Here is a 56,669-nt window from a genome sequence, read left to right as displayed (position 1 = left end):
GACGTCGACGCGGGTGAACGGGTCGGTGAGGTGGCCGAAGACCTGCTCGTCCTCGTCGAACCAGGCGTCGGCGGCCTCCCAGTAGAGCGAGGAGTACCCGCCGAGCCAGGGCGCGGCGGGCACCGGCTCGGGGTAGGTCCACAGCGCGTCGGGCACCTCGCGGTCGCCCACGCGCAGCGTCCGGTAGGTCGCGTCGCCCTTGAACGGGCAGTGCGTGGTGAGCTCCGAGGGCACGAACGCCGAGGTGTCGAGGTCGGCCTCGGGCACGTAGAGCCGGGGGAGCAGGGCGGTCTCGTGCAGCAGGACCCCGGCGACGGTGTCGAGCACGGTCCGCCCGGCGAACTCGGCGCGGACCCGGCGCGGGAACGGGTGCATCAGCAGCTTGTGCGCGGGCCCGTCGATCGCGTAGTTGACGCTCTGCGGGGCGCGCGGGGACAGCGGTCCGGAGGTGCGGGTGAGACCCATGCCACCGACAACGCCGCCCGGGCGCGTCCGCATTCCGGCGCCCGTCGGGCCTGGACAGCCACCGTAGGTTGCCCACATGACGGTCCCGTTCTCCGCCTACGCCGCCGAGATCTACCTGCGCGGCCTCGGCGACGAGGTGCCACGGTTCCCCACCGACCCCGCGCAGCTGGAGGCCGCGGCGCGCGCGGTCCTGACCGACGGGCCCTACGGCTACGTCGCGGGCGGGGCCGGGCAGGGCACGACGATGCGCGCCAACCGCGCCGCGTTCGACCGGCACGCGTTCGTCCCGCGGATGCTGCGCGACACCACGTCCCGCGACTGGTCCACCACCGTCCTGGGCACCGCGATGCCGGCGCCCCTGCTCACCGCGCCGGTCGGCGTCATGTCGATCCTGCACCCCGACGGCGAGCTCGCGGTGGCCCGCGCCGCCGCCTCGGTGGGGGTGCCGATGGTGCTGTCGACGGCCTCGTCCTACGCCACGGAGGAGGTCGCGGAGGCCTCCGGCGACGGGCCCCGCTGGTTCCAGCTGTACTGGCCGACCGAGGACGCCGTCACGGTCAGCCTGCTGCACCGCGCCCGCGCCGCCGGCTACTCCACGCTCGTCGTCACCCTCGACACGTGGACGCTGGGCTGGCGCCCGATGGACCTCGACGGCGCCTACCTGCCGTTCCTGCGCGGCGTCGGCACGGCCATCCCGTTCTCCGACCCGGCCTTCCGCGCCGGGCTGGCGACGGCGCCGGAGGACGACCTGATGGCCGCCGTCGGGCGCTGGGTGCCGATGTTCACCGGCACCGCGCTGCGCTGGGACCGCCTCGACCTGCTGCGCGAGCACTGGGACGGGCCGATCGTGCTCAAGGGCGTCCAGCACGTCGACGACGCGCTGCAGGCGCTCGAGTCCGGCATGGACGGGATCATCGTGTCCAACCACGGCGGCCGGCAGGTCGACCGCGCGATCGGGGCGCTCGACGCGCTGCCCGGGATCGTCGGCGCCGTCGACGGGCGGGCGCCGGTGCTGTTCGACTCGGGCGTCCGCACCGGCTCCGACGCCGCCGTCGCGCTCGCGCTGGGCGCCGACGCCGTGCTGCTGGGCCGCCCGATGGCCTACGGCCTGGCCCTGGGCGGCGAGGACGGCGTGCGCCACGTCCTGCGCAGCGTCCTGGCCGAGCTGGACCTCACCCTCGCCCTCGCCGGGTTCGCCGACCTCGCCTCGCTGCGGGCGGCCCCGGACGCGCTGACGCGCGTGATGCCATAGTGGGGGCGGTCGGGGCGGCGAGCATCTGTGGGAGGACGGCGTGGACGGGGTCACCGCGCTGGTCGCCGGCCTCCTCTCGGGGTTGCGCGCACTGCTGAACACCGACGTCGTGTTCGGCGGGTGGGCGTGGGCGATCACCGTGCTCGGCGTCCTGGTCGGGCTGCTGCCCGCCGCGGGCGCGTTCGTGCTCGCGGTCTGGCGCAAGGGGATCGGCTCCTCCTACGGGGGCGCGCGCGCCGTCGGGATCGCCGCGCTCGGCGTCGTGTCGGCGGGGCTGCTGCCCTGGATGGTGTTCACCGCCACCGGCGACGTCGTCCGGTCCGCGGCGGCGGGCACGCAGGTCTCCGGGCTGCGCGAGTCCGACGTGGCCGCGATCGCCGAGCCGCTGCCCGTGCCGTTCGCCGACGTCGTCTTCGACTCCCAGGGCGACTACCTGGCCGGGCTGTCGGTGCGCCAGGCCTTCGACCCGTCCGACCCCGCCGCGTTCGGCCTCGCGATCGGCGTGCTCGCCGTCCTGCCGCTGATCGCCGTCGTGCTGGTGCTGGTGCACGCCCGGATCGCGCTGCGGCGCGGCCCGGCGTGGCCCGCGAAGCTGTTCTGGCTGCCCATGCTCGCGGTGCCGTTCCTCACCGCCGCCACGCCCGCGGGGTCGTCGGGCCACCTGTGGATCGGGGTCGTCGCGGGCGCGTTCGTCGGGATCTTCCTGGTGCTGCTGGCCGGGCGGCCCTCGCGCGAGCGGGTGCGCCGCTCCCTGGAGGCCGCGGCGGCGCGGCGGTCCGAGGGGCCGCCGCGCGGCGCCGACCCGTACCCGCCGCGGCCCGAGCCCGTCCGGACCCCGGTCCGCAGCACTCCGGTCCGCACGAAGCCGCCGGCCGCGACGCGGCCGGAGGACGTGGGCGCCGAGCGCAACAAGCTCGCCGAGCGGTTCGCCGCGCGGCCGCCGGAGCCGCTCGTGTCGCCGCCGCGGCCCGGGGTCGGCCCGACGCCGACGCTGGTGGCGCCGGGTCCGCTGCTCGGCGGGGCCGCGCTGGGCGGAGCGGTGCTCGGCGCGGCCGCCGCCGGTGCGCGGCGCGGCGAGCCCCGGTTCCGGATGATCCGGCGGCTGGGGCAGGGCGGCTTCGGCAAGGTGTGGCTGGCCCACGACGCGCAGCTCGGGCACCCGGTCGCGCTCAAGGCCGCGCACGCCCCCGACGGCGAGACCGAGGAGCGCATCCGCCGCGAGGCCACGGCGCTGCGCTCGGTGCGCCACCCGCACTGCGTCCGGATCTTCGACCTGGTCGACGCCCGCAGCGACCCCGGCCTCGCCGAGCTCGACGGCCTCGTCATCGTGATGGAGCACGTCGAGGGCACGCCGCTGGGCGAGCTGGTCCGCTCGCGCGGGCTGCTCGACGACATCGCCGCCGCCCGGGCGTGGGCGTCGGTCGCGGGGGCGCTCGACGCCGCCCACCAGCGCGGGGTGATGCACCGCGACGTCAAGCCCGGCAACGTGATCGTCGACGCCGCGGGGTACGCGCACCTGATCGACTTCGGCATCGCCCGGCGCACCGGCGACGCCACGCTGACGGTCGCGGGGTTCGTGCTCGGCACGCCCGACTTCCTGGCCCCCGAGGTCGCGGGCGGGCAGCGCGCCACGCCGCAGTCCGACTCGTGGCAGCTCGCCGCCACCATCTCCTACGCCCTGTCGGGCCAACCGCCGCGCGGCACGCACGCCGACGCGGTGTCCGGGCTGCGGGCGGCCGCGTCCGGCGCGCCGCTGTCGCAGCTGCCCCCGCGCAGCGCGCACACCGCGCTGCTCTACGCCGCGATGCACAACGACCCGGCGCAGCGCCCGCCCCTGCGCACGGCGCGCGAGGCGCTGGAGAACTGGCTGCGCAGCGTCGACGCCGCCCCCGACGGGCCCGTCACGCAGGTGACGAACCGGCGGTGAGCGACGGCGGGCGCCTGCTCGGCGTCGACGCCGCCCGGGCGGTGGCCCTGACCGGGATGGTCGCCACCCACACCCTGCCGCTGACCGGCCCGGACGGCGCGCCGACCCTCACCGGGCTGCTCGCCGACGGGCGGTCGTCCGCGCTGTTCGCGGTGGTCGCCGGGGTGGGGGTCGCGCTGTCGACCCGCGGCGTCGTCGACGCCCGGTCGCACGCCGTCGCCGGCGCCGGGCTGCTGGTCCGCGGCCTGCTCGTGGGGCTGCTGGGGCTGGCGCTGGTGGCGCTGCGGCCCCCGGTCGCGGTGATCCTGGCCTACTACGGGCTGCTGTTCGTCGTCGCGGGGCCGCTGCTGCGGCTGCGCGCCGGGGCGCTGGCCGCCGGGGCCGCGGTGGTGGTCGTCGCGGGGCCGGTGCTGAGCCACCTGCTCCGCGCGGGCCTGCGGGACGGGCCGGGCCCGCAGGCCGGGCTGCCCGCGCTCGCCGACCCGGGGCAGCTGCTGGTGACGCTGTCGCTGACGGGCTACTACCCGGTGCTGCCGTGGACGGCGTACCTGCTGGCGGGGATGGCGGTCGGGCGGCTGGACCTGCGCCGGCCCCGCACCGCCGCGTTCCTGCTGGCCGGCGGGGCCGCGCTGGCCGTCGTCGCCCGGGTGGTGGCGGCGGTGCTGCGGGGCGGCGGGCAGGTGCCGGAGGCCTCGGCCCGCCACTACGGCTCGACCCCGCCCACGACGTGGTGGTGGCTCGCGGTCGACGACCCGCACTCGGGCACGCCGCTCGACCTCGCCCACACCACCGGCACCGCCCTGGCCGTGATCGGCCTGTGCCTGCTCCTCCCGCGGGTGCTGCTGTGGCTGCCCGCGGCGGTCGGGGCGGTCCCGCTGACCCTCTACACCGCCCACGTGGTGTGGCTGGCGCAGGAGCCGACCGACGGCGTGCCGACCCTGCTGCGGCACCTGGTGGCCGCGGCGGCGGTGGGGGCGGCGCTGACGCTGCTGGGCAGGAAGGGGCCGCTGGAAACGATCACCGGCCTCCCGGCCCGCCTCCTCCGTCACCACCTCTCTCCCGCCACCCCCCGCACGTCGGAGCCGGGACGCGGTTGAGCGCGGCTCCATGACCGCGTTCCGGCTCCGACGTGCGGGGAGGGGTCAGGGGAGGAGGAGGTGTGCGGCCCGGGCTGCTGCCGCTGCTGCCAGGGGGCGGAGGTCGTCCTCCGTCGGGGGTGGGGGGAAGGCCGCCGGTTCGCCCGGGGTCGTCGGGGGTGGTGCCGGTTCCGGAAGGGCGGCGGGGTCGCGGCTGTAGGCCTCCGCCGGGTCGATCGGAACGTCCAGCTCCTCCGCGGGGGAGGGGGTGGTCGGCCCGGCGGTCACCAGCTCGTCGGCCGTGCGGCCGCGGAGCAGGAGCAGGACGAACGGGTCGGCGTCGAGCAGCCACGACGCCTGGTAGCACAGCGCCGCCGAGTGCGGACAGGGATCGCCGATGTCGGGGCAGTCGCAGTCGGACTCCAGGTCGCCGACGCCGGGCAGCAGCGCCACCCCCGCGGCACCGGCCGCCGCCACGAGCGCGCGGGGCAGCTCCCCGTCGAGCAGGGCGGCGAGGTGACCGGCCTCGGCGCCGGTCTGGCGGCGCAGGCGCTCCCAGTCGGCGTCGTCGAGCACCGGGACGTGGACGACGGTGCCGACCGGGCCGTCGTCCGGGTCGTCGGCGACCGCCGAGAGCCGCCCCGGCGCGACCGTGATCGGGCCCAGGCGGCCGCTACCGGCGAACCGGCGCCCGCGCCGCAGCACCCCGGCGTCCAGGGCGGCGTCCTCCAGCGCGGCCACGAACTCCCGCGCCCACCACGACCGGCCCCGCCGTCCCGGGCGGGCGGCGAAGGCCGGGAACCCGCGGGCGGCCGTCACGCGAGCCCCACGAGGTCGGCCAGCTCGGCGTCGGACAGCTCCGACAGCCCGGCCTCGCCCCCGGTCAGCACGGCGTCGGCCAGGGCGCGCTTGCCCTGCAGCAGGTCGGCGATGCGGTCCTCCAGCGTTCCCTCGGTGACGAGCCGGTGCACCTGCACCGGGCGCGTCTGCCCGATGCGGTGGGCGCGGTCGGTGGCCTGGTCCTCGACGGCCGGGTTCCACCAGCGGTCGTAGTGCACGACGTGGTCGGCGCGGGTGAGGGTGAGCCCGGTGCCGGCGGCACGCAGCGAGAGCAGGAAGACCGGGACCTCCCCGCGCTGGAACGCGTCGACCAGCTCCTCCCTGCGTGCCACCGGGGTGCCGCCGTGCAGCAGGGCGTGGTCGATCCCGCGGTCGGTGAGATGGCGCTCCAGCAGCCGCGCCATGGCGACGTACTGCGTGAACACCAGCACCGACCCGCCCTCGGCGAGGATCGTGTCCAGCAGCTCGTCGAGCAGCTCCAGCTTCCCGGACCGCCCGGCGAGCACCGGGTCGGCCTCGCGCGCGTACTGCGCGGGGTGGTTGCACACCTGCTTGAGCGCGGTGAGCAGGCCCAGCACGAGCCCGCGGCGGGCCATCCCGTCGGCGGCGGCGATCCGGGCCATCGTCTCGTCGACGACGGCCGCGTAGAGCCCCGCCTGCTCTGGGGTGAGCGCGACGGGCCGGTCGGTCTCGGTCTTGCGCGGCAGCTCCGGGGCGATGCCGGGGTCGGACTTGCGGCGCCGCAGCAGGAACACCGACGTCAGGCGGGCGAAGCGGGCCGCGGCGTCGGTGTCGCCCTCGGCGATCGGACCCGACCAGCGGCGGCGGAACCCGGCCCGGGTGCCGAGCAGGCCCGGTGTGGCCCAGTCGAGGATCGCCCACAGCTCGTCGAGGTCGTTCTCGACCGGGGTGCCGGTGAGGGCGACGCGGGCGGCGCGCACGTTCCCCGCCCGCCCGATCGTCCGCAGCGCCCGCGCCGTGCCCGACCCGGCGTTCTTGACGTGCTGGGCCTCGTCGGCGACGACGAGCCCCCACGGGTGCGCGGCGAGAGCCGGGGCGTCGAGCCGCATCGTGGCGTAGGTCGTGACGACGACCTCGGCGTCGCCCAGCTCGCGGCCCGGCCCGTGGTGGCGCGCCACCGCGACGCCCGGCGCGAACCGGGCGAACTCCCGCTCCCAGGTGCCCAGCAGCGACGCCGGGCAGACGACGAGCGTCGGCCCGGCGCCCAGCGGAGCCCGGTGCAGGTGCAGCGCGATGAGCGTGACCGTCTTGCCCAGCCCCATGTCGTCGGCGAGGCACGCGCCCAGCCCGAGCGAGGTCATCCGGTGCAGCCAGCCGACGCCGCGGAGCTGGTAGTCGCGCAGGGTCGCGGTGAGCCCCTCGGGCGCGGCGTCGGGCTCGGGCGGCGCGGCGAGGCGGTCGCGCAGGTCGGCGAGCCACCCGGTGGCGCGGACGGGCACCCGGGACCCGTCGACGTCGATCTCCCCGGTCAGGGCGGCACCCAGCGCGGCGACGGCCGGCACCGCCGGCGCGGCCGGGTGCGCGGCGCGGCGGCGGGTGGCGGAGTCGACGAGGACCCACTCGCCGCGCAGCCGCACCACGGGCCGGTGGCTGCGGGCCAGCACGTCGCGCTCCTCGACGGTGAGCGGGAGGCCGCCCAGCGCGACCTCCCAGTCGAGGCGGAACGGGTCCTCGCCCAGCCGCGCCGGCCCGGACCCGGCGTCCCCCGCGACGACCCGGGTCTCCGGCGCGGCGAGGCGCGGCCGGTGCACCGCGACGCCGGCGGCGGCCAGCGCGTCACTACCGGTGTCGAGGAGGTCGGCGAGGTCGGTGTCGTCGAGCTCGACCGCGTCGGGCACGGCCCGGGTCAGCAGCTGCTCCAGCGGCGCCCAGAACCGCGCCGCCCGGCGGACGGCCCGCAGCGCGTCGACCCGGGCGTCCGGCCCGAACCCGACGGCGGCGCCGCTCCACAGGTCGGCGAGGTCGGCCAGGCGCGTCGGGTCGTCGAGGGCGTGGACCTGGACGACGAGCCGCACCCCACCCGTGAGTGGATATCGGTGCTCCGGCACCGATATCCACTCACGGGTGTCGAGGCGCAGGGAGATCCGCACGCCGGCGTCGACCCCGGCCGCGACCTCCTCCGCCCACTCCCGCAGGTGCCCCACCGCCACGGGCACCGCGCCGGCGTAGGGACCCGCGAGCGAGACGGTGCGCGGGAGGTGGTCGGCCACCGCGTCGACGAACGCCCGGACCAGCGGTGCGGCCGCCGGGAGCAGCCCGTCCGCACCGGGGACGGCGCGGGCCTGCGCCGGCATCGCCGCCGCCAGGGCCCGCAGCGCCGCGGCGTCGGCGGCGTCGAGCGGTCCGGCCCGCCAGGCGTCCCACCCGGCGGGGGAGACGCCGGGCAGCAGCCGGCCCCGCGCGACGAGCCCGAGCGCGGCCCGGGCGGTCGCCGCCCAGAACCGCACGGAGTCCGAGGCGCCGGCGTCGGAGGCGGCGAGCAGCAGCGCCAGCGCCTCACCGACGCCCAGGCGCCGCACCGCGGTGGTGCGCACGGCCCCGTCCGGCGGCGCGGCGAGGTCGGCGGTGGCGCCCCCGCTCCCGTCCCGGTCGCCTCCCCACAGGAGCAGCGTCCCGGCCCGCGGCGGGTCGGCCGGGACGAAGACCGCGTCGGGAGCTGTCACCCGCTGTGCCGGGCGACGTGCCGCGCGAGGTGCTCCCCGGTGAAGGAGCCCGGCGCGCTCAGCAGGGCCGAGGGCGGACCCTCGAAGACGATCGTGCCGCCGTCGTCCCCGCCGTCGGGGCCGAGGTCGATGACCCAGTCGGCGTGCGCGATGACGTCCAGGTTGTGCTCGACGACGATCACCGAGCTGCCGCCGTCGACGAGCCGGTCGAGCAGCCCGAGCAGGTGCCCGCAGTCGGACATGTGCAGGCCGGTGGTCGGCTCGTCGAGGACGAAGACGGTGCCCTTCTCGTGCAGCCGGTTGGCCAGCTTGAGCCGCTGGCACTCCCCGCCCGACAGCGTCGAGAGCGGCTGCCCGAGCGTGAGGTAGCCCAGCCCGACGTCGACGACCGACGCCAGCCGCTTGGTGATCTCCTTGGCGTCGAAGAACTCCAGCGCCTGCGCGGCGGTCATGTCCAGCGCGTCGGAGATCGACCTCCCGTCGACGGTCAGGGCGAGCACGGCGTCGGTGTAGCGGCGGCCCTCGCAGTCGGTGCAGGTGGAGCGCACGCCGTCGAGGTAGGCGAGGTCCGAGGAGATCGCGCCGATGCCGTTGCAGGTGGGGCACGCGCCCTCGGAGTTGAAGCTGAACAGCGCGGGCTTCACGCCGTTGGCCTTGGCGTAGAGCTTGCGGATCGGGTCCATCACCCCGGTCCAGGTGGCCGGCGTCGAGCGGCTGGAGGTGGCCACCGCCGACTGGTCGACGACGATCGTGTCCGGGTGCTGCGGCACGAGCACCTCGCGCACCAGCGTCGACTTGCCCGACCCCGCCACCCCCGTGACGGCCACGAGCACGCCGAGCGGCACGTCGACGTCGAAACCGCTCAGGTTGTGCACCTTCGCCCCGGTGACGGCGAGGTGCCCGGTCGGCGTGCGGGGCGCCTCCCGCACGGTGACGGGCCGGTGCAGGAACTCGCCGGTGAGCGTCCCGGAGGTCTCCAGGCCGGCGACGTCGCCCTCGTAGACGATCCGCCCGCCCTCGGTGCCGGCCCGCGGGCCCAGCTCGACGACGTGGTCGGCACGGGTGATCACGTCGGTGTCGTGCTCGACGACGAGCACCGTGTTGCCCTTGTCGCGCAACCGGTGCAGCAGGTCGTTCATGCGGCCGACGTCGCGCGGGTGCAGCCCGATCGTCGGCTCGTCGAACACGTACATGACGTCGACCAGCGACGACCCGAGGTGGCGCACCATCTTGATCCGCTGCGACTCCCCGCCGGAGAGCGTGGAGGTCTCGCGGTCGAGGGTGAGGTAGCCCAGCCCCATGTCGATCAGCGCGGCGATGCGGGCCACCGCCTCGTCGACGACGGGGCCGGTGGCGTCGTCGCGCAGCGTCGGCAGCAGCGCGTGCAGGGACACCAGGTCGAGCGAGCACAGGGAGGGAAGCGTGTGCCCGGCGACGGTCGCCGTCCGCGGCCCCTCCGCCAGCCGGGTGCCGTCGCAGTCGGGGCAGCGGATCGAGGTCGTGTACCGGGCGATGACCTCCTTCTTGCGGCTGGAGGTCTCCTCGACGTCGATGTAGGCGCGGTTGAACCGGGCCTCGACGCCCACGTACTCGAGGTTGAGCGCTTTCCCCGGCCCCGCGACGGCGACCTTCCCGCCCGACCCGAACAGCAGCTCCTGCCACTCGGCGTCGGTGTAGTCGCGCAGCGGCTTGTCCATGTCGAACCGGCCGGACTGGGCGTGGACGTGCCAGTACCAGCTGTCGACCGCCCAGTCGCGGTGCAGGATCGCGCCCTCGTTGAGCGACTTCGACCGGTCGAACATCACCGCGTGGTCCAGCGCGACCTTCCGCCCGACGCCACCGCAGGTCGGGCACATGCCGGCCGGGTCGTTGAAGCCGAAGGCGTTGCGCGGCCCCACGTGCGGGACGCTGCGCCGGGAGAACAGCAGCCGCAGCGCCGGGTTGATGTCGGTGACGGTGCCCAGCGTCGAGCGCGACCCGCCGCCCAGCCGCTTCTGGTCGACGACGATCGCCGTGGACAGGTTCTCGATCAGGTCGGCGTCGGGCTGGCCGAGCTTGGGCAGGAACCCGCGGACGAACGCCGAGAACGTCTCGTTGAGCTGGCGCTGGGCCTCCGCGGCGATGGTGTCGAAGACCAGCGACGACTTGCCGGACCCGGACACCCCGACGAACGCGGTGATCGCGCGCTTGGGGATCCGGACGGACACGTCGCGCAGGTTGTTCTCCCGCGCGCCGGTGACGGTGATGAACTCTCGGGTCATGCGTCCCTCTCTACGCGGAACACCGGACAGATCCCGGCCGCTGCGGCCAGCGCGTCCGGGGTCGTGTCGGTGACGACCCCGGCGTCGCGCATCATCTCCACCCCCTGCGGCGTCACCGACGGCCACTCCCGCAGCAGCGGCGCGGCGGCCTCGGCGTCGAGCTCGACCAGCTGCACCGGCTCGTCGACCCCGCCGGTGCGCAGCACGGCCCGCCCGCCCGCGGCCCGGACGTTGCGGATCCAGTCGGCCGCGGGGAAGCCGCCGACGACGAACCGCTGCCCGCCGCGCTCGCCCACGGTCAGCGGGGTGCGGCGCGGGGTCCCGCTGCGCCGGCCCGGCACGGTGAGGACGGGCAGCTCGAACTCCAGCTCACCGGCCTCCTGCTGGGCGAGCAGCCCGTCGTTCATTCCCTTGATCCACTCGGGCGCCCCGATCCTCGCGATGTCGGTCAACGGTCCTCCTCGGTCGTCCGTCCCAGCTCTGCCAGTTCGTCGGCGTACCGCGCCCTCGTCGCGGCGTCGACGTCGAGCGCCGCGACCGCGGCGAGCGCGGCCGCGGCTCCGGCGTCGTCGCCCGTGCGCACCAGGAGCTCGGCGCGGTAGGCCAGCAGCGGCAGGCGCTCGGCGTCGGTCGCGCCGGGGTGGCGGGCCAGCCCCGCATCCAGTACGGCGAGCGCGGCGGCGTCGTCACCGCGGGCGTCGCCCTGGCGGGCGGCGTTCTGCAGCACCCGCTCGAGCCGGCCGGCGCCGGGCCCGGGGTCGGGGTCGGGCTCGGCGCCGTCGGCGCGGCTGACCCGCAGCCAGTTGCCGCCGGGGTCGACCACCGTGAAGCCCGCGGCCGTGCCCTGCCGCCGGCGGGGCCGGGTGATCCGCGGGATGCCGGCCACCGGCAGGCGGCCGAACGCCGTGCGGAGCCCGTCGGCGAAAGCGTCGAACAGCGCCCCGGTGTCGTCGACGAGGAGCAGGGCGCTGCCCATGGAGCCGGCCGGGTCGAACCCGTCGACGGCGAAGAAGTGCAGGTCAATCCCCCCGCGGACCACGCACAGGTACGGGTTGGGCCGGGACTGCCGGTAGGTCTGCGTGAAGCCGAGCGCGGCGTAGAACGGGGCGACGTCGTCGATGTCGCGGCAGGGGAGCAGGGGCACGGTCCGTTCGGTCACCGGCTCATCTCCCGGAAGCGCCGGACCGACAGCGGCACGAACACCGCCAGGATCAGCAGCGGCCACAGCACGGCCGCGAGGAGCGGGTGCAGCGCCACCCACGAGTCGCCGCCCCACCCCGGGTTGCCGAAGAGCTCACGCGTCGCCGCCGCGGTGGCCGACAGGGGGTTCCACTCCGCGACCGCCGACACCACGACCGGCATGCTGGCCGGGGCGACGAACAGCCCGGACAGGAACGCGACCGGGAACTCCAGGGTCTGCACCGCGGTGACCGCGTCCGGGCCGCGGACCAGCAGCCCCAGCCAGATGCCCACCCACAGCAGCGCGAACCGCAGCAGCAGGAGCAGCCCGACGGCCGCGAGCGCGGGCCCGATCCCGTTCTCCGCCCGCCAGCCGACGGCGAGCCCGGCGAGCAGCAGCACCGCGAGTGCGACGGCCGAGACCACCATGTCGGCCGCGGCCCGGCCCAGCAGCACCGCCGACGCCGACATCGGCATCGAGCGGAACCGGTCGGTGATGCCGCGCTGGGCGTCGGTGACGACCGCGACCATCGTCGAGCTGAGCCCGAACAGCATCGTGAGGGTGAACAGACCCGGCAGCAGCGCCGACCGGTAGTCCCCGCCGCCGGGGACGGCCATCATGCCGCCGAACAGGAACACGAAGATCAGCAGCATGAGGATCGGGAAGCCGATCGCGTTCACGAGCTGCTCGGGCCGGCGCCGCAGGTGCGTGAGGTAGCGCCCGGTCAGCGCGCCGGTGTCGGCCACCACCCACGCCGTCACCGGGTCACCGCCGTGAGCTGCAGGAAGACCTCGTCGAGCGTCGGGCGCCGGACCGCGAGGTCCTCGGCCTCGACGCCCTCCGCCGCCAGCGCGGTGACGGTCGCGGTGAGCGCGGCCATCCGGTCGCGCACCGGGGCGCCCACGCGTCGGGCGTCGACGTCGACCTCGGCCTCCCCGCCGGTGGCCCGGGCCACCAGCGCGGCGGCGCGGGGCAGGTCGGCGGCGTCGCGGACGACGAGCTCCAGGTGGTCGCCCCCGATCCGGGCGCGCAGCGCGTCCGGGGTGCCCTCGGCCACCACGCGGCCCTCGCCGCGCCCGCCGAGCACGGAGATCCGGTCGGCGAGCTGGTCGGCCTCGTCGAGGTACTGCGTGGTGAGCAGGACGGTCGTCCCGTCCGCCACCAGCGCGCGCACCGCGGTCCACACCTCGGCCCGCCCGCGCGGGTCGAGGCCGGTGGTCGGCTCGTCGAGGAACAGGACCGCGGGCGCCAGGACCATGCCGACGGCCAGGTCGAGCCGGCGCCGCATGCCGCCCGACCAGGTCCGGACCGGCGCCCCGCCGGTGTCGGCGAGGTCGAAGCGCTCCAGCAGCTCGTCGGCGCGGCGGGCGGCGTCGGCGCGGGAGAGGTGGAACAGCCGGCCGAACAGGACGAGGTTCCCGCGCCCGTCGAGGACCTCGTCGAGCGCGGGCTGCTGCCCGACCAGCCCGATGCGGCGCCGGACGCCGTGCGGGTCGGCGACGACGTCGACGCCGTCGATCTCGGCCCGTCCGCCGTCGGGGCGCAGCAGCGTGGTGAGGATGCGGACGGCGGTGGTCTTCCCGGCGCCGTTGGGGCCCAGCAGGCCGTGCACGGAGCCTGCGGGCACGGCGAGGTCGAAGCCGTCCAGCGCCGGGGCGGCGGCGCCGGGGTAGTGCTTGCGGAGTGCGTCGGCCAGCACGGCGGTGGGCATGACCCTCCCGGTGTTCAAACTTGAGTACGAGCCCGCCAGTGTGCCCGAGGTGGTGCGGAACGGCAAACAGCGATCACTCGCCGGCGAGCGAGTACCAGCTCCCGGGGCGGCCGGGGGAGCCCGGCTCGCCGGCCATCGCGTAGGCGCCGGACTCCAGGCGTGCGATCAGGCCCGACGTCCACTCCACACCACCGGCCGCCGTGTGCTCCCACAGGCCGTAGAGCTCCGACCAGTGCGGGGCGTCGACCCAGCCGTCGAGCTGGGCGCGCGCCTTGTCGCGGATCTCCTCCAGCGCGGCGAGCCGTTCGCGCAGCAGGCGCACCGCCTCGGCCCGGGGGAGCGAGGGGAGCATGGCGAGCGCGGCGCCGAGCTGGTCGGGCCTCGCCTGCGGGCGGCGCACGGCCTCGCGCAGCAGGCGCAGGTACTCGGCCTCGCCCTTCTCGGTGAGCTCGTACTCGGTGCGCCCCGGCACGTCGTCGTGGTCGCGCAGCATCCCGGCGTCGGTGAGCGCGCGGAGCGCGTGGTAGATCGACCCCCACTTGGCGTTGGCCCACTCGGCCGCGTCCCAGGACTGCAGGTCGGTGCCGATGCGGTAGCCGTGGGCGCGCCCGTAGCCGCGCACGATGCCCAGCACGAGCAGGCGGGTGGCCGACATGCCGACAGGGTATCGCCGGTCACCCGAACGGATCGTTGCACGCTGCAACCAGAAGCGGGGCGGGACGTCTCTCGTTGCAGGAGCGACGACGAGGGATCGGGGGATCTCATGACCAGGACCGCACGGCTGACGATGACGGTCGCGGCCGCGTGCGCCGCGGCGGCACTGCTGGCCGGCTGCTCGCCGGCGCCGGCGCCGGACGGGCCGGTGACCGGCTCGTCGACCACGCCGTCGACCACGCCGTCGACCGCGCCGTCGACCGCACCCGTGGCGGCTCCCGCGACCACGGACCCGGCGCCGGGCGGCACCCCCGGCGGGCCGGACCGCTGCACCACCGCCGAGCTCACCGGCTCGCTCGCCGACGGCGGCGCGGCGGCCGGCTCGCGCTTCGCCACCCTGGTGCTCACCAACTCCGGCGACCGCACGTGCGAGCTCACCGGCTTCCCCGGCGTCTCCTACGTGACCGGCGACGACGGCCACCAGGTCGGCCCGGCCGCCGCGATGGAGGGCCCGCGCGGCCCCGAGGTGCGCCTGGCCGTCGGCGCCTCGGCGGGAGCGCCGTTGCGGCTGGTGAACGTCCAGAACTACGACGCAGCGGCCTGCTCGCCGACGCCGGTGCGGGGCCTGCGCGTCTACCCGCCGGGCGACACCGCGTCGCTGTTCGTGCCGATGGAGGGCACCGGCTGCGCGAGCACCCCGCCCGGCGACCAGCTCGTCGTGCAGACCCTCGCCGCCCACTAGGCGCCCCCACCTCCGTCCCCGTGGCGGTAGAGGCTCTCGATCACCCCGGAGTACGTGGCATCGATCACCCGGCGGCGCAGCTTCATCGTCGGTGTGAGTTCGTGGCCGGGCAGCCACTCGGCGTCCAGTACGGCGAACTTCTTGATCTGCTCGACGCGTGCGAGACCCGCGTTCGCGGCGTCGACCTGTGCCTGGACAGCAGCTGACACCGCCGCCTCGTCGGAGCCGAACGCCGCACGGTTCGGCACGACCAGACACACGTTGTAGGCGCGCCGGTCTCCGATGACGCACACCTGGCTGATCGCACGGCCGGCGGTGAGCAGTGCCATCTCGATGTTGGCCGGAGACATGTTCTTGCCGGCCGCGTTGATGATGAGCTCCTTCTTGCGGTCGACGATCCACACGAATCCGTCTCCGTCGATCCGCGCGACGTCACCCGTGTGGAACCAGCCGTTCGCATCGATCGCTTCCGCCGTCTTCTCGGGCAGGCCGCGGTAGCGGCGCATGACCTGAGCGCTTCGAACGAGGAGCTCTCCGTCGTCGGCGAGCGCGAGTTCGACGCCGCTCAACGGCGTGCCCACGCTCCCCGGCCGCCGGCTGGTCGGCGTGCTGATCGTGACCAGGCAGGACACCTCCGACATCCCCAGCACCTCGCAGAGCGGAAGGCCGACGGCGTCGAAGAACTCCACGACACTCGGCGGTGTGGGCGCGGCGCCGGTGTTGACCCACGTGGCGGCGTCCAGTCCGAGGCGTTCGCGGACGCGGGCCGCGAGGGCCGGGTTCCCGGGTGCGTCGGAGACGAGGTCGCCGTCGTGGTCGGCCTCGGCCCGGGCCTTGAGCTTCTCCCAGATCCGGGGGACCGCGCCGAAGACCGTCGGGCGCGTCTCCGTGATCGCGTCGAACAGCTGGGACGCATCGGCCACCGATGTCACCGTGTTGCCGTAGGTCATGAAGGCCGAGTAGTGCGACGCCCACCGGTCGGCCACGTGGGCCGCGGGCAGGAAGCTGACCTGGCGGCCGCCGCCGCCCAGCGGCAGGGACGCGTGCACTCCGCGGAGCTGCTCGAGCATGTTCCGGTGGGTCAGCTCCACGCCCTTGGGTGGCCCCGTGGTCCCCGACGTGTAGATCAGCGTCAGGAGGTCGTCCGGTCCCACGCCCGCGGACGAGAGGTCCACACCGGTGGTGTCCGCGGCGAGCTCCGACGCGAGCCCGTCGTCGGCAGCGGCCGGCTGATCGATCACCAGCACCCGCTCCAGCGGAGTGTCCAGTCGCCGGGTCGCCTCGACCACGCCCGCGAAGGCTCGTTCCGTCACGAGCAGGCGTGCTCCGGAGTCGACGAGGACGTGTCTCAGCTGCTCGGGCGGCGCCGTGCTGTACAGGCTGAACGGCACGGCGCCCAGGAACAGGACAGCGGCGTCGACGACGTGGAACTCCGGCCGGTTGCGCAGCAGGAGGGCCACCACGTCACCGCGACCGACACCGCACTGCCGGAGGCGGCTCGCCACCTCACCGATGCGGGCCAGCACCTGGCGGTACGTCCACACGTCCTTCGACCCGTGTGACCGGAGAGCCGGCTGATCGAGGCGCGACGAAGCGGTCGCGAGGAGGACCTCGCACAACGAGGTGGACTGCTCCAGCCGGGCGAGGGTGGGGATCGCGGTCATGCCCACCTCTCAGTGGTGTCGGTCACACCCGTCACCGTAGGGCGCCCCGTTACATCTGGCAATGAGTAACAGGCATCTGCCGAGAGCCATTCTGTTACGTTGGCAAGTACGTAACAGTCCAGACGATTGCGCGCCGCTCTCGGTCGAGGAGTCCACCATGCTCCGTCCGGTCCGCCGCCCGCCGTACCTCGCGCGCGTCCTAGCTCAGCAGGAGTCGGACCGCGACGCCGACCTTGCTCGCGTCGGGCTCCCCGCCGCAGATCAGGTCGACGTAGCAGAACGACTCGGCGATGCGGACCAGCAGGTAGGCGAGGTCGTCTATCGGCATGCGTTCGGCGCTCTCCGGGAGCTCGTCACGCAGCAGCTCGGCCACGTACGCGATGAAGTTGCGCTGCAGGTGACTGCTGCGGGTGGTCAGGATGCGAAGGGCGATCTCCCCCTCCTGACGCAGGAACGCCCGCTGGAACGGCGCGTCGAGCACCGTCGCGATGAATCCCTCGAGGGTGCCCGCCACGACCTCGACTCCCGATCCGGTCGCCCTCTCCCGGGCGCGGTCGAGCGCGTTCTCGGCCAGCCCCCAGGTGATCGTCCCGATCAGCTGGTCCCGGCTGCCGACCCAGCGGTTGATCGTCATGCGGCTGACGCCGAGCTCGTCCGCGAGCGCCCGCATCTCGATGCGCCGGCTGTCGATGAACCACGTGCGCGCCAGGCGGACCGCCGCGTCCCGTCCCTGCGGCTCCGGCGTGCGCGTGCCGGCGGCGTCGTCGGGGAGGGCGGCTTCCGGCACGGGCCGAGACTATCCGCGGCCTCGTCCTCGTCGGGCCCCCGAGGGGGAGCGCGGACCGGCGGGCCGGCCCCGACGCGAACGGCGACCCGGTGAACGGTCCACAGGAGAGGCGCACCACGTGAAGAACAGCAGGATCGTCCTGGCAGCCCGGCCCGACGGCGAACCGGCCGACGGCGACTTCCGGATGGAGTCGTCGTCGACACCGCCGCTCGAGCGTGGGGAGCTGCTCCTGCGCACCATCTACCTCTCGTTGGACCCGTACATGCGAGGGCGGATGAACGCGGCTCGTTCGTACGTGGATCCGGTGGAGCTGGGCGCGGTCATGGTCGGCGCGACGGTGAGCGAGGTGGTGGAGTCGGCCGACGACGCCTTCGCTCCCGGGGACGTCGTCCTCGCCGCTTCGGGGTGGCAGGAGTTCGCCGTGGCCGCGGCGAGCCGGGTGCGCAGGCTGGACCCGGCCGCGGCCCCGATCACGACGGCGCTCGGCGTCCTGGGCATGCCGGGCTTCACCGCCTACGCGGGTGTGACCGCGATCGGGAAGCCGGAGCGGGGTGAGACCCTCGTCGTGGCGGCCGCGACGGGGCCGGTGGGCGCGACGGTCGGCCAGATCGCCTCGGCCCTCGGCGCGCGGACGGTGGGGATCGTCGGCGGGGCGGCGAAGGAGGCCGTCGCCCGCCGGTTCGGCTTCGACGCGGTCATCGACCGCACGGCGGGGGAGCTCGGCGACGCGTTGGACGCCGCGGCACCCGACGGGATCGACGTCTACTTCGAGAACGTCGGAGGTGCCGTGTGGGACGCCGTCCTGCCTCGGCTCAACACCTACGCGCGGGTGCCGGTGTGCGGCCTGGTCGCCACGTACAACGGCCCGGCGGCCACCTCCGGTCCGGCTCCCGCGCCGGCGCTGATGAGGACCGTGCTGACCAGGAGCCTGACCATCCGGGGGTTCATCCAGGACGAGTTCCGCGAGTCCCTGACGACGTCCTTCACCGCCGACATGACCGCGTGGGTCCGGGACGGGCGGGTCACCTACCTCGAGGACATCACGCCGGGCCTGGCCACTGCACCGAGGGTGTTCCGGGGGATGCTCCGTGGCGAGAACCTGGGCAAGACGATCATCCAGGTGGGCGAGGATCCCACGGTCCGCGATCGGGGCGCCCGAGGCTAGCCGTGCAGCACGGCCCCGCGCAGGACCTTGTCGACGGCGTTGCGCGGGCCGTGCACGGCGATCCCGACGAGGTCGAGCTTCTCGCGGGCGACGGCCGCGACCGCCGCGCGGTTCGCCTCGTCGTGGCCGGTGGCGAACAGGTCGGCCGTGAACACCGCCATCGGCATCCCGCGGCCCACCGCGCGGCCGTGCGCGGCCGTCAGCACCTCGCGGGTGCCGGCGAACACGAGCACCGGCTGGCGGAACATCGGCAGGTACGGGGTGTCGTCGGCGTCGGCGTAGGGCTCGCCGAGCAGGTCGGGGTTCGCGGCGATGCCGCTGGCGAGGAACGCGGTCACGTTGAGCCGCTGCCAGCCGGCCAGGTCGTCGCGGAGCAGGACGGCGATCTTGGTGTCGAAGTGCACGGGACCAGCGTCGCGGCCGGCGCCCCCGCCGTTCTTGTACGTTCGTGACGTGCTGCGCGCCTGGGCGCCCGGCGTCCCGGGCATCACCGAGGTCTTCCACGCGCGCTTCACCGACCACGCCTACCCGGTGCACGCCCACGACACGTGGACCCTGCTCGTCGTCGACGAGGGCGCGATCCGCTACGACCTCGACCGCCACGAGCACGGCGCGCTGCGACCCGCGGTCACGCTGCTGCCGCCGTTCGTGGCCCACACCGGGCGTGCGGCGACCGACGGCGGCTTCCGCAAGCGCGTGCTCTACGTCGACACCGGCGTCCTCGACGCCGGGCTGACCGGTGCCGCCGTCGCCACCCCGAGCCTGCCCGACGCCCTGCTGCGCGACCGCGTCGACCAGCTGCACCGCGTGCTGCGGGAGCCGGGCACCGGGCTGGAGGCCGAGAGCCGCCTGGCGCTCATCGGCGACCGGATCCGCGCGCACCTGCGGGCCGCGCCGGAGCCCGACGGAGCAAACGACCCGGGAGGGCCCGGCCTGGCCCGCGACCTGCGCGACCTCCTCGACGCCCACCTCGCCGACGGCCTCGCGCTGCGCGACGCCGGCCGGATCCTGCACGCCCACCCCGCCCACCTGGTGCGCCGCTTCACCGCCGCGTACGGGCTGCCGCCGCACCGCTACCTCACCGGCCGCCGCGTCGAGCGGGCCCGCCGCCTGCTGCTCGAGGGCGCCCCGATCGCCGACGTCGCCGGCGCCGTCGGCTTCCACGACCAGGCCCACCTGCACCGGCACTTCACCCGGCAGGTCGGCACGACGCCGGGCCGGTTCGCCCGCGGGGGGCGCTGACGGTCGCGGGCCCGCCGACACCGGTGGACCTGCCGGGACCGGTGCAGGATGGGGCGGTGACCTACCTCGCCGACCCCACCCGATACGACGCCGCCGCGTTCCGACGCACCGGGCGCAGCGGTCTCCTGCTGCCCGCGATCTCGCTCGGGCTTTGGCACAACTTCGGTGACGACAAGCCGCTCGAGACGCAGCGCGCGATCCTGCGCCGCGCCGTCGACCGCGGCGTCACCCACATCGACCTCGCCAACAACTACGGCCCGCCCTACGGCAGCGCCGAGTCGAACTTCGGCACGATCTACGCCCAGGACCTGCGCCCCTACCGCGACGAGCTGGTCCTGTCGACGAAGGCCGGCTACGACATGTGGCCCGGCCCGTACGGCCAGGGCGGCGGGTCGCGCAAGTACCTGCTGGCGAGCCTGGACCAGTCGCTCGCGCGGATGGGTGTCGAGTACGTCGACATCTTCTACAGCCACCGCTACGACCCGGACACCCCTCTCGAGGAGACGATGGGCGCCCTCGACACGGCCGTCCGCTCCGGGAAGGCGCTGTACGCGGGCATCTCGTCGTACTCGGGGGAGCGCACGCGCGAGGCCGTCGCGATCCTGCGCGACCTGGGCACGCCGCTGCTCATCCACCAGCCCTCGTACTCGATGCTCAACCGCTGGATCGAGGAGGACCTGCTCGACGTCCTCGGCGAGGAGGGCGTCGGCTGCATCGCGTTCTCCCCGCTCGCGCAGGGGATGCTGACGAACAAGTACCTCGACGGCATCCCCGAGGGCTCGCGCGCGGCGCAGGACAAGTCGCTCTCGCCCGACCTGCTCACCGAGCAGGCGCTGCGCCACGTCCGCGCGCTGAACGACATGGCCGCCGCCCGCGGCCAGTCGCTCGCGCAGATGGCGCTGGCCTGGGCGCTGCGGGACGAGCGCGTGACGTCGGTGCTGATCGGCGCCAGCAGCGTCGAGCAGCTCGACGACAGCCTCGGCGCGCTCGACCGGCTCTCCTTCGACGACGAGGAGCTCAAGCGGATCGACGAGCACGCCGTCGACGGCGGGATCAACCTGTGGGCGGCGTCGGCGGAGCGCTGAGAGCGAGGGTGAACGGCGTCGTGACGGCCAGCTCGACGAACCCGAGCCGGCGCAGGATCGGGGCGCTGGCCGCGGTGGCGTCGACCTGCAGGAAGCGGTGACCGCGGGCGGCGGCCCGCTGCGCCCGGTGCGCGACGAGCGCCCGGAACAGGCCCCGCCCGCGCCACTCCGGCAGCGTCCCGCCGCCCCACAGCCCGGCGAAGTCCGGGCCGGGGCCCAGCTCGACCCGCCCCGCGGCCACCGGGACGCCGCCGGCCCGCGCCACCACCCCCACCGTCGTCACCGAGGCGAGCAGCTCGCGGCCGATCGCGGAGTGGTCGCCGCCGAAGACGGCGTCGTGCACGGCCACGAGGTCCGCGGCGTCGGCGGCGCCGTCGACCTCGCGGAGCTCGATGCCGGGAGGCGCAGGCGCGTCGAGGCGCACCGCGCGCAGGTCCGCGACCAGCACCGTCTCCGGCTCGCCCGCCACCAGGCCGGCGGCGGCGAGCCGGGCCGGGAGGTCGGCCGGGGCGTCGTAGGAGTAGTGCTTCCACTCCCACGCGCGCCCGGCGAAGTGCCGGACCTGCTCGGCGACGGCGGCGTCGACGGTGTCCTCGTCGAGGTCGGACCAGGCGACGCCGGCCCACGTGGGGGAGTCCTCCCGCACCACCGCACCGGACCGCCCGCCCCGGCGCACCTGCTCGTCGTAGGCCCGCCGCAGCGCGTCGCGGTCCATCACCGGCTCCGGTGGCGGCGCACGGCGTCGCGGTTGGCGCAGGCGGGGGAGCAGTAGCGCTGCCGCCCGGTGCGCGAGACGTCGGCGAACACCCGCCCGCAGCCGTCGGCCCCGCAGCGGCCCAGCCGGTGCATGCCGCGGCCGGTCAGGTGCAGCGCCGTCCCCACGCTGACCAGCGAGCAGACGACCCCGGCGAGGGTCATGTCGTCGTCGCGGTAGTGGATGTGCCAGCCGGTGTCGGCGTGGTCGGTCAGGCGCGGGTGCGCGGCCGAGGCGGCGAGCAGTGCGTTGAGCGCGCGGGCGCGGTCGGCCGGCTCGGGGGCGTCGACGATGCCGGTCCAGGCGTCGAGGTAGTCCCGGACCTCGGTGAGGTCGGCCTCCCGCACGGGGGCGTCGACCACCAGCCCGGCGTCGAGGCACCGAGCCCGCAGCGCGTCGGCCGTCGCGGGGGGCCGGTTGACCAGGTCCACGGCGAGGAGAACCGGGTCACGCCCGTAAGGGTTGATGTGCACAAGCTCATTACAGCAGTGTCGAGGCCATGACGCACCAGTGGTCCACCGTCTCCCGGCACCTCACCTCCGAGGGGCTCGTCTCCTACCAGCGCTGCCCGTGCGGGCGGTGGCGGATGCTGCAGGACGCCGTCCCGGTCGGCTCGCCCGTCCGCTCTTCCCGGACCGAGCCGATGAAGATACGGTAGCGTATCTCAGGAGGCCGACATGAGCGATCTGCACGTGGTGGTGGGCGCGACCGGGGGCACCGGCTCCGCGCTCGTCCGGGAGCTGGTCCGACGGGGGCACCGGGTCCGCGCGGTGAGCAGGCGCGGCGGTCCGGCGCCCGACGGCGTCGAGGTCGTCACGGGGGACGCCGTCGACGCCGCCCGGATGCGGGAGGTCTGCGCGGGCGCCTCCGCCGTCTACAACGCCGTGAACCCGCCGCTCGACCGGTGGACCACGGTCTTCCCGGCCGCCGTCCGCGGCACCGTGGTCGGCGCGGCCGCGGCCGGGGCCCGCCTGGTCTTCGCCGACGACACCTGGATGTACGGGCGGGTCGACGCGCCGATGACGGAGTCGACGCCGGTCCGTCCGGTCTGCCCGAAGGGCGTCCTGCGGGCCTGGCTCGCCGACACGGTCCTGGGCGCGCACGCCCGCGGCCGGTGCGCCACGGTGATCGGGCGCGCCGGGGAGCTCTACGGGCCCGGCGTCGAGTCGCTGCTGGCCGCGAGCCTGTTCGGCGCGGCCGTCGCGGGCCGTCCGCTGTGCTGGGTCGGCGGGCTCGACCACGCGCTGACCCCGACCCTCGTCGACGACTTCGCCGCGGTCCTCGCCACCCTCGGTGAGGCGCCCGACGACGCGCTCGGCCGCGTGTGGCACGTCCCGCACCCCGCGCCGACGACCGGGCGCGCGCTGGTGACGCAGATCCGGGCCCGCACCGGCGACCGGGCGCCGCTCGTGCGGATCGGGTCGCGCGCCGGGCGGGCGCTGGGCCTGGTCTGGCCGCTCGCCCGGGAGGGCGCCGAGCTCGTCTACCAGTTCGAGATGCCGTTCGTGGTCGACGGTTCGGCGTTCGCCGGGCGGTTCGGGTCCACCCCGACGCCCTACGCCGAGGGGATCGACCGCACCCTCGCCTCGTACCGCCGCCGCACGACCGGAGGGCGGGCGGCGTGAGGGCCGTCGTGATCGGCGCCGGCATCGGCGGGCTGGCGGCGGCCGCGGGCCTGCGCCGGGCCGGGGCCGACGTCGTCGTGCTGGAGCGGGCGGCCGAGCTGCGGGCCGTCGGAGCCGGGCTGTCGTTGTGGCGCAACGGGTTCACCGCGCTCGACGCCCTCGGCCTCGGCGACGCCGTCCGCGCCCGCACCTCGGCCTCGGCCGCGGCGCTGCAGGCCGGCCAGCGCACGCCCGACGGCCGCTGGCTGGCCCGGCTGCCGGGCACCGCCGTCGCCGACCTGCGGGTCGTGCACCGCGCCGACCTGCAGGAGGTCCTCGGCGACGCGGCGGGGGAGGTCCGGTGCGGCGTCGACGTCACCGGCGTCTCGGCGGACGGGCGGACGGTGACCCACTCCGGTGGAGTGGAGCCCGCCGACCTGGTCGTCGCCGCCGACGGCATCCGCAGCGCGGTCCGGGCGTCCTGGCCGGGCGACCCGGGCCTGCGGTACTCGGGCTACTCGGCCTGGCGCGGCGTCACCCGCACCCCGGTCGACCTGCTCGGTGGCGCGGGGGAGACCTGGGGCCGCGGGCTGCGGTTCGGCCTGGTCCCGCTGCACGACGGCCGCGTGTACTGGTTCGGGGTGCGCTCGATGCCCGCCGGCGTCCCGCCGCACGACGAGCACGTCGCAGCCCGCGCCGCCTTCGCCGGCTGGCACGCGCCGATCCCGGCCGTCCTCGACGCGACCGACCCGGACGCCGTGCACCGCCTCGACATCCACGACCTCGCCGCGCCGCTGCGCACGTTCCGGCGCGGGCGGTGCGTGCTGCTCGGCGACGCCGCCCACGCCATGACGCCCGACCTCGGCCAGGGCGGCGGGCAGGCGCTCGAGGACGCGGCGACGCTGGTGCGGCTGCTCACGGGCGACACCGGGGGAGTCGACCGCGCCCTGGACCGCTACGACGCCCTGCGCCGCCCCCGGACCGCCCGGCTCCTGCGCACCTCCCGCCGGGTGGGGGCCGTCGCGCAGGCCTCGTCCCCGGTGGCCGCCGCGATCCGCGACGGCGTCGTGCGCCTGCTGCCCGACGCGTGGACCGCGTCGCAGGTGGCCGCCGTGCAGCGGTGGGAGCCCCCACCCGTCGGGGTCGCCGGGCACCCGGGCCGGGCGTCCTGAGCCCGGTGCAGGATGGTGCGGTGAGCGCCGCCCCGGCCCGCCGGCGCCGGGGCGCGGAGCTGGAGGCGGCCATCCGGCGCGCCGTGCTCGTCCTGGTCACCGCGCACGGGCCGGGGGGAGTGACGATGGAGGCGGTCGCCGCGGCGGCCGGCACGTCCAAGCCGGTGCTCTACCGGCGGTGGCCGGACCGGGCGTCGCTGCTGCGGGACGTGCTGCTGCACGTGGCCACCGGGTCGATCCCAGCGCCCGACACCGGCAGCTACCGCGACGACCTGCTCGCCGTGCTGCGCGGCTGGGCCGCCACGCTCACCGACCCGGCCACCGCGCCGGTCGTCGCCGCGACGGTCGCCGCCATGCAGCAGGACCCGGAGCTGCGCACCGCGTTCCGCGAGGGCGTCATCGGGTGGCGCAAGGCCGAGATGGCGCGGCTGATCCGGCGGGGGATCGGCCGGGGGGAGCTGCGCCCCGACGTGCCGGTCGAGTTCGCCCGCGAGCTCGGGCAGAGCGTGCTGTGGCACCGGTTCCTCATCACGGGCGACCCGATCGACGACGAGGTCGTCCTGCGGATCACCGACGAGATCGTCATGCCGTTCGTGGCGGCCAGGCCCTGACGTCTGGAACGATCACCCGCATGTTCGGCATCCCCCTCACCCCGCAGCCCGACGGCTCGTTCCGGGCCACCGCCATGGTCGAGGCCGGCCGGTCCTCGGCCGTCGTGAAGCGCTCCTGGGTCACGTTCGGCTCGACCTGGGGCGGCAGCCACGTGCTCATCACAGCGCTCGACGACCACGGCCACGTCATGCCGCGCGGCGTCCTGCAGGCGGACGTGCCCAACAACCGCCGCGTCGTGCTGGAGATGCCGTCGGGCGCGGTGATGGTGACCGTCGAGGGCCGCACCGACCCCGGCGCCGTACCGGCCGCCGGGGTGTCGGAGATCTGGCGCGACTACGACTGAGCTGCCCGGGAGGCCCTGTGAGCGGGCCTCCGCGGGTTGAACTGTCATAACCTCGATTATCGGATGTTCGAGGAGGCCCAGGTAGGAGCTCCGGGCAGGGCCTACTGGCCCCGGCCGGTCTGCGACTGCAGCTCGTCGATCTTCTTCGACGCGTCGGCCTTCGACAGGTCGCCGGGAACCTCCTCGCCGGCCTCCGTGGCCAGCGTCTGGAGGTAGGACTTCTGGGCGCCCGTCATGGGCTCGTCGCCGGTGGTCCAGTCGTCGGGATCCTTCTCCGCGGTGGCCGGGACATCGTTCTTGTCGGTCATGGCTCGAACGTATCTTCGAACGCCCCTCCCCGCACCTCGGACGCCCCTCGGTCGCCGTTATGACAGGTTCCGGTCGGCCTGCTCGTACGAGCGGCGGGCAGGGAGGCCGGCGCCGTGGCGCCGGCCTCCGGGGATGACCGGTCAGCCCGGGTTCGGGGGCTGGTCGACGAGCTGGGCCAGGTACAGCGGCTCGCCGAGCTTCTCGATGAGCTCGAGGTTGGTCTCGATGTAGTCGATGTGGTGCTCCTCGTCGGCGAGGATCTCCTCGAGCAGCGTCGCGGTGGTGGCGTCGCCCTTGGACCGGCACATCATGACGCCCGGGCGCAGCCGCTCGACGACGGCGAGCTCGATGGAGAGGTCGGCCTCCAGCTGCTCCTTGACGGTCTGCCCGATGCGCAGCGTGCCCAGGCGCTGGTAGTTCGGCAGGCCCTCGAGGAACAGGATGCGGTCGGTGATCTTCTCCGCGTGCTTCATCTCGTCGATGGACTCGTCACGCGTGTAGGCCGCGAGCTTGGTCAGGCCCCAGTTCTGCTGCATCTTCGCGTGCAGGAAGTACTGGTTGATCGCCGTGAGCTCACTGGTGAGCTGGGCGTTCAGGAGCTCGATGATCTCGGGGTCGCCACGCATGGGGGTCGGTGTCCTCGCGTCGGGGAAAGCGGTCGAGGAAGACGGTAACGCGTCGTCGTGACCACTCCGGACGCAGGATGACCTGCGGAGAAGCGAGGATGACCTGGGCAGCGGTGAGGGCGACCTCAGGCGGTGGCGGGCAGCTCGGACAGCTCGGAGGGCGCCAGCGAGGCCGTGAGGAGGGTGTCGATGTGGTCCTGGCAGCCGCCGCAGCCGGTGCCGGCCTCGGTGGCCTCGCCGACCTCCTCGACGGTGCGCGCGCCGCGCCCGATGCACGAGCGGATCTGGCGGTCGCACACCGCGAAGCACATGCAGACGTACACAGCCACCCCTTTGTTCAGGTAAGGCTATGCTCCCATTTGATCATCCGAGAGCGCAATAGGCTGTGCGCGTGCCGCTCGACGAGTACCGCCGCAAGCGCGACTCCGCCCGCACGCCCGAGCCCGTCCCGGAGCACGACCCGCAGGCCGAGGGCCCGGGTACGCGCTTCGTCATCCAGGAGCACCACGCCCGGCGGCTGCACTGGGACGTGCGCCTGGAGCGCGACGGCGTGCTCGTGTCCTGGGCGGTGCCCAAGGGCCTGCCGCCCGACGACGAGACGGTCCGCCTCGCCGTCCGCACCGAGGACCACCCCATGGAGTACCTGGACTTCCACGGCGAGATCCCGGCGGGCGAGTACGGCGGCGGGACGATGACGATCTGGGACACCGGCACGTACGAGACCGAGAAGTGGCACGGCCGCGAGGTCGCCGTCGTCTTCCACGGGCAGCGGGCGCAGGGCCGGCACGTCTTCATCCGGACCGGGCGGGGGGAGAACGACTGGCTGCTGCGCCGCTCCGACCCCACCCCGCCCGGCCAGGAGCCGCTCCCCCACGACGCCCGCCCCATGCTCGCGACGCCCGGCCCGCTTCCCGAGGGCGACGACTGGTGGCTGCAGCCCGGGTTCGGCGGCCGCCGGGTGATCGTCCGGGTCGAGGGCGGCCGCGCCCAGATCAGCGACGCCGACGGCGAGGACCTCACGTCCTCGCTCCCCCGCCTGCGCGGGCTGGGCCCGTCGCTCTCGGCCACCCGCGTCCTGCTCGACGGCGAGCTCGCACCGGGCACCGACGACCTCTGGATCGGCGACCTCCTGCACCTCGACGGCCGCGACGTCGCCCCGCTGCCGTTCCACGAGCGCCGCGCGCTGCTCGACGCGCTGCCCCTGGCGGGCGCGCACTGGCGGCCGGCGCCGGTGTTCCCCGGGGCGGGCGCGGAGGTCGTGGCGGCGGTGGCGCAGCAGGGGCTGCCCTCGGTCGTCGCGAAGCGGGGCGACTCGCCCTACGCCCCGGGCCCGAGCGAGGACTGGGTCGAGGTGGCCACGGGATCGGGGAAGCCCGCGCCCGCGGCGCCCGCGCCCCCGCGGCGCACGGCCGTCGGCAAGGCGCGGCTGACCAACCCCGACAAGGTGCTCTACCCGCTCACCGGGACCACCAAGGCGCAGGTGCTGGAGCACTACCTCGCCGTGGCCGAGGTGATGCTGCCGCACCTGCGCGACCGGCCGGTCACGATGGTCCGCTGGCCCGACGGCGTGGAGCGCGGCTCGTTCTTCGAGAAGGACGTGAGCCGGCACGCGCCCCCGTGGATCCGTACGGCCCGCGTCGGCACGCCGGGCGGGCGCTCGGAGACCGCCGACTTCCCGGTCATCGAGGACGTCCAGGGCCTCGCCTGGGCGGCCAACCTCGCCGCGCTGGAGCTGCACGTGCCGCAGTGGCGCGTCGGCCCGCGCGACGGCCGGCACCTGCCCGACCTCGTGGTGTTCGACCTCGACCCGGGCGAGGGCACCACGGTCGTCGACTGCGCGCGGGTCGCGCTGCGGATCGCCGAGCGCATCGCCGACGACGACCTGGTCGCCTACCCCCGCACCAGCGGCGGCAAGGGCATGCAGCTCTACCTGCCGGTCCGGGTCTCGCGGGCCGAGCAGACCTCGGAGTTCGCGAAGGCGCTCGCCGAGGAGCTCGCCTCCGAGGACCCCAAGCGCGTCACCGCGGTGATGGCGAAGGCGCGCCGCCGCGGCCGGATCTTCGTCGACTGGAGCCAGAACAACCCGCACAAGACGACGATCGGCAGTTACTCGCTGCGCGGGCGCGCCCGCCCGACGGTGGCGACCCCCGTCACCTGGGACGAGGTGCGCGCCTGCCGGCGCCCCGAGCACCTCACGTTCACCCTCACCGACCTGCCCGGGCGGATCGCCGAGCACGGCGACCTGATGGCCCCCCTGCTCGGTGAGCCCCAGCGGCTGCCCCGCCTAGGCTCCTGATCATGGGTCACCCCTACCTCGACGGTCCGTACCCCCGCGCCTACGCCCACCGCGGCTGGCACACCGGCAGCGGGGCCGAGAACACGATGGCGGGCTTCGTCCGGGCGGTCGAGGAGGGCTTCGGCTACCTCGAGTTCGACGTGCACGCCACGGCCGACAGCGTGGCGGTCGTGCACCACGACGCCGTGCTGGGCCGCACCACCGACGGCGCCGGCCGCATCGCGGCGCTGCGGGCCGCGGAGCTGGCCGACGTGCGGGTGGGCGGCACCGAGCCGGTGCCGCTGCTCGCCGACGTGCTGGCCGCCCTGCCCGGCACACGCTGCACGATCGAGATGAAGTCCGCGGCCGCCGTCGACGTCACCCTGCCGGTGCTGGAGCGGCTCGACGCCTGGGACCGCGTCTGCCTGGGCGCCTACGACGAGCGGTGGCTGCAGCGGGCGCGCCGCGCGGCGGGGCCGAGGCTGTGCACCTCGATGGGGATGACCTCCGCGCTCGGGCTGCGCTCGCGCGCCTGGCTCGACGCGCTGCCCGCGCCGGCCTCGCGGCTCCCGGCCCTGCCCTTCGCGGGGCAGCTCGCGCAGCTGCCCCGCCGGTTCGGCCCGCTCACCGTCGTCGACGCCCGGCTGGTCGCCACCGCGCACGCCGCCGGGCGCGAGGTGCACGTCTGGACCGTCGACGACCCGGCGGAGATGGTGGCGCTGCTCGACATGGGCGTCGACGGGCTGCTGTCGGACCGCCCCGACCTGCTGCGCGACGTGCTGCGCGAGCGCGGGGCCTGGCCGTCGGAGAGCCGCTAGTCTCCGCCGGTGAGTACCGACGCGCCCGTGGGGACCCCGCCCGTCGCCCGGGGGCAGGTGCTGGCCTGGGGCCTGTGGGACTGGGGCTCGGCGGCGTACAACGCGGTGATCCTGACCTTCGTCTTCTCGGTCTACCTCACCGACTCGGTCGGGGCCGACCTGCCGGGCCCGGTGAGCGCCAACAGCTGGCTGGGCTACTCGATCGGCGCGTCCGGGCTGCTCATCGCGCTGATGGCGCCGGTGATCGCGCGCCGGGCCGACGCGGCGGGGCGGCGCAAGCGCGCCGTCGCGGTGTGGACGGCCCTGACGATCGCGACGATGGCCGGGCTGTTCCTCGTCGAGGACGACTACACCTTCCTCGCGCTGGGCCTGGTCCTGCTGGGCCTCGGGTCGATCTTCTTCGAGCTCGCGTCGGTGTCCTACAACGCGGTCCTCACGCAGGTGTCGACGCCCGCGACGGTGGGCCGGGTGTCCGGCTTCGGCTGGGCGATGGGCTACCTCGGCGGGATCGTGCTGCTGCTCGTCGTCTACGTCGGGTTCATCGCCGGCGGCGGCGGGGTGCTCGGGATCCCGACGGAGAACGGGTTCCACATCCGGCTCGTGGCGCTGGTGGCCGCGGCCTGGTTCCTGGTGTTCGCGATCCCGATGCTGCTGGTCGTGCCCGAGGTGCCGGCGACGCGCGGCGCCGAGGCGCGGCTGGGGATCCTCGCGTCCTACCGGGCGCTGTTCGCCGACCTGCGCGCGCTGTACCGGGAGAGCCCGCACACGCTGTACTTCCTGGGCGCCAGCGCGCTGTACCGCGACGGTCTGGCCGCGGTGTTCACCTTCGGCGCGGTGCTCGCGGTGACCGTCTACGGCATCGCCGACGACGACGTGCTGGTCTTCGGGGTCGCGGCGAACGTCGTGGCCGCCGCGGGCGCGCTGGCCGCGGGCTGGGTGGACGACCGGGTCGGCCCGAAGGCCGTGATCGTCGGGTCGCTGGCCGGGATGCTCGGGGTCGGCGTCGTGCTGCTCGTCGTGTCGGGGCCCGCGATGTTCTGGGTGTTCGGGCTCGCGCTGTGCCTGTTCGTGGGGCCCGCGCAGTCGTCGTCGCGGACGTTCCTGGCGCGGCTGGCCCCGCCGGGCCGCGAGGGCGAGCTGTTCGGCCTCTACGCCACGACCGGGCGCGCCGCGTCGTTCCTGGCCCCCACGCTCGTCGGCCTGTTCACCTACCTGTTCGCCTCCGACCGCGCCGGGATCCTGGGGATCCTGCTGGTGCTCGCCATCGGCCTGGTGGCGCTGCTGCCGGTGCGGCGACCGGCGTGAGCGCTCCCGTGAGCGCCGAGGAGGAGCGGGAGCGCCGCGGCTGGGTCTTCTACGACTGGGCCAACCAGGTGTTCCAGACCTCGGTCATCACGGTGTTCCTCTCGCTGTACCTGACGGGCGTCGCCGAGGCCGACGCCCGCGCCCGCGGGCGGTCGTGCACCGGCGACAGCGCGCTCGTCGACTGCGACGTGTCCCTGCTCGGGTTCGACGTCGCCGCGGGCTCGGTGTTCGGCTACCTCATCTCGCTGGCGACGGTGCTGCAGGTGCTCGTCCTGCCGATCACCGGCGCCATCGCCGACCGCACCCAGGACAAGCGGCGGATGCTCGGCGCCTCCGCGTTCCTGGGGTCGGTGGCCACGGCGGCGCTCGCGCTGGTGGCCGGCACCGACTGGCAGCTCGGGTTCGTGCTGTTCCTCGTGGCGAACACGGCCTACGGGGTGTCGATCGTCGTCTACTACTCCTACCTGCCCGAGCTCGCCGGGCCCGACGGCCGCGACGCGCTCTCCGCCCGCGGCTGGGCGTTCGGCTACCTCGGCGGCGGGCTCGCGCTCGTCCTGCACCTGGCGATCTACCTGGGCCGCGACCTCGTCGGGCTGTCGGAGTCCGACGCCGTGCGGATCTGCTTCCTCACCGCCGGGCTGTGGTGGGCGGCGTTCACGCTGGTCCCGCTGCGGCGGCTGCGCCGCCACCAGCCCCCGCAGGGCACCGAGCGCGGCGCCGCCGTGCTGACGGCCGGGTTCCGCCAGCTCGCCGCGACGCTGCGGCACGCCCGCTCGGTCCCGCTGACGCTCGCGTTCCTGGGCAGCTACCTGGTGTTCGCCGACGGCATCTCGACGGTCGCGCAGATCGCCGGGCTCTACGGGGAGCGCGAGCTGCTGCTCCCCCGCGAGGTGCTGATCGTGACCATCCTGATCGTGCAGTTCGTGGCGTTCGCCGGCGCCGTCGTGCACGGGCGCCTCGCGGCCCGGTTCGGGGCCAAGCGGACGATCCTGGGCAGCCTCGTGGCCTGGACCGCCGTCGTGACCGGGGCCTACTTCGTCGCGGCCGGGCAGCAGCTGCAGTTCTACGCCGTCGCGCTGGGCATCGGCCTGGTGCTCGGGGGGACGCTGGCGCTGACCCGCTCGCTGTTCAGCCAGATGGTGCCGCCCGGGCGCGAGGCGGAGTACTTCGCGCTCTACGAGGTCGGCGAGAAGGGCACGTCGTGGCTGGGGCCGCTGGTGTTCGCGGCGGTCGCCGACGCCACCGGGTCGTTCCGCCCGGCGATCGTCTCGCTGATCGCGTTCTTCGTGGTGGGAGGCGCCGCGCTGGCCGCCGTGCCGGTGGGGCGCGCGATCCGGGCGGCGGGTAACGAGGAGCCTGCGGTCCTGTAAACACCCGTCGTCGAGCCCGTGACATAAGTCACAGTTGGCTGACACGTCACAGTCACGTGTGAGAACCGGCCGGATGGGCCACACTGTCGGATCGGGACGGCATACGGCCGGTGTCGGTCATGTGACATCGACACCACGCCGTGGGACGTCCCGAGCGGGAACAGCGCCTGCGAGGCAGACGTTACACCCGGTGGTGAACGCCGAGGGAGGCTCCCTCGGTTCAGAAGTGGAGGAAGACGCATGGCCGACCGCGTGCTCCGTGGCAGCCGGCTCGGGGCTGTCAGCTACGAGACCGATCGCAACCACGACCTCGCGCCGCGGCAGTCGATGCGCTACGCGTGCCCGCGTGGGCACGACTTCGAGGTGCCCTTCTCGCACGACGCCGAGGCGCCGCACACGTGGGAGTGCCGCCTGCACGGCAGCATCTCCAAGCTGGTGGACGGCTCGGAGCCGGAGCAGAAGAAGACCAAGCCGCCGCGTACGCACTGGGACATGCTGCTCGAGCGCCGCTCCGTGGCCGACCTCGAGGTGCTGCTCAACGAGCGCCTCGAGCTGCTGGCCGAGCGCCGCCGCGAGATCGCCTGACCCGACGGGTCTCCACAGGAGCCGGGCCGCCCAGGGGTGGCCCGGCTCCGGTGCGTCCGGGGCCTCTTGTGCCTCCGCGCCCCGCCCCGCCACGATGCGGGGATCATGACCACCGCCGACACCTCCCCCGGCCATCTCGCGTTCTGGGCCCGGCCCGACGACGAGCGCGCCGCCGTCTTCGCCGCCCTGCGCCGCCACGACGGCCTGCCCTGGATCCCCTTCCGCGACCCCACCCCCTTCTCCGGCGGGGTCGACGGCTTCCACGCCGTCGTCCGGCACGCCGACGTGGTCACCGCGAGCCGGAACGCGGGCCTGTTCGCCAACGCCCCCAACGCCGCCTCCCTCTTCGACATCCCGCCGTGGCTGACCCGCTACCTGGACTCGATGATCCAGAAGGACGGCCCGGAGCACGCGCGGCTGCGCAAGGTCGTCGTGCGGGCGTTCTCGCCGCGGATGCTCGCCCGGCTGGAGGACGACATCCGCGCCCGCGCGTCCCGGATCGTCGACGACGTGCTGGCGCAGCGCTCCGGGGAGTTCGTCAGCGGCGTCGCGCAGCGCCTGCCCGTGGCCGTCATCTGCGCGATGCTCGGGCTCGACGACTCCCACCACGACCTCGTCGCCCGGCACGGCAACACCCTCGTCGGCTCCGCCGACCCCGAGTACACCGGCGTCCGCCGCTCCTACCTGATGCACCACGGGGCACCCGGCGTGCGGCACGTCGTGTCCGTCAGCGCGCGCCTGGCCTTCGCCGGGGAGGCGCTGCACCGGCTGGTGCGCCGCACCGGCCGCGACCGGCTCCGCGAGCCGCGCGACGACCTCGTCTCCACGCTCGTGCACGCCGACGTCGACGGCGAGCGGCTCACCCCGCGCGAGGTCGCCACCCTGTTCATCCTGCTGGTGCTGGCCGGCAGCGAGACCACCCGCGCGACGATCACGCACGCGCTGCGCCTGCTCACCGCGCACCCCGAGCAGCGCGAGCACCTGCTGGCCGACGTCGAGGGGCGGATCGGGGCGACCGTCGAGGAGGTGGTGCGGCACGCCAGCCCGGTGCTGCAGTTCCGCCGCACCGCCACCGCCGACGGCGAGCTGGGCGGCACCGAGGTCCGCGCCGGCGACAAGCTGCTGCTGTTCTACACCTCGGCCAACCGCGACGAGGCCGTCTTCGACGACCCCGACCGCTTCGACATCAGCCGCTCCCCCGGCCCGCACCTCGGCTTCGGCGCCCCCGGCCCGCACTACTGCCTGGGCGCGAACCTGGCCCGCACGGAGTCGACCATCCTGCTGACCGAGCTCCTCACCCGCGCCCCGACGATCCGCGCGGTGGGAGAACCCGACCGCCTGCTCTCGAACTTCGTGAACGGCATCAAGAGGCAGAACTACACCCTCTGACGTCCCCCGGGGGGCGGCGGTCCCGGGGCGCCTCACGGTCGTTGGGCGCGGGCCGGCCGGGTGATCGTCAGGAGTGCATCGTCAGGGACGTCGGCGTGACCGTGCCGGTGCGGTCCCGGTGATCATGGACCGATGATCGCCGAGAGTGCGTCGTCAGGGTCCTCGGCAGGGCCGTGACGTCACCTTCTCGACGATCACCAGCTCGTCGGCAGGTGCCGCACCGCTGTGCCGCGAGCCGCCGTCACGGACGGGGTCCGACGTCGAGCACCTCGCCGTCCGGTCCACTGCACGGTCCGTGCCCCGGGGCACGGACGGCCGGGTTGGTTCCGGTGATCGTCAGGAGTGCATCGTCAGGGTCGTCGGCGTGACCGTGCCGGTGCGGTCCCGGTGATCATGGACCGATGATCGCCGAGAGTGCGTCGTCAGGGTCCTCGGCAGGGCCGTGACGTGACCTTCTCGACGATCACCGGCTCGTCCGCAGGTGCCGCCCCGCCGAGCCACCACCCGGCCGTGACGGCTCGGGCGACTCAGGCGTCGAGGACCTGGCCGTTCCGTTCCACCACCGGGGGTTGCGTCGACCAGGGGAAGTTGATCCAGCGGTCGGTCCGGCGCCACACGTACTCGCACTGCACGGTGGAGTGCGGCTTCTCGTAGACCACCGCGCACCGGACGTCGGCGACGTGGCCGGTGCAGAAGTCGCGCACCAGCTTGAGGGTGGCGCCGGTGTCGGCCACGTCGTCGGCGACGAGCACGTGCGCCCCGGAGAGGTCGACGACGTTCGGCACCGGCGGCAGCATGATCGGCACGGGCAGCCGCTCGTCGACGCCGGTGTAGAACTCGACGTTCGCCACGTGCAGGTTCTTCACGTCCAGCGCGTAGCCCAGCGCCCCGGCGACGAACAGCCCGCCGCGGGCGATGGACAGGATGATGTCGGGGCGGTAGCCGTCGGCGGCCACCTGCTCGGCCAGCTCGCGCGAGGCGGAGCCGAACAGCTCCCAGGTGAGCGTCTCGCGGTCGCTCACGCGGGCACCGTGGCGGGGCTGCGGCGCAGCAGGCGCTGCGCGCCCCAGCGCGTGACCAGCCACAGGGCCTCGGTGACGATCGAGCGGCTCATCTTCGACGCCCCCCGCTCGCGCTCGACGAACGTGATCGGCACCTCGCGCACGCGGAACCCGGCCAGCACGGCCCGGTAGGCGACGTCGACCTGGAAGCAGTAGCCCTGCGAGGCGACCTCGCCGAGGTCGAGCTCCTCGAGCACCTGGCGGCGGAACGCCCGGTACCCGCCGGTGATGTCCCGGATCGGCACGCCCAGCGCGAGCCGCGAGTAGAGGTTGCCCCCGCGGGAGAGCCACTCGCGGTGCGCGGGCCAGTTGCGGACCGCGCCGCCGGGCACGTACCGCGAGCCCAGCACGAGGTCGGCGTCGCGGAGGGCGTCGAGCAGGGCGGGGAGGTCCTCCGGGGCGTGCGAGCCGTCGGCGTCCATCTCCACGACGACCTGGTGCGGCCCGCCGAGCGCGTGGGCGAACCCGGCGAGGTAGGCGGCGCCGAGGCCGTCCTTCGCGGTGCGGTGCAGCACGGAGATGCGGGGGTCGGCCGCAGCGAGGGCGTCGGCGAGCTCGCCGGTGCCGTCGGGGCTGTTGTCGTCGACGACGAGCACGTCGGCGTCGGGGACGGCGGCGTGCAGGCGCGCGATGATCGGCCCGATGTTCTCGCGCTCGTCGTAGGTCGGGATCACCACCAGTATGGGTCCCGGGACCTCAGACATCCGACTTCCTTCCCGCCCGGCGGTGAGCCGCGAGCGCCAGTGCGACGGCTCCCAGGCCCAGGGCGACCACGACCCACTCCGGGCCCGACCTCAACTGGCTGGCCAGCGTAGTGGTGGTGCGCAGCGTGGTCCGATCGACCAGGGTGTCGGGGGTGAACTGCTGGGTCCGGGCGGTGACGGTGCCGTCCGTGGTGACGGTGGCGCTGACCCCCGAGGTGGTGACGACGACGACCGAGCGGTCGAACTCCACCGCCCGGATCCGTGACATCGCCAGCTGCTGGTAGGTCATGTCGGTGAACCCGAAGGTGGCGTTGTTGCTCGGCACGGCGAGCATCTCCGCGCCGGCGGCGACGCTGTCGGCGAGCAGGTCGTCGAACGCGATCTCCCAGCAGATGGCGATGCCCACCCGCACCCCGTTGACGTCGAGGGCGCCCTCCCCCGGCCCGGGTAGGAAGTTGCTCGCGCGGTCGACGTAGGGCGAGAGCAGCCGGAAGAAGCTGCGCCACGGCATGTACTCGCCGAAGGGCTGGATGCGGCGCTTGTCGCTGCGCGCGACCACCCCGGCGCCGGGCTCCCACACCACGGCGGCGTTGCTGGCCGTCGGACCGTCGCCGTTGGCCATCTCGGGCGGGTTGCGCAGGATCGTGCCCAGCAGGATCGGCACGCCGACCGCGCGCGCCGCGCGGTCGATCCGGGCGGCGGCGTCGGGGTTCTGCAGGGGGTCGATGTCGGAGGAGTTCTCCGGCCAGACGACGAGGTCGGGCTGCGGCTGCCGCCCGGCGGCGACCTCGGCGGCCAGCTCCTCGGTGACCCGGACGTGGTTGTCGAGCACGGCGCGGCGCTGGGAGTTGAAGTCGAGGCCCAGGCGCGGCACGTTGCCCTGCACGGCGGCGACGGTCACGACCCGGTCGGGCCCGCCGCCGAACGCCGGCACCAGCGACGCGAGCGGGCCGGTGAGCAGCGCGGCGACGGCGAGCACGGCGGGGCCGCGGACCGATGTGAACCCCTCGCGGGCCACGAGGCGGCGCACCACCTCCCCGAGCGCCAGCCCGGCCAGCACCGTGACGAACGACAGCAGCGGCACCCCGCCGATCGCGGCGACCGGCAGGAACGGGCCGTCGGGCTGGCCGAACCCGACCCGCCCCCACGGCATCCCGCCCCACGGGACGCGCGAGCGCACCGACTCGCCGATCCCCCACACCGCGGCGGCCCACAGCGGCCAGGCGGGCAGCCGGGACACCACGGCCATCCCGGCGCAGGCGACGGCCACGAACAGCGACTCGAACACCGACAGCGCGATCCAGGGCAGCCACTGCACGAGCGAGCTGACCCACACCAGCAGCGGCGTGAGGAACGCCATCGAGAACACGAACCCGTAGAGCGCGCCGCCGCGGGCCGAGCGGCCCCGCAGCACGGCCCCCAGCAGCGCGAACGCGGGCAGGGCGAGCCACCACAGCGTGCCGGGCGGGAAGCTCAGGTACAGCAGGTACCCGCCCCCGGCGGCGGCGAGCAGCCGGACGGGGACGAGGGCGCGCGGACGCGCGGGCGCCCCGGCGGGCGGGGCGGGGTCGGTGGTGGGTGCGGCCACGCTGGGAGCCTACGTCCGCGCGGTGTGGTGGCCGTGATCGCTGCGGGTCACCGGCGCTCCAGCACCAGGACCTCGGCGCTCGACGCGACCGGGCGCAGCGTCTCCGCCGGCCGGCCGGCGAGCAGGATCCCCAGGAACGGCGACTCCTGCTCCACGAGCGCGCCCCCGCCGTCCTGCGGGTGGCGGTAGAGCAGCAGGTAGCGGGCGCCGGAGCGGTCCATCAGGGCGGCGACGGTCTCCTCGTCCCAGCGGGTGTCGGAGAACGTCGACTCGACGAGCCCGACCACCGGCTCCTGCAGCGCGTAGCCGGTGGCCTGGCCGTCGGCGGCGACGACCGGCTCGCCCGGGGCCAGGTGGGCGTCGAGCCACTCCGCGGTGGTCCCGCCGCCGGCCAGCGGTGCGGCGAGGCGCTCGGCGACGCCGACGTGCGGCGGCGCGTCGGCCTTCGCGAACGCGCCGAGCACGCCGACGGCCAGCGCCGCCACCGCGACGACCGCGGCCCCGGCCCGCACCGCCGCGCGCGAGGCGACCGGCCGGGCGTCGCGCACCCGGGAGGCCGCCAGGGCCAGGAGCAGCAGCGCAGCGGGCAGGACGGGCAGGAACATCCGCGGCCCGTAGGAGATCACCGACACCAGCCCGGCCTCGAACATCAGCGCCGCGTAGACGACGACGGCGGCGGCGAGCAGCACGAGCGCCCCGTCGCGCAGGTCGGGGCGGCGGCGCACCAGCAGCACGAGCGCGGCCAGGACGGCCACGGCGAGCAGCGCCTGCGGCACGCGTGCGAGCGGACCCGACGCGTCGCCGACGACGAGGTGCACGCCCGTCCACGCCGTCTTCGCGAGCAGCTCGAGGACGGGGTGGTCGACGTCGACGTCGTTGCCGCCGCGCCAGGTGCCGGCGACGAGCTGGTTGCGGACGAGCAGGGGCGCGAACAGGGGCAGCGCGGTGCCGACGGTGAGGGCGAGCGCCAGCGCCGAGCGCCGGTCGCGGCGCGCGAGCAGCAGCAGCAGCGTGAGGCCCACCGCCGCCCCGACGACGACGAACAGCCCGGCGTAGCGGACGTGGACCGACAGCCCCAGCGCGACGCCCGCCAGCACCGACGCGGTCCGCGCGCCGGTGCGCTCGGCGACGACCATCCCGAGCACCGCGGACGTCACCAGCAGCGTGAACAGCGACTCGCTGAGCACCGAGCCCGCGTGGACCAGAGTGAACGGGTTGAGCATGAACCCGGCGACGGCGACGCGCGCGGCCCACCGCGGCACGCCCAGGCGCCGGCAGGCCAGCCCCAGGACGAGCACGGTGAGCGCCGCGGCGAGCACGGAGACCGCGACGGCCGCCGCCACCGGCGGCAGGCCGAGCAGCCGCGCCGCGGCGATCGCGACCGGGTAGCCCGGCGGGTGCGTGGTGATCGGCGAGGGGACGACGCCGTGCGCGGTCTCGACGTCGAAGAACGGGATGTCGGTGGTGACCCCGGCCCCGGTGAGCAGGTTGTCGGCGACGCCGAGGTACTGGTAGCTGTCGTTGCCGATCCCGAGGTGCGGCAGGGCGAGCGTGACGGCCGTGGAGAGCGCGGCGGACCCGAGCGTCCAGAGCCCGACCTCCCGCCGGCCGATCTCGCGACGCGTCGGCGGTCGGTCACCCGCCGTGGTCGCCGGCGGCGTCTGCTCGGTCCGGATCGTCACGGACACGGGTCGCCTCCTAGGGTGATCCGGGAGGTGCGGAAGCAGCCCCCGGCCCTGCGGCGTGCGGCGACCCTGCTGCCCGCTCGCCCCCTAGGTCGCCGACCCGGCCCCGCCCGTTACCGGCTGCCGCGCGTCACCCGGTGTGACGCCCGCGACAGCAGGTGCGCGTTGCCCAGGAGGTCGAGCACGCCGGGCGGGCCGCTGCGGGTGTACCACTCGTAGCCGTAGGCGGCGGCGAACGTGGCGCGCGGCACGTCGTCGGGGCCGAGCTGGCTCGCGTGGGCGGTGATCGCGGCGTGCTTGACGTCGAGGTGGGCCTCGGTGCCGGTCACCGCGAGGGCGATCTCGACGGTCGCGCGGCCGAACGGGGTGCGCCCGCCGGTCTCGTGCACCGCGCGGGCGGCGCCGTGCACGAGGTGGCCGTCGCGGGCGGCGGTGTGCAGGTGCTCGCGGTCGACGGTGGTGCGGTAGGCGGTGGCGCCGGTCAGCTCCGCGGCCAGCGCGCCGACGCGGAAGGCCGCGTTGTGGTCGGGGTGGCCGTAGATGCCGTGCTCGTCGTCGTGGACGATCGTCGCCGCGCCCTCGTCGTCGGCGAGCTCGGCGACGTGCCGGGCGAGCGCGAGCGGGTCGGCCGCGGCCAGCGCCCGGGGGTGCGCGATGCCGGGGCCGCCGGGCAGGCCCGAGTCGCGGCCGCCGAGCAGCACCAGCCGGGAGACCCCGAGCAGCGCGGAGGCCTGCTCCAGCTCGGCGATCCGCCGCTCGGGCACGGTCTCGCCGGGGCGCAGCGGCACGCGGGAGCCGCCCAGCTCCCCCGCCGTGGCCAGCACCAGGACCGTGCGGGCGCCGGCGTCGGCGAGGCGGCGCAGCGTGAGGCCGGAGAAGATCGACTCGTCGTCGGGGTGGGCGTGCAGGACGAGGACGGTCTGGCCGCGGAGGTCGGGCTCGTTCATGGGGTGATCGCAGACGTGCGGGCCGCAACGGATGCGGGCAGGCGGACGGGACCGGGGGCGTCAGCTACAGCGACAGCACCCCGGACAGCACCCGCGCAGCGCGGGCCCGGTCCGGTCGATCACGCGGGGAATGGTGCCACAGCCGGGGCGCGGCCGGGAACCAGGGTGTCGTGCAGCACGCGGCCGCGCTGCACGGTGCGCAGGCATTCGCCCGCCAAGCCGTCGGCGTCGGTGTCCCAGACGGCGTAGGAGGCGGGTGCTCCCAAGACGATCCGCCCGGCCAGCGGGTGGGTGTCGCCGGCGGCGCGGTGCCCGCCGACGGTGTGCGCGGCCAGCGCCTGGGCCTGCGTCAGCCCGGAGCCGGGCGTGCGGTGGGCGACGGCGGCGCGCACCGCCTCCCACGGCCCGACCGGGGTGACCGGGCTGTCGGAGCCCAGCGCCAGGACCACGCCCGCGGCGTGCAGGGCGGCGAACGGGTTCATCGCGGCGGCGCGGGCGCCCAGGCGCTCGGCGTACATGCCGTCCGGGCCGCCCCAGTACGCGTCGAACAGGGGCTGGACGCTGGCGACGACCCCGTGCGCCGCGAGCACCGCGATCTGCCCGGCGTCGACCATCTCCAGGTGCTCGACGCGGTGGCGCACCGGTCCCGGCCCGGCACCGCTCGTCCGGGCGCGCTGCAGGCCCTCGACGAGGATCGCCGCGGCCGCGTCGCCGATGACGTGGAAGCCCGCCTGCACACCCGCCGCGGTGCAGGCCGCGACGTGCGCGGCGACCTGCCCGGCGTCGAGGTAGCGGTTGCCGGTGCAGCCGGGGGCGTCGGCGTAGGGGGCGGCCAGGGCGGCGGTGCGCGAGCCGATCGAGCCGTCGACGAACAGGTCGCCGGCCAGGCCGTGGGCGCCGGTGGCCGCGAGCAGGTCACGGGCCTCCTCGGCGGTGGTGACGGCCTCGCCCCAGTAGCCGACGACGTCCGGGCCCTCCCCCGCCGCGGCGCGGGCGCGCAGCGCGGCGAGGTCGGCGCGGGAGGAGATGTCGGGGCCCGCGCACTCGTGCACGACGCCGACCCCGCGGGCGGCGGCGCCGGTGAGGAAGGCGCGCTGGGCGGCGTCGCGGACGGGGCCGTCGACGGCGGCGAGCGCGGCGCGGCGGGCGTGGTGGTGGGCGTCGGCGGTCAGCGGGCCGTCAGGGGCGCCGGAGGGCGCGAGGTCGCTGCTGACCAGCGCGGAGTGCACGTCGATCCGGCTGAGGTAGACCGGTGCGCCCTGCGCGGCGCGGTCGAGCTCGGCGCGGGTGGGCGGCGGGGCGTCCCAGGTCTGCTCCTGCCAGCCGTGGCCCCAGACCAGCGCGCCGGGGCGGGCGGTGGTGCGGGCGCGGACGGCGTCGAGCAGGGCGCGCGGGGACGGGCAGCCGGCGAGGTCGAGGCCGTCGACGAGCAGGCCGGTGGAGGTGGCGTGCACGTGGGCGTCGACGAAGGCGGGGGTGAGCAGGGCGCCGTCGAGGTGCAGGACGTGGTCGCCGGTCACGTCGGTGGCCTCGTGGGCCGGGTGCACGTGCGTGATCGTCCCGTCGACGACCTCCACGGCCGCGGGGCCGGGCGGGGCGCCCGGGTCGAGGACCCGGGCGCCGAGCAGCAGCGTGCGCGTCACACGCCGCGCTTGGGCATGATCACCCAGAGGACCAGGTACGCGATGAACTGCGGTCCGGGGAGGATGCAGGACAGCAGGAAGGCGAGCCGGACCAGGAACGGGCTCAGCCCGAACCGCTCCGCCAGGCCGGCGCACACGCCGGCGATGACCTTCCCGTTCCGCGGGCGGGTCAGGGTCGATGCCACGAAGGGCTCCTCTCGTGCGACGCGTCTCGTCGCTGTGGTCCACGTTCCGCCGGTTGCGGCCCGTCGACATCAGGTGAACGCCCGGAGAGCACCCCGGGGTTCCCGGATGTCAACCCCGGTGCCCGGATCCGGTGGACAACCGTCGCTGATCGTGAGGGGCGCTGCTCCGCACGGGGGTTGTCCACAGGCATCGGCGAACGCCCTGGTCAGGGCCGGGAGCGCACCCTAGCGTCCGGTCCGTGATCCGTTCCCGCCGCCTGCTGCTCCCCCCGCTGCTCGCCGTGCTCGCCCTCACGCTGCTCGGGGCGCCCCCGGCGGTCGCGGCGGAGCGTCCCACCGCGGTCGTCGCCCTGGGCGACAGCGCCGCGTCCGGGGAGGGCGCGGGCGACTACGTGGCCGGCACCCGCGGCGAGGGCGGCGACTGGTGCCACCGCTCCGCGCACGCCTACGTGCACCGCACCGGGCTGGCCGACGAGTCGGTCAACCTGGCGTGCTCGGGGGCGGAGGCCGCCGACGTCGCGTTCGGCGACGGCACCCACTACACCGAGGGCTCGCAGGCGGCACGGCTGGTCGAGGTGGCGCGCACCCACCGGGTCACGTCGGTGCTGCTGCAGGTCGGCGCGAACGACGAGCCCGAGCTCACCGGCACCGGCATCGCCTGCATCCGCGCGTTCCTCGACCCCACGGTCCCGCCGTGCCGCGAGTCCCTCGGCGCGGGTGTCGCGGGGCGGATGGCGGCGGTGGCGCCGCGGGTCGAGGCGGTGGTGGCCGACGTGCGGGCCGCGATGCGGCAGGCCGGCTACGCCGACGACGGCTACGCGCTCGTCCTCGCCTCCTACGCCTCCCCGGTCACGGAGGACATGGTGCCGCTGCAGGGCGCCCGGGGCTGCCCGTACAGCCGCGCCGACGCGGGCTGGGGCCGCACGGTCGTCTTCCCGGCCCTGTCCGACGCGCTGCGCGGCGTCGCCGAGCGCACCGGGGCGCGGTTCGTCGACATGGTCCGGGCCACCGATGGCTTCGAGGCGTGCAGCCGCGTCCCGATCAGCGAGGAGTGGCAGCGGCGCATCACCGTCGACCCGGAGGCGTTCGTCTACGGCGGCCTCGACGCGGCGGGCTACCACCTGGCGCAGGAGTCCTTCCACCCCACCGCGGCCGCGCACGCCGAGATGGGCCGCTGCATCGGCGAGTTCGTCCGCTCCGGCGCCCCCTCCGCGGCCTGCGTGGCCGGGGCCGACGGGCGGGTGCGGGCGGAGACCGGTGCGGCCACCGCCCCCTCCCCGGCCTGAGCCGGGCCGCGGAGGAGGTGGGGCAGCCTCAGAGGACGACGAGGTCCCGCGGACGGGTGTTGAGGCGCTCGCAGCCGTCCTCGGTGACCACCACGATGTCCTCGATGCGGGCGCCCCACTCCCCGTCGAGGTACACGCCGGGTTCCACGCTGAACGCCATGCCCGGCTCGAGGGTGAGGGTGTTGCCGCCGACGATGTAGGGCTCCTCGTGCACGTCGAGCCCGATGCCGTGGCCGGTGCGGTGCACGAACTGCTTCCCCAGTCCGGCGGCGGTGATCGGCTCGCGGGCGGCGGCGTCGACCGACTCGGCCGTGACGCCGGGGCGGACCGCGGCCACCGAGGCCTCCTGCGCGGCCTGCAGCACGGCGTAGGCCTCGCGGATGTCGGCGGACGGCTCGGCGCCGACGGCGTAGGTGCGGGTGCTGTCGGAGTTGTAGCCGCTGGGCAGCGGGCCACCGATGTCGATGACGACGACGTCGCCGCGCTCGACGGTGCGGCCCGAGACGTCGTGGTGGGGGCTCGCGCCGTGCGGTCCGGACCCGACGATGACGAAGGCCGCCCCGGTGTGCCCCTCCTCCACGATCGCCGCGGTGATCAGCTCGCCGATCTCGGCCTCGGTGCGCCCGACCTGCAGGAACTCGCCCATGCGGGCGTGCACGCGGTCGATCGCGGCACCGGCGGCGCGCAGCTCGGCGACCTCGGTGGCGTCCTTGCGCATCCGCAGCTCGCGGATCACCGGCCCGGCCAGGACCTGCCCGACCTCGGGGAACACGTCGCGCAGGCCGAACACGTGCCGCGCGGGCATCCCGTCGGCCACGGCCATCCGGGTGGGCCCGCCGGCGAGGTCGCTGACCAGCAGGTACGGGTCCTCGGAGTCGGTCCAGGTGACGACCTCCACGCCGAGCTCGTCGAGCCCCAGCCCGGCGAGGCCGGGGGCCTCCAGCCGCGGCACGACCAGGGCGGGCGGGGCGAGGTGGCCCTCGGCGGGCAGCACGAGGCAGGTGAGCCGCTCGTGGGACTCCCCCGTCATCCCCAGCAGGTACCGCAGATCGGTGCCCGGGGTGATGAGCAGGACGTCGGCGCCGTGGTCGGCGGCGACGAGCCCGGCCCGACGGATGCGGTCGGCGAACGCGGCCGTTGTCATGCCCGGGAGGGTATCCGGCAAGCTGCACGCATGAGCGAGCCCCTGGGAGCGAGTCACCGGAGCAACCGCGCGCCGTCGCTGATGCTGCTCGACGCCGCGAGCCTGTACTTCCGGGCCTACTACGGCGTGCCGGAGTCGGTGACCGCCCCCGACGGCACGCCGGTCAACGCCGTCCGCGGCTTCACCGACATGGTGTCGCGGCTGGTCACCGAGCACCGCCCCACGCGGCTCGTCGCCTGCCTCGACCTGGACTGGCGCCCGGCGTTCCGCGTCGACGCCCTCCCGACCTACAAGGCCCACCGGGTGCCGGGCGAGCCGGACACGGCGCCCGCGGGCGTGCCGGAGGAGGTGCCCGACACCCTCGCCCCGCAGGTGCCGCTGATCCTGGAGGTGCTGGAGGCGGCGGGAATCGCCACCGGCGGCGCCGAGGGCTACGAGGCCGACGACGTCATCGGCACCCTCGCCGCGACCGAGAAGACCGACCACGTCCTGGCCGTCAGCGGCGACCGCGACCTCATGCAGATCGTCGGCGACGGCGACCCGGCGGTCCGGCTGCTCTACGTCGGGCGCGGGCTGGCGAAGGCGGAGCTGCTCGGCCCGGCCGAGGTGGCCGCGAAGTACGGGGTGCCGGTCGGGCGCGCCGGCGAGGCGTACGCGGAGATGGCGATGCTGCGCGGCGACCCCTCCGACGGGCTGCCCGGCGTCCCCGGCGTCGGCGCGAAGACCGCGGCCACGCTGGTCGGCCGCTTCGACTCGTGGGCCGAGCTGCGGGCCGCCATCGAGGACCGCAGCGACAACCGGATCAGCGCCACCGTCCGCACCAAGCTCGTCGCGGCCGCGCCGTACCTGGCCGTCGTGGAGCCGGTGGTGCGGGTGGCCGTCGACGCCGACGTGCACCTCGACCGCCCCGACGCCCTGCCCACCGAGCCCGTCGACCCCGACCGGCTCGACGCCCTCGCCGAGCGCTGGGGCATCGGCAGCTCGGTCGAGCGGCTGCGCGCGGCGCTGGCGCGCTGAACCGCGCAGGATCGGGGTAGCGCAGGATCGAGGTGGCGCAGGATCGGGTGGCGCAGGATCGGATCGGGACGACGCAGGTGAGGGGGCGAGGCACGTGACGGCGGCGGCACCGGCGTGGGCCCTGGGCGTCGACCTCGGCACCAGCTACGCGGCGGGTGCGGTCGCCGTCGACGGTGCCGCGGAGCTGCTCGAGGTCGGCGGCGAGCCGCGCGTCCCGACCACGGTCCTGCTCACCGAGGACGCCCGGCTCGTCGCCGGCAGCTACGCGCAGCGCGCCGTCGGGCGGCTGCCCGACCGGGCCGAGCGCAACCCCCGCCGCTACGTGGGGCGCGCGCCGATGCTGCTGGGCGGGCGCCCGGTCAGCGCGGTCGACGCCCTCGCCGCGCTGCTGGCGCTGTTCGTGCAGGAGGGCCGCCGTCGCTTCGACGACGCCGACCCGGCCCGGCTCGTCCTCACCCACCCGCCCGCGTGGACCCCCGACCGGCTCGCCGAGCTGCGGGAGGTCGCCGCGCGGGTGCTGCCGCGCGTCGACGTCGAGCTGGTGCCCGAGCCCGTCGCGGCGGCCGTCGCGCACGGGGTCACCGGGACCGTCGCCGTCTACGACCTGGGCGGGGTCACCTTCGACGCCACGGTGCTGGTGCCCGAGCCCGGTGGGTTCCGCGTGGCGGGGCGCCCGGGAGGCGACCCCGACCTCGGCGGCGAGGTCTTCGACCAGCTCGTCTTCCGGCACTTCGGCGGGCAGCTCGCGCACGCCGCGCCGCAGTGGTGGGAGCAGCTGACCACCGACCCCGCGCGGCTCGCGGCCGAGGCCGACCTGCTCACCGAGGCGCGGCTGGCGAAGGAGGCGCTGTCGACGTTCGAGACGGCGAGCCAGTACGTCGCCGGTGCCGACGCCGACGTCCACATCTCCCGCGCCGAGCTCGACGACCTCATCGCCGACGACGTGCGGCGCAGCGCGCGGGTGCTCGCCGAGACCGTCGGGGGCACGTCGGTGGACGCCGTCCTGGTCGTCGGCGGCGCGAGCCGCACCCCGCTGGTGCAGCAGGTGCTGCGCGGGGCCTACGGCGAGCGCGTCCGCGTCCCGGCCGACCCGAAGGGCGCCGTGGCGCTGGGGGCGGCGCGGCTGGCCGGTCGGATCGCCGCGCCCGGTCCTGCGGCGACGGCCGGACCGGCCGCGGGCATCGCCCCGGTGACCGAGCGCGGTGGCTCCGGCACCCCGGCCGGCGCCGGGCGTGCGGCCGTCCCGGTGCCCGCCGCGGCCGGACGGGCGCGCGCGGAGCAGGCACCGGCCGGGCCGAAGGGCCGCACACCCGCCCCCGTCGCCCCGACCGGCCCCACCCGCCGCCCCGCCGTGGCCACCGACGTGCCCGGCGCCGCCCCGCCCGTCGACCTCGTGCCGCTGGCCGACGCGGTGCTCGACGCCCGGGTGGTGGCCGGGCGGCTCTACGTGTGGTCCGCCCCCGACGGCCCGTCCGCGCGGCACCGCATCTCGGTCGTCGACCCGGTCAGCGGGCGCGCCGAGCGCAAGATCCGGTTCGGGCGGCTCGTCGGCTGGGCGGTCGCCGAGGGCGGGATCGTGGTCGCCGAGCGCCGCGACGGCGCCCTGCACTGCCACACGCTCGGCGCGGACCTCTCCGTCGGCACCTCGACGCAGCTCCCCACGCCGTACCGCCCGTTCCTGGTGGCCGCGGGGGGCGTCGCGTGGGCGGTGCTCCGCTCGCCGGACACGCGGATGACCGGGCCGCTGGAGGAGTCCGGGTCGCTCGCGGTGCAGGTGCTGCCCCTGCGCGCGGGCACGCCGGGTCCGGTGGTGCCGCTGGGTCCGGCCGTCTTCGACTACGTCGACGGCACCCGCCGCCTGCTCGACCCCACCGGCTCCGGGAGCGCCGTCCCCGCGCTGCTGGGCGACGGCCGCTCGGTGGCGCTGGTGCTGGGCCGCGGCGGCCGGCAGACGCTGCTGCTGGTCGGCCCGGCCGGGGAGGTCACGCCGGTGGGCGAGGAGGCCGCGGTGCGGCAGGTGCTCGCCGCGGGCGGTCGGCGTCTGCTGGCCACCGCGACGGGGCTGGAGCACCGCTCGGATCCGCGCGGCGCCGACCTCCGGGGCGGCGACCGCCGCCCGGTCCTCCCGCGACCGCCCGCGGGCGACGCGCGGTGGGCGGTCGCCGGGCGCCAGCCGTTCGCGGTGTCGGTCGACCGCCTCTCCCCCGGCCGCGGGCTCGCCGTGCACGCCCTCGTCGAGGGCGGGCTCCGGGAGCTCGGCCGCTACCCCTCGCTGCTCGGCTCCCCCGCGGGCGCCCGCCCGGACGAGGCGCCGCGGGTCCGTGCCGACGGCGAGTCCCTGCTGCTGGGCACCGGCGACGGCGCGGGCGGCTCGCGGCTCGTCGCGGCCGACGGCGCGGGCACCCGCGTGCTCGCCGCCGCCCGCGGGTGGCTGGAGCCGGTGGGGCGGGCGGCGGGCGCGCTGGTGGCCCGGCACGTGCCCGGCGCCGCGCCGGGCGACTCCTGCTCCGACCCGGGCCTGCTCGTCCGCGTCCCCGGGCGCTGAGGGGGGCGCGGACAGGGGGCACGGCTCAGGCCGGCGCGGCCTTCAGCTCCGCCGCCAGCGCCACGGACAGCTCCTTGCCGCGCCGCTCGGCCTCCACGAGGGTGTCGAGGCGCTCCTGCGCGGCCGCGGCGGCCTTGCGGCGGACCGCGGCGTCCTGGGCCGCCAGCCCGGCCAGCTCGCGGCGGCGGGCGTCGAGCTCCTGCTGGCGGGTCGCGAAGGCGGCGTCGACGGCGTGCTCGGCCTCCCCGCGCCACGCCGCCACCGCCTGCTCGACGGCCACCGTCATCTCGTTGGTGGCCACGCCGAACGCGTCGCCCAGGGCCTTGGTGAGCGCGGTGCGGTTGCGGGTGGCCTCGGCGACGCGGCGCCGGTGCGCGAGGAGCGTGCCGGCCAGCAGCCCGCCCAGCGCGATCGGCGCGAGCACCGACAGCCCGAACGCCAGGCCCACGAACACGTGCGAGGACAGGAACCCGACGCTGCTGGCCATCATCAGCGCCGGGACGCCCTCGCCGATGACGTCGAACTTCCCACCCGGCCCCTCGGCCTGCAGCGACCCGGGCGCGCGGACCGGGGCCTCCATGACGACGCGGTCGAGCTCCCCGGGGTCGACGCCCATCTCGGTGAGGTAGCGGGGCAGCGCCTCGGAGACGGTGCGCTCGGTGTCGGCGGCGATCTCCTGCCAGGCGGCGCCGAGGGTCCGCTCGATGCTCTCGGGCAGCGTCGCGGCGTACGCCGTGACGGCCGCGGGCGTCGTCAGGCCGCCGATCTCGCGCTCGTAGCCGCGCCGGTAGCCGTCCAGGCGCGCGCGGGCCCGGTTGGCCACCCGGCGGCCGATGAGCTGGTGGTCGATGCTGCGGCGGCGCCGCTCGCGGCGCAGTGCGGCGAGCTGGGCCAGCTCCTCCTCGACGGCGGCGCGGCGGGTCTCGACGCCGTCGTCCCCGTCGGCGGCGGCGCGGTCCTGCTCGGGCTCCGACAGCGCCCGGATCCCCGCGACGGCCAGCCCGAGCACCCCACCCGCGCGCACCAGCTCGCGGCGCTCGGCGCAGCGCCGCACGTGCCGGCGCAGCCCGGGCAGGCCGCTGCGCTCCAGGCGGGCCTGCGCGCGCTCGGTGTGCCCGGCCGCCGCCAGCGACAGCGCGGCCTCGCCGAGCTTCGCGCTCACCGGCAGCCACGGCGCCTCCAGCAGCCGTGCCGCCACCTCGGGTGCGAGCCCCGGCCCGTCCGGCCCGCAGAACCGGGTGAGCCGCTCCTTGTTCTCGCGGAGCAGCTCGCGCCACGACGTCGAGTCCTCGACCTTGGTGAGCACGAACGCCACCGACAGGATCCGGTCGGCGGCCTCGGCGAGGAACTCCAGCTCGTGGCGCAGGATCGGCTGGTCCTGCGCGCTCACGGCGAACAGCAGGGCGTCGGCGCGGGCCAGGGCGCCCATCGTGGCGTGGCGGTGGCCCAGGGTGAGGCTGTCGACGCCGGGGGTGTCGACCAGGCGCAGCCCGTCGAGCAGCGGCTCGTCGATCGTCACCTCCAGGCCGGTGACCTCCCGCAGCACGGCCGGGTCGCCGAGCACCGAGGCGTAGGCGGGCAGCTCCGAGGGGTCGACCCCGACGCGGCTGCCGTCGGTGCGCAGCACCGTCACCTCGAGCTCGGGCCCGCGCGTCACGGCCACCTGCGTGTGGGTGGCGATGTCGGCGTCGACGGGCAGCAGGTCGGGGTGCCCGACCAGGCAGTTGAGCAGCCGGCTCTTGCCGCGCTTCTGCGCCCCGGCGAGCACGACGGTGGTGGTCGCGTCCTTCCAGCGCCCGGCCTGCTCGGCCAGCGGCAGCCGCAGGTCCTCCCGGCCCGCCGCCTTGGCCAGCCCGTGCACCTCGTTGGCCAGCCGCAGCACCCCGGCCACCGTTCCGCTCACGTCCCGGCCCCTCTCACGCTCACGTCCCGGCCCCTCACGTCGCAGCCCCCTCGCGCACCGGCGCCCGGTCGAGCGCCACCGCCTCCAGCACCGCGCAGACCGCCTGCACGGCGCGCCGTTCCGCGACCGGCAGGGGCCGGTGCAGCAGGACCCGGAACCGGGCGGCGAGCACGGCCGCGGAGCCGGGCTCCGCGGCGTCGCCGGGCCCGGTCGAGTCGCGCAGCCGCACCACGGCCGCCCGCTCCCGCTCCCCGAGCTGGGGCGATGCGGCGAGCGCGTCGAGCCGGTCGGGGTCGATCCCGGTCCAGCCGGGCCTGCGGTGCAGGCGGGTCGGGTCGGGCACGGTGACGGGCGCGGCGACGGGCACCGGGGCCGGCACGGGCGCGCCGCCCGCGGTGGAGAGCGCGGCCGCCGCGATGTCCTCGAGCGCGCCGAGGACGTCGCGGGCGCGCTGCCCGCCTACGGTCGGCCCGGCCAGCGCGACGACCCGCCGCCACCGGCGCGACGCCTCTCCGGCCGCCGCGACCACGTCGGCGGCGGTGCAGGTCAGGGGCAGGCCGAGCCCGGCCGCGGGGTCGTCGAAGCGGGCCAGGCGCATCAGCTCGGCCGTCATCTCCTCGTCCAGGCGCAGCTGGCCGCGCCCGAGCGCGGCGCAGGCGGCGAGGATCCGCAGGCCGCGCAGCCCGGCGACCACGGGCCGGTTCTCGTCGACGGCCTCGCGCAGCTCCGCGACCAGCCCGGCGTCGGCGGGATCGACCTCGTGCCGGGTCAGCCCGCGCAGCCGCCCGACCGCGGCGAAGGCCTTGAGGCGCCCGGCGTGGCGGGCGAAGCGGTCGAGCACGTCGGCCAGGGTGCGCGGCAGCTCGGGGCCGCCGCTCTCCACCTCCCAGACGACGGTGCCGCTGTCGGGCGAGACGTCGGCGCCGTAGCCGGAGCAGCCGGCGAGCCAGCGGTGCAGCTCGGCGGGCCCGGTCGCGGGCCGCCGGCGCAGCCGGGCGACGGCCTCGCGGATGCCGTAGCGGTGCAGGCGGGCGACGAGGACCGCGCGGGTGGGCAGGTCGACCGGCCCGAACGGCTCGGTCGTGAACTCGTCGAGGTCGAGCAGCAGGTCGTCGAGCTCGTCGGGGGGCAGGGCAGCGAGCTCGCGCAGCGCGTCGACCTCGGCGGGGCCCAGCAGGTTGCCGCGGGCGGTCTCGGCGAGCAGGCCGATCACCGGGGCGACGTCGAGCACGCGCCCGCCGAGGTCGGCCGACGCCTTCGCGACGAGCCGCCGTGCGGTGGGCCAGGGGTCCTCGTCGCCGTCGCCGCGGCGGTCGATCTGGGTGAGCACCGCGGCCGTGTTGACGGCGGTCATCCCGCACGCCGCGGACAGCGCGCGGAACTCCTCGAGGGTGTCGGCGTCGAAGCGCTGCACGTAGCGCAGGACGTAGAGCAGGGCCTGCGCGTGCTCGGCGGCGGCGTCGCCGAACAGCAGCCGCCGGGTGGCCTCCTCGTTGTCCGCGGAGACGGTGTTGACCCCGGGCGTGTCGATGATCGTGACGGTGCGCAGGGCCGGGTCGTCGAGCTGCACGCGCAGCCGCAGCACCGCCGACGGGTCGACGCCGAGGTCGGCGGGCAGCCGCCCGTCCTGCAGCGCGAGCCGGCGCACCGACCCGTCGACGCACTCGACGAGCACGACGCCGTCGCGCTCCCCGTGCTCGTACCAGGTGACCAGGCGGGTGCACTCCCCCGCGTCGGCCGGTGCGACCGACCGCCGCAGCATCGCGTTGATCAGCGTCGACTTGCCCGCGCTGACCGCCCCGGCCACCGCGAGCTGCAGCGGCCGGTCCAGCTGGCGCCCGACGGCCTCCAGCTCGGCGCGCAGGCGCGGGTCGCGGGCCCGGGCCGCGCCGCCGCGGCAGAGGTCGCGCAGTGCGGCGAGCGGGTCGGCCCCGCTCACCAGCCCGTGCCGGGGTCGCCGAGGTGGTGCGGGTCGGCGCCCGGGTCGGTGCCGTCCTGCGCGTCGTCGGTCCCGCCGTCGTGACCGGCGTCGTGACCGCCGTCGTGGCCGCCCTGGTCGTCGGCCGGGACGAGGTCGTCGGGCAGGCCGTCGGTGTCGGCGGAGCCATCGGGGTCGGTCTCCTCGAACAGCGCGAGGTCGCCCGGGTCGTCGGTGTCGACGTCGTCGCCGCCGTCGAAGAAGCCGTCGGGCGGCAGCAGCTCCGACCCGTCGCCCCCCTCGGCGGCGAAGGTGCGCTCGAACATCGCGTCGGACCCGTCCGGCGGGGTGACGCCGTCGAACAGCATTTCGCGCAGGGCGTCGCGGGACACCATGTCGTCGGTCATCGCCTTCTCCGTTCGTCGTGGTCCACTATGGCTAACGATCCGCGGCTGTGCCGCGAACTGTGTTCTGACGACCCGATCCGGCTGCCCTCAGGAGGACGATGTCCACGGGACCGTTCCCCGACCCGGACGACGCCGGCGACGAGGCCGCGCTGGTCCGGGCCGCACAGGCGGGTGACCAGCAGGCGTTCAAGGCCCTCTGGAAGGCCTCCGAGCGCCAGGCGCACGCCCTGTGCCTGCGGCTGACCGGCAACCGCACCGACGCCGCCGACGCCCTGCAGGAGTGCCAGATCGCGGTCTGGCGCAACCTGCACCGCTTCGAGCACCGCTGCCCGTTCGGGGCGTGGGTGTTCACGATCGCCCGCAACGCCGCACTGAGCGTGATCCGCTCGCGCGGGCGCCGGCCCGAGACCACCCTCGACGACTTCGAGGACCGGCCCCGCGACTCGCAGGCCGCGCCGTTCGCCGACGTGCTGGTGGAGACGATGGCCGTGCAGGACGCGCTCGAGACGCTGCCCGAGAAGCACCGCGAGGCGCTGCTCCTGTGGGTCGGTGGGCTGTCCTACGCGCAGGTCGCGGAGCTGATGGGCGCCCCGCTCAACAGCGTGAAGGTGTGGATCTACCGGGCCAGGACCGCGCTGCGCGAGCAGCTGGGACGCTGACTCCGACATCTCGGCTCCTCTCCGGTGGACGTGCTCTCACCAGGAGGGACGCCGGGCCGGGGCCCGGGGTTACAGCGGGTCCCGGGATTCCTCAGAAGTAGGTCCCGCACCACGGCGAGCGGCCGCTGGCGAACAGCGCGTCGGCCCGCGCCGGGGCGCCGGCGTCGTGCACGCGCCACCACCCCGTGGCCGCGAGCAGCGACGGCGCGCGGTCGCCGAGGTAGGCCATCGCCAGGGCGTCGACGTCGCACTCCAGCTCCGGCTCGGCCCGCACGCGCTCGGCCGTGCCGTCGCCGATCCGGTAGACGCCGTCGTTGGCGGGCAGCAGGCGGTCGTGCACGCCGACCAGCACGGATGGCCCCGCGCCCCAGCTCCGCGCGGCCAGCGCCGCCGGCACGTCGACCAGGCGGAGCCAGGTCTCGTCCTCGAACCCGGCGACGACGCAGTCGCGCGGGTCGGCGAGGAGCAGCTCCAGCGGCTCGTCGACGGGGCGCAGCCAGCCCTCGACGCGGTCGACGAGGTCGATCCCGGTGAGGAACGCCCAGAGCCCGGCGACGGCGTCGACGCCGTCGGCGTGCAGGTCCGAGACGCGCAGCGTGCGGTGCGAGAACGATCCGGGTCCGGTCGGGGAGGCCACGGCGAACCCGTCGTCGCCGTCCGGACCGGTGTGCACGGCCACGACGACGTGCTCGCCCTTCGCCACCCGCTGCCCCACCGGGCGCCACCACCACGGCTCGGGGCGGGTGATGCCGCCGGGGCGCCGCAGCGCGAGCGCGTCGTGCAGGGCGGTCAGCGTCGGCAGGACGTCGTCGCCGACGACCACGCGCACCGACCCGGCCGGTGCGCGGCGCCAGCCCTTCCCGGTGCCGCTGACGGCGACCTCGCGGCCGCGGCTGGCGACGCCGTAGCCGAAGCGGCCGTAGATCCGCGCCTCGCTCGCGCGCAGCGAGGCGAGCGGCTCGCCGCGGGCCGCGGTGTCGTCCAGCAGCGTGCGCATCATCGTCGACAGGACGCCGCGGCGGGTGCGGTCGGGCCGCACCCCGACCCGGGTGACCGCGGCCGTGTCGAGGGCCGCGCCGCCGGGCACCGCCGTGCGCGTCGGGAAGGAGGTCGCGGTGCCGACCAGCTCCCGCCCCTCGGTGACGCCGAGCGTGCGGCCGGGGCTGTAGCTCAGGGCGGCGCGGTCCCAGTCGGGGTCCGGGACGGCGTCCTGGTGGATGGTGGCGGCGAAGAGCCGGTTCGCGGCCCGCAGCTCGTCGGGCCCGAGGACGTGGACGGCGACCATCAGGCGGCGGGCCTGCCGACCTCGTAGTCGCCGGTGTCGCTCGTGACCTCCACCGGCACGACGGCGGTGGCGCCGTCGATCGTGGTGGTGCAGGTGAAGGTGGTGCCGGTGACGACCCGGATCGGGCCCGCGTCGGCCTCCCCGCAGGTGACCTCGCCGACGACGGGGTAGCCGTAGTCCTCGACGAGCACCCGCTGGACGCCGCTCTGCAGCGCGGCCTGGTCGAAGACGGTGGTGGTGAGGAAGCCGGGCGACACGAACGCCAGGACCGCCCCGACCGCGAGCAGCGCCACCACGATCCCGCCGATCACCAGCGGGAGGCGCGAGCGCCGCCGGGCCCGGTCGACGTCGGGCAGCGGCGGGTAGCCCTGCCCGTAGCCCGGCTGCCCGTAGCCCTGTTGCCCGTACCCCGGCTGCGCGTACCCCTGCTGCCCGTAGCCCTGCTGCGCGTACCCCTGCTGCCCGTAGCCGCCCTGCTGGCCGTAGCCCTGCTGACCGGCGTACCCCGGCTGGCTCGGGTACGGCTGTGCCGGGTGGGGCTGCCCGGGGTACGGCTGCTGACCGGGGTGCGCGCCCGGCGGGCCCCAGTCCTGCCCGCCCGTCGGCGGAACCTGCTGCGGGGCGGCCCAGCCCCCGCCGCCCATCGGCGGCTGCTGCGCCCACGCGGGCGCGCCAGACGCGGGTGGCTGCCCGGGCGGGCCCCAGGAGCCGGGGTGGTCGACGCGGGTGGCGTCAGGGTCGGGAGCGCCCGCAGGCGGCGGTGACGTGGCGGGCGGTGAAGCGGCCGCCGGGGTCGTGGCGGGCGGGGTGGTGGTGACGACCCGCGTGGCGTCCGGGTCGGCCGGCCCGTCGGCGGCCGGGTCGGGCGAAGCCTGCTCCTCGCGCGCCGGCGCCTCCTCGCTCCAGGAGCGGGTCTCGGCGGCGCGGTCGACGGACGGGTCGCCCCATCCCCCGGCGGGGGCTCCGCCCCAGGTGGGCTGCTCCGCCCCCTCGGCCGGCCTGCCGTGCGGGGTGCCCTCGGGCGTCGTCATCGCCGACCTTCCTTCTTCCTGCGCTCGCCGGATCCAAGCACAGGCGGGTGAGGAGGCGCAGCCGAACGCCCGATCAGGTGGCCCCGACCGCCACCACGCCGCGGCGCACCGCCTGCCCCGCCTTCACCGCGGCCCGGCCGACCCCGCTCGACCGCCCGGCGACCCCGGCGATCTGGTCGAGCAGGTCGAGGACCTGGCGGCACCAGCGCACGAAGTCGCCCGCCGAGAGCTCGGAGCCGTTCTGCTCGGCCGCCGTCAGCACCGCCGACAGCGACTCCCCGCGCGCCCACCGGTGCATCGGCCACGCGAACCCGAGGTCGGGCTCGCGGGTGCGGTCGACGTGGTGGCGCCGCTCGTCGGCGTCGAGCTCGCCCCAGATCCGCACGGTCGTCGCGAGGGCCTCGCTGACCGGCCCGGACGGCACGCGCGGCACCGGCCCGTTGTCGCGGCGCGTCTCGTACACCAGGGCCGAGACGACGGCGGCGAGCTCGGCGGGCTCCAGCCCGTCCCAGGCGCCGTGGCGCAGGCACTCCGCGGTGAGCAGGTCGGACTCGCCCCACAGCCGCGCCAGGCGCTGCCCGTGCTCGGTGACCTCCTCGCCCTCGAGGTAGCCGCGCTCGCCGAGCAGCGCGCGGATGCGGTCGAACGCCCGGGCCAGCGAGTGCGTGGTGGCCTGGCGCTTCTGCCGCAGCTGCTCGGTCTCGCGCTCCAGGCGGGCGTGCCGCTCCGACCAGCGGGCGTGCGCCTCGCGGTCGTCGCAGCCGTGGCAGGGGTGCGCGCGCAGGGCGCGGCGCAGCGTGGCGAGCTCGGGGTCGTCGACGGCGTCGCCCCGGCCGCGGCGCCGCGGCGTGCTCGGCGCCACGAGACCCGTGCTGCGCAGGGACGAGGCGAGGTCGCGGCGCACCCGCGGGGTGCGGTGGTCGACCCGCTTGGGGAGCCGCATCCGGCCCAGCGGGTGCACGGGCGCGGGGAAGTCGGCCGCCGAGAGCCGCCCGGCCCAGCGGTCCTCGCTGAGCACCAGCGGGCGCGGGTCGCCGTCGGAGTCGACGCCCGGGTCCAGCACGACGGCGAGCCCGGCGCGGCGTCCGGCCGGCACCGCGATCACGTCGCCTGCCTTGAGCCGGCGCAGCGACGCGGCGGAGGCCTCCCGGCTCTCCGCGACGCCCTGGCGCGACAGCGACTTCTCCCGGTCCGACACCTGCCGCCGCAGCCGCGCGTACTCCGAGAAGTCGCCGAGGTGGCAGCGCATCGACTCCTCGTAGCCCGCCAGCGCCTCGGTGTTGCGCTCGATCCGCCGGGAGATCCCGACGACCGAGCGGTCGGCCTGGAACTGGCCCAGCGACTGCTCCAGCAGGTCGCGCGCCGACTCCGTGCCCAGCCGCGCCACCAGGTTGACGGCCATGTTGTAGCCGGGGCGGAACGAGCTGCGCAGCGGGTACGTGCGCGTCGAGGCCAGCCCGGCGACCTGCACCGGGTCGACCCCGGGCTGCCAGACGACGACCGCGTGCCCCTCGACGTCGATGCCGCGGCGCCCGGCCCGCCCGGTGAGCTGCGTGTACTCCCCCGGCGTCAGCTCGGCGTGGCTCTCGCCGTTGTACTTGACCAGCCGCTCCAGCACGACGGTGCGCGCGGGCATGTTGATCCCGAGCGCGAGGGTCTCGGTGGCGAACACCGCCCGCACCAGGCCGCGGACGAACAGCTCCTCGACCGTCTCCTTGAACGCCGGCAGCATCCCGGCGTGGTGCGCGGCGATCCCGCGCTCCA

At 75.9% G+C, this 56,669-nt stretch carries 52 protein-coding genes (2 of these 52 running past the window's edge); 21 read left to right on the top strand and 31 right to left on the bottom strand.

Annotated elements, in window-relative coordinates:
- Positions 1 to 465, bottom strand: the 5' portion of a protein-coding gene (locus tag HOP40_RS25270) for a DUF427 domain-containing protein (protein WP_172162741.1). It extends 333 nt beyond the left edge of the window; the window shows 465 of its 798 coding nt (coding positions 1-465); it begins with the start codon at positions 463 to 465; its stop codon lies off the left edge, out of view.
- A gap of 76 nt (positions 466 to 541) precedes the next feature.
- Here HOP40_RS25270 and HOP40_RS25265 point away from each other — a divergent pair, with 76 nt between their 5' ends.
- From HOP40_RS25265 to HOP40_RS25255, 3 genes are read left to right on the top strand one after another with little or no spacing between them, the layout of a single operon-like run.
- Positions 542 to 1,717, top strand: a complete 1,176-nt coding sequence (locus HOP40_RS25265; RefSeq protein ID WP_172162738.1) for a lactate 2-monooxygenase — start codon at positions 542 to 544, stop codon at positions 1,715 to 1,717.
- 40 nt (positions 1,718 to 1,757) lie between these two features.
- Positions 1,758 to 3,644, top strand: a complete 1,887-nt coding sequence (locus tag HOP40_RS25260; RefSeq protein WP_172162735.1) for a serine/threonine-protein kinase — start codon at positions 1,758 to 1,760, stop codon at positions 3,642 to 3,644.
- On the top strand, positions 3,641 to 4,741 hold the full coding sequence (locus tag HOP40_RS25255) for a heparan-alpha-glucosaminide N-acetyltransferase domain-containing protein (protein WP_205346905.1): 1,101 nt from the start codon (positions 3,641 to 3,643) through the stop codon (positions 4,739 to 4,741). Before HOP40_RS25260 ends, HOP40_RS25255 begins: the two co-directional genes overlap by 4 nt.
- 45 nt (positions 4,742 to 4,786) lie before the next feature.
- On the opposite strand, the gene HOP40_RS25250 is transcribed toward HOP40_RS25255, so the two are convergent.
- The 8 genes from HOP40_RS25250 to HOP40_RS25215 all read right to left on the bottom strand — a co-directional run bounded on the left by HOP40_RS25250 (position 4,787) and on the right by HOP40_RS25215 (position 14,051).
- Positions 4,787 to 5,539, bottom strand: coding sequence for an SWIM zinc finger family protein (locus HOP40_RS25250; RefSeq protein WP_172162732.1), 753 nt, complete (start codon positions 5,537 to 5,539; stop codon positions 4,787 to 4,789).
- Positions 5,536 to 8,244 (bottom strand): DEAD/DEAH box helicase, encoded by a 2,709-nt coding sequence (locus HOP40_RS25245; protein WP_172162729.1) that lies wholly within the window; start codon positions 8,242 to 8,244, stop codon positions 5,536 to 5,538. The genes HOP40_RS25250 and HOP40_RS25245 overlap by 4 nt, the downstream gene beginning before the upstream one ends.
- Positions 8,241 to 10,505 (bottom strand): ATP-binding cassette domain-containing protein, encoded by a 2,265-nt coding sequence (locus HOP40_RS25240; protein ID WP_172162726.1) that lies wholly within the window; start codon positions 10,503 to 10,505, stop codon positions 8,241 to 8,243. Before HOP40_RS25240 ends, HOP40_RS25245 begins: the two co-directional genes overlap by 4 nt.
- Entirely contained in the window at positions 10,502 to 10,957 is a 456-nt protein-coding gene (locus HOP40_RS25235; RefSeq protein WP_240157267.1) for a nitroreductase/quinone reductase family protein, read from the bottom strand. The genes HOP40_RS25240 and HOP40_RS25235 overlap by 4 nt, the downstream gene beginning before the upstream one ends.
- Positions 10,954 to 11,664, bottom strand: a complete 711-nt coding sequence (locus HOP40_RS25230) for a VOC family protein (RefSeq protein WP_172162723.1) — start codon at positions 11,662 to 11,664, stop codon at positions 10,954 to 10,956. The genes HOP40_RS25235 and HOP40_RS25230 overlap by 4 nt, the downstream gene beginning before the upstream one ends.
- Complete coding sequence (locus HOP40_RS25225; RefSeq protein WP_172162720.1) at positions 11,661 to 12,446, bottom strand: ABC transporter permease; 786 nt, start codon at positions 12,444 to 12,446, stop codon at positions 11,661 to 11,663. The genes HOP40_RS25230 and HOP40_RS25225 overlap by 4 nt, the downstream gene beginning before the upstream one ends.
- Entirely contained in the window at positions 12,443 to 13,396 is a 954-nt protein-coding gene (locus HOP40_RS25220) for an ATP-binding cassette domain-containing protein (protein ID WP_172162717.1), read from the bottom strand. Before HOP40_RS25220 ends, HOP40_RS25225 begins: the two co-directional genes overlap by 4 nt.
- 73 nt (positions 13,397 to 13,469) lie before the next feature.
- The gene (locus HOP40_RS25215) at positions 13,470 to 14,051 is read right to left on the bottom strand and encodes a PadR family transcriptional regulator (RefSeq protein WP_172162700.1); all 582 of its coding nucleotides are present in this window, start codon (positions 14,049 to 14,051) and stop codon (positions 13,470 to 13,472) included.
- A gap of 108 nt (positions 14,052 to 14,159) precedes the next feature.
- Between HOP40_RS25215 and HOP40_RS25210 the strand changes: the two genes are divergently transcribed.
- Positions 14,160 to 14,792, top strand: coding sequence for a DUF4232 domain-containing protein (locus HOP40_RS25210; protein WP_240157266.1), 633 nt, complete (start codon positions 14,160 to 14,162; stop codon positions 14,790 to 14,792).
- Here HOP40_RS25210 and HOP40_RS25205 read toward each other — a convergent pair.
- On the bottom strand, positions 14,789 to 16,456 hold the full coding sequence (locus HOP40_RS25205) for an AMP-dependent synthetase/ligase (RefSeq protein WP_172162697.1): 1,668 nt from the start codon (positions 16,454 to 16,456) through the stop codon (positions 14,789 to 14,791). The two genes, HOP40_RS25210 and HOP40_RS25205, sit on opposite strands and share 4 nt — an antisense overlap.
- Before the next feature lie 199 nt (positions 16,457 to 16,655).
- Complete coding sequence (locus HOP40_RS25200) at positions 16,656 to 17,243, bottom strand: QsdR family transcriptional regulator (protein ID WP_240157265.1); 588 nt, start codon at positions 17,241 to 17,243, stop codon at positions 16,656 to 16,658.
- Positions 17,244 to 17,361: 118 nt separating this feature from the next.
- Here HOP40_RS25200 and HOP40_RS25195 point away from each other — a divergent pair, with 118 nt between their 5' ends.
- Positions 17,362 to 18,408, top strand: coding sequence for an NADP-dependent oxidoreductase (locus HOP40_RS25195; RefSeq protein WP_205346904.1), 1,047 nt, complete (start codon positions 17,362 to 17,364; stop codon positions 18,406 to 18,408).
- On the opposite strand, the gene HOP40_RS25190 is transcribed toward HOP40_RS25195, so the two are convergent.
- Positions 18,405 to 18,812 carry a DUF2000 domain-containing protein gene (locus tag HOP40_RS25190; protein WP_172162691.1) on the bottom strand — a complete coding sequence of 136 codons (408 nt, stop codon included), beginning with the start codon at positions 18,810 to 18,812 and terminating at the stop codon, positions 18,405 to 18,407. The two genes, HOP40_RS25195 and HOP40_RS25190, sit on opposite strands and share 4 nt — an antisense overlap.
- 49 nt (positions 18,813 to 18,861) lie before the next feature.
- On the opposite strand from HOP40_RS25190, the gene HOP40_RS25185 reads away from it, so the two are divergent.
- Both HOP40_RS25185 and mgrA read left to right on the top strand, forming a co-directional pair.
- Positions 18,862 to 19,650 carry a helix-turn-helix transcriptional regulator gene (locus tag HOP40_RS25185; RefSeq protein ID WP_240157264.1) on the top strand — a complete coding sequence of 263 codons (789 nt, stop codon included), beginning with the start codon at positions 18,862 to 18,864 and terminating at the stop codon, positions 19,648 to 19,650.
- Positions 19,651 to 19,706: 56 nt separating this feature from the next.
- Positions 19,707 to 20,735, top strand: a complete 1,029-nt coding sequence (gene mgrA / locus HOP40_RS25180) for an L-glyceraldehyde 3-phosphate reductase (RefSeq protein ID WP_172162685.1) — start codon at positions 19,707 to 19,709, stop codon at positions 20,733 to 20,735.
- Here mgrA and HOP40_RS25175 read toward each other — a convergent pair.
- On the bottom strand, positions 20,704 to 21,450 hold the full coding sequence (locus HOP40_RS25175; protein ID WP_172162682.1) for a GNAT family N-acetyltransferase: 747 nt from the start codon (positions 21,448 to 21,450) through the stop codon (positions 20,704 to 20,706). The two genes, mgrA and HOP40_RS25175, sit on opposite strands and share 32 nt — an antisense overlap.
- Entirely contained in the window at positions 21,450 to 21,920 is a 471-nt protein-coding gene (locus HOP40_RS25170) for a CGNR zinc finger domain-containing protein (protein WP_240157263.1), read from the bottom strand. The genes HOP40_RS25175 and HOP40_RS25170 overlap by 1 nt, the downstream gene beginning before the upstream one ends.
- A gap of 246 nt (positions 21,921 to 22,166) precedes the next feature.
- Between HOP40_RS25170 and HOP40_RS25165 the strand changes: the two genes are divergently transcribed.
- The 4 genes from HOP40_RS25165 to HOP40_RS25150 are packed head-to-tail and all read left to right on the top strand — an operon-like array spanning position 22,167 to position 25,220.
- Positions 22,167 to 23,114, top strand: a complete 948-nt coding sequence (locus HOP40_RS25165; protein WP_172162676.1) for an NAD-dependent epimerase/dehydratase family protein — start codon at positions 22,167 to 22,169, stop codon at positions 23,112 to 23,114.
- Positions 23,111 to 24,265: an FAD-dependent monooxygenase gene (locus HOP40_RS25160; RefSeq protein WP_172162673.1), complete on the top strand. Its 1,155-nt coding sequence runs from the start codon at positions 23,111 to 23,113 to the stop codon at positions 24,263 to 24,265. The genes HOP40_RS25165 and HOP40_RS25160 overlap by 4 nt, the downstream gene beginning before the upstream one ends.
- A gap of 20 nt (positions 24,266 to 24,285) precedes the next feature.
- Complete coding sequence (locus HOP40_RS25155; RefSeq protein ID WP_205346903.1) at positions 24,286 to 24,876, top strand: TetR/AcrR family transcriptional regulator; 591 nt, start codon at positions 24,286 to 24,288, stop codon at positions 24,874 to 24,876.
- A 20-nt stretch (positions 24,877 to 24,896) separates the two neighbouring features.
- On the top strand, positions 24,897 to 25,220 hold the full coding sequence (locus tag HOP40_RS25150; RefSeq protein WP_172162670.1) for a hypothetical protein: 324 nt from the start codon (positions 24,897 to 24,899) through the stop codon (positions 25,218 to 25,220).
- Positions 25,221 to 25,321: 101 nt separating this feature from the next.
- On the opposite strand, the gene HOP40_RS25145 is transcribed toward HOP40_RS25150, so the two are convergent.
- The 3 genes from HOP40_RS25145 to HOP40_RS25135 all read right to left on the bottom strand — a co-directional run bounded on the left by HOP40_RS25145 (position 25,322) and on the right by HOP40_RS25135 (position 26,478).
- Positions 25,322 to 25,528 (bottom strand): DUF3072 domain-containing protein, encoded by a 207-nt coding sequence (locus HOP40_RS25145; protein WP_172162667.1) that lies wholly within the window; start codon positions 25,526 to 25,528, stop codon positions 25,322 to 25,324.
- 141 nt (positions 25,529 to 25,669) lie between these two features.
- Entirely contained in the window at positions 25,670 to 26,155 is a 486-nt protein-coding gene (bfr, locus tag HOP40_RS25140) for a bacterioferritin (protein WP_172162664.1), read from the bottom strand.
- A 125-nt stretch (positions 26,156 to 26,280) separates the two neighbouring features.
- Entirely contained in the window at positions 26,281 to 26,478 is a 198-nt protein-coding gene (locus tag HOP40_RS25135; protein ID WP_172162661.1) for a (2Fe-2S)-binding protein, read from the bottom strand.
- A 68-nt stretch (positions 26,479 to 26,546) separates the two neighbouring features.
- Between HOP40_RS25135 and ligD the strand changes: the two genes are divergently transcribed.
- The 6 genes from ligD (at position 26,547) to HOP40_RS25105 (ending at position 33,897) form a co-directional block, all read left to right on the top strand.
- Positions 26,547 to 28,451 (top strand): non-homologous end-joining DNA ligase, encoded by a 1,905-nt coding sequence (ligD, locus tag HOP40_RS36650; RefSeq protein ID WP_338053033.1) that lies wholly within the window; start codon positions 26,547 to 26,549, stop codon positions 28,449 to 28,451.
- A 2-nt stretch (positions 28,452 to 28,453) separates the two neighbouring features.
- Positions 28,454 to 29,248, top strand: a complete 795-nt coding sequence (locus tag HOP40_RS25125) for a glycerophosphodiester phosphodiesterase family protein (protein WP_172162658.1) — start codon at positions 28,454 to 28,456, stop codon at positions 29,246 to 29,248.
- Positions 29,249 to 29,257: 9 nt separating this feature from the next.
- The gene (locus HOP40_RS25120; protein WP_172162656.1) at positions 29,258 to 30,553 is read left to right on the top strand and encodes an MFS transporter; all 1,296 of its coding nucleotides are present in this window, start codon (positions 29,258 to 29,260) and stop codon (positions 30,551 to 30,553) included.
- On the top strand, positions 30,550 to 31,923 hold the full coding sequence (locus HOP40_RS25115) for an MFS transporter (RefSeq protein WP_172162654.1): 1,374 nt from the start codon (positions 30,550 to 30,552) through the stop codon (positions 31,921 to 31,923). The genes HOP40_RS25120 and HOP40_RS25115 overlap by 4 nt, the downstream gene beginning before the upstream one ends.
- 240 nt (positions 31,924 to 32,163) lie before the next feature.
- A complete protein-coding gene (locus HOP40_RS25110) occupies positions 32,164 to 32,508 on the top strand; it encodes an RNA polymerase-binding protein RbpA (protein WP_141276432.1) in 345 nt (114 codons plus the stop codon).
- A gap of 105 nt (positions 32,509 to 32,613) precedes the next feature.
- On the top strand, positions 32,614 to 33,897 hold the full coding sequence (locus HOP40_RS25105; RefSeq protein WP_172162652.1) for a cytochrome P450: 1,284 nt from the start codon (positions 32,614 to 32,616) through the stop codon (positions 33,895 to 33,897).
- Between the two features lie 527 nt (positions 33,898 to 34,424).
- On the opposite strand, the gene HOP40_RS25100 is transcribed toward HOP40_RS25105, so the two are convergent.
- The 7 genes from HOP40_RS25100 to HOP40_RS25070 all read right to left on the bottom strand — a co-directional run bounded on the left by HOP40_RS25100 (position 34,425) and on the right by HOP40_RS25070 (position 41,710).
- Complete coding sequence (locus HOP40_RS25100) at positions 34,425 to 34,919, bottom strand: phosphoribosyltransferase (RefSeq protein WP_172162650.1); 495 nt, start codon at positions 34,917 to 34,919, stop codon at positions 34,425 to 34,427.
- Positions 34,916 to 35,662 (bottom strand): polyprenol monophosphomannose synthase, encoded by a 747-nt coding sequence (locus HOP40_RS25095; RefSeq protein ID WP_172162648.1) that lies wholly within the window; start codon positions 35,660 to 35,662, stop codon positions 34,916 to 34,918. The genes HOP40_RS25100 and HOP40_RS25095 overlap by 4 nt, the downstream gene beginning before the upstream one ends.
- On the bottom strand, positions 35,655 to 37,250 hold the full coding sequence (gene lnt / locus HOP40_RS25090) for an apolipoprotein N-acyltransferase (RefSeq protein ID WP_172162646.1): 1,596 nt from the start codon (positions 37,248 to 37,250) through the stop codon (positions 35,655 to 35,657). Before lnt ends, HOP40_RS25095 begins: the two co-directional genes overlap by 8 nt.
- A 47-nt stretch (positions 37,251 to 37,297) precedes the next feature.
- Positions 37,298 to 38,938 (bottom strand): ArnT family glycosyltransferase, encoded by a 1,641-nt coding sequence (locus HOP40_RS25085; protein ID WP_172162644.1) that lies wholly within the window; start codon positions 38,936 to 38,938, stop codon positions 37,298 to 37,300.
- A 110-nt stretch (positions 38,939 to 39,048) separates the two neighbouring features.
- Positions 39,049 to 39,882, bottom strand: coding sequence for a PIG-L deacetylase family protein (locus HOP40_RS25080; protein ID WP_172162635.1), 834 nt, complete (start codon positions 39,880 to 39,882; stop codon positions 39,049 to 39,051).
- A gap of 119 nt (positions 39,883 to 40,001) precedes the next feature.
- On the bottom strand, positions 40,002 to 41,525 hold the full coding sequence (locus tag HOP40_RS25075; protein ID WP_172162632.1) for an amidohydrolase: 1,524 nt from the start codon (positions 41,523 to 41,525) through the stop codon (positions 40,002 to 40,004).
- Positions 41,522 to 41,710 carry a PspC domain-containing protein gene (locus HOP40_RS25070; protein WP_240157262.1) on the bottom strand — a complete coding sequence of 63 codons (189 nt, stop codon included), beginning with the start codon at positions 41,708 to 41,710 and terminating at the stop codon, positions 41,522 to 41,524. Before HOP40_RS25070 ends, HOP40_RS25075 begins: the two co-directional genes overlap by 4 nt.
- A gap of 239 nt (positions 41,711 to 41,949) precedes the next feature.
- Here HOP40_RS25070 and HOP40_RS25065 point away from each other — a divergent pair, with 239 nt between their 5' ends.
- Positions 41,950 to 42,996, top strand: a complete 1,047-nt coding sequence (locus tag HOP40_RS25065) for a GDSL-type esterase/lipase family protein (protein ID WP_240157261.1) — start codon at positions 41,950 to 41,952, stop codon at positions 42,994 to 42,996.
- 28 nt (positions 42,997 to 43,024) lie between these two features.
- On the opposite strand, the gene HOP40_RS25060 is transcribed toward HOP40_RS25065, so the two are convergent.
- Positions 43,025 to 44,140, bottom strand: coding sequence for a M24 family metallopeptidase (locus HOP40_RS25060; protein WP_172162629.1), 1,116 nt, complete (start codon positions 44,138 to 44,140; stop codon positions 43,025 to 43,027).
- Positions 44,141 to 44,170: 30 nt separating this feature from the next.
- On the opposite strand from HOP40_RS25060, the gene HOP40_RS25055 reads away from it, so the two are divergent.
- Positions 44,171 to 45,157 carry a 5'-3' exonuclease gene (locus tag HOP40_RS25055; protein WP_240157260.1) on the top strand — a complete coding sequence of 329 codons (987 nt, stop codon included), beginning with the start codon at positions 44,171 to 44,173 and terminating at the stop codon, positions 45,155 to 45,157.
- 94 nt (positions 45,158 to 45,251) lie between these two features.
- The gene (locus HOP40_RS25050) at positions 45,252 to 47,702 is read left to right on the top strand and encodes an Hsp70 family protein (RefSeq protein ID WP_172162626.1); all 2,451 of its coding nucleotides are present in this window, start codon (positions 45,252 to 45,254) and stop codon (positions 47,700 to 47,702) included.
- Positions 47,703 to 47,727: 25 nt separating this feature from the next.
- On the opposite strand, the gene HOP40_RS25045 is transcribed toward HOP40_RS25050, so the two are convergent.
- Genes HOP40_RS25045 through HOP40_RS25035 form a run of 3 tightly spaced genes read right to left on the bottom strand, consistent with a single transcriptional unit; the run spans position 47,728 to position 51,930 of the window.
- Positions 47,728 to 49,605: a dynamin family protein gene (locus tag HOP40_RS25045; RefSeq protein ID WP_172162623.1), complete on the bottom strand. Its 1,878-nt coding sequence runs from the start codon at positions 49,603 to 49,605 to the stop codon at positions 47,728 to 47,730.
- A 34-nt stretch (positions 49,606 to 49,639) separates the two neighbouring features.
- Positions 49,640 to 51,544, bottom strand: coding sequence for a dynamin family protein (locus tag HOP40_RS25040; RefSeq protein ID WP_172162620.1), 1,905 nt, complete (start codon positions 51,542 to 51,544; stop codon positions 49,640 to 49,642).
- Positions 51,541 to 51,930, bottom strand: a complete 390-nt coding sequence (locus HOP40_RS25035) for a hypothetical protein (RefSeq protein WP_172162617.1) — start codon at positions 51,928 to 51,930, stop codon at positions 51,541 to 51,543. The genes HOP40_RS25040 and HOP40_RS25035 overlap by 4 nt, the downstream gene beginning before the upstream one ends.
- 98 nt (positions 51,931 to 52,028) lie before the next feature.
- Between HOP40_RS25035 and HOP40_RS25030 the strand changes: the two genes are divergently transcribed.
- Positions 52,029 to 52,589, top strand: a complete 561-nt coding sequence (locus HOP40_RS25030) for an RNA polymerase sigma factor (protein WP_172162614.1) — start codon at positions 52,029 to 52,031, stop codon at positions 52,587 to 52,589.
- A gap of 91 nt (positions 52,590 to 52,680) precedes the next feature.
- Here HOP40_RS25030 and HOP40_RS25025 read toward each other — a convergent pair whose 3' ends face one another.
- The 3 genes from HOP40_RS25025 to HOP40_RS25015 form a co-directional block, all read right to left on the bottom strand.
- Complete coding sequence (locus tag HOP40_RS25025; protein ID WP_172162611.1) at positions 52,681 to 53,874, bottom strand: GNAT family N-acetyltransferase; 1,194 nt, start codon at positions 53,872 to 53,874, stop codon at positions 52,681 to 52,683.
- Positions 53,874 to 54,905: a DUF4333 domain-containing protein gene (locus HOP40_RS25020; protein WP_172162608.1), complete on the bottom strand. Its 1,032-nt coding sequence runs from the start codon at positions 54,903 to 54,905 to the stop codon at positions 53,874 to 53,876. The genes HOP40_RS25025 and HOP40_RS25020 overlap by 1 nt, the downstream gene beginning before the upstream one ends.
- 73 nt (positions 54,906 to 54,978) lie before the next feature.
- Positions 54,979 to 56,669: the 3' portion of a DEAD/DEAH box helicase gene (locus tag HOP40_RS25015; RefSeq protein WP_172169107.1), read on the bottom strand. It continues 1,090 nt past the right edge of the window; only the last 1,691 of its 2,781 coding nucleotides appear in the window; its start codon lies off the right edge, out of view; the stop codon is at positions 54,979 to 54,981.

The organism is Pseudonocardia broussonetiae (genome assembly GCF_013155125.1).
GTDB lineage: Bacteria > Actinomycetota > Actinomycetes > Mycobacteriales > Pseudonocardiaceae > Pseudonocardia > Pseudonocardia broussonetiae.
Note: the sequence above shows the minus strand (reverse complement) of the source record. Positions and strands in the feature narration are given on the sequence as shown.

What these genes read in the sequence shown, in the direction of transcription:
- HOP40_RS25210 (WP_240157266.1), top strand. Translation starts at nt 14,160, where the DNA reads ATGACCAGGACCGCACGGCTGACGATGACGGTCGCGGCCGCGTGCGCC.
- HOP40_RS25175 (WP_172162682.1), bottom strand. Translation starts at nt 21,450, where the DNA reads ATGGACCGCGACGCGCTGCGGCGGGCCTACGACGAGCAGGTGCGCCGG.
- HOP40_RS25265 (WP_172162738.1), top strand. Translation starts at nt 542, where the DNA reads ATGACGGTCCCGTTCTCCGCCTACGCCGCCGAGATCTACCTGCGCGGC.
- HOP40_RS25055 (WP_240157260.1), top strand. Translation starts at nt 44,171, where the DNA reads ATGAGCGAGCCCCTGGGAGCGAGTCACCGGAGCAACCGCGCGCCGTCG.
- HOP40_RS25150 (WP_172162670.1), top strand. Translation starts at nt 24,897, where the DNA reads ATGTTCGGCATCCCCCTCACCCCGCAGCCCGACGGCTCGTTCCGGGCC.
- HOP40_RS25240 (WP_172162726.1), bottom strand. Translation starts at nt 10,505, where the DNA reads ATGACCCGAGAGTTCATCACCGTCACCGGCGCGCGGGAGAACAACCTG.
- HOP40_RS25125 (WP_172162658.1), top strand. Translation starts at nt 28,454, where the DNA reads ATGGGTCACCCCTACCTCGACGGTCCGTACCCCCGCGCCTACGCCCAC.
- HOP40_RS25080 (WP_172162635.1), bottom strand. Translation starts at nt 39,882, where the DNA reads ATGAACGAGCCCGACCTCCGCGGCCAGACCGTCCTCGTCCTGCACGCC.
- HOP40_RS25215 (WP_172162700.1), bottom strand. Translation starts at nt 14,051, where the DNA reads ATGTCGGCCACCCGCCTGCTCGTGCTGGGCATCGTGCGCGGCTACGGG.
- HOP40_RS25205 (WP_172162697.1), bottom strand. Translation starts at nt 16,456, where the DNA reads ATGACCGCGATCCCCACCCTCGCCCGGCTGGAGCAGTCCACCTCGTTG.
- HOP40_RS25030 (WP_172162614.1), top strand. Translation starts at nt 52,029, where the DNA reads ATGTCCACGGGACCGTTCCCCGACCCGGACGACGCCGGCGACGAGGCC.
- HOP40_RS25110 (WP_141276432.1), top strand. Translation starts at nt 32,164, where the DNA reads ATGGCCGACCGCGTGCTCCGTGGCAGCCGGCTCGGGGCTGTCAGCTAC.
- bfr (WP_172162664.1), bottom strand. Translation starts at nt 26,155, where the DNA reads ATGCGTGGCGACCCCGAGATCATCGAGCTCCTGAACGCCCAGCTCACC.
- HOP40_RS25095 (WP_172162648.1), bottom strand. Translation starts at nt 35,662, where the DNA reads ATGTCTGAGGTCCCGGGACCCATACTGGTGGTGATCCCGACCTACGAC.
- HOP40_RS25165 (WP_172162676.1), top strand. Translation starts at nt 22,167, where the DNA reads ATGAGCGATCTGCACGTGGTGGTGGGCGCGACCGGGGGCACCGGCTCC.
- HOP40_RS25105 (WP_172162652.1), top strand. Translation starts at nt 32,614, where the DNA reads ATGACCACCGCCGACACCTCCCCCGGCCATCTCGCGTTCTGGGCCCGG.
- HOP40_RS25025 (WP_172162611.1), bottom strand. Translation starts at nt 53,874, where the DNA reads ATGGTCGCCGTCCACGTCCTCGGGCCCGACGAGCTGCGGGCCGCGAAC.
- HOP40_RS25060 (WP_172162629.1), bottom strand. Translation starts at nt 44,140, where the DNA reads ATGACAACGGCCGCGTTCGCCGACCGCATCCGTCGGGCCGGGCTCGTC.
- HOP40_RS25035 (WP_172162617.1), bottom strand. Translation starts at nt 51,930, where the DNA reads ATGACCGACGACATGGTGTCCCGCGACGCCCTGCGCGAAATGCTGTTC.
- HOP40_RS25145 (WP_172162667.1), bottom strand. Translation starts at nt 25,528, where the DNA reads ATGACCGACAAGAACGATGTCCCGGCCACCGCGGAGAAGGATCCCGAC.
- HOP40_RS25020 (WP_172162608.1), bottom strand. Translation starts at nt 54,905, where the DNA reads ATGACGACGCCCGAGGGCACCCCGCACGGCAGGCCGGCCGAGGGGGCG.
- HOP40_RS25220 (WP_172162717.1), bottom strand. Translation starts at nt 13,396, where the DNA reads ATGCCCACCGCCGTGCTGGCCGACGCACTCCGCAAGCACTACCCCGGC.